The 57,489-nt window shown below is 57.4% G+C and carries 51 protein-coding genes, 5 tRNA genes and 1 pseudogene (1 of these 57 only partly in view); 49 read left to right on the top strand and 8 right to left on the bottom strand.

What is annotated here, in order from left to right; translation table 11 throughout:
• The 5 genes in view from DMP08_RS03630 to rpmH are tightly spaced (at most 59 nt apart) and all read right to left on the bottom strand, a layout consistent with a single transcriptional unit that may run on beyond the window.
• Nucleotides 1–516: the 5' portion of a Jag family protein gene (locus DMP08_RS03630; RefSeq protein WP_123191621.1), read on the bottom strand. It extends 21 nt beyond the left edge of the window; the window shows 516 of its 537 coding nt (coding positions 1–516); the start codon lies at nucleotides 514–516; its stop codon lies beyond the left edge, outside the window.
• 59 nt (nucleotides 517–575) lie between these two features.
• Entirely contained in the window at nucleotides 576–1,361 is a 786-nt protein-coding gene (locus tag DMP08_RS03625; protein WP_123191620.1) for a YidC/Oxa1 family membrane protein insertase, read from the bottom strand.
• Between the two features lie 47 nt (nucleotides 1,362–1,408).
• Entirely contained in the window at nucleotides 1,409–1,642 is a 234-nt protein-coding gene (yidD, locus tag DMP08_RS03620; protein ID WP_123191619.1) for a membrane protein insertion efficiency factor YidD, read from the bottom strand.
• Between the two features lie 11 nt (nucleotides 1,643–1,653).
• Nucleotides 1,654–1,986 carry a ribonuclease P protein component gene (rnpA, locus tag DMP08_RS03615; protein ID WP_244596772.1) on the bottom strand — a complete coding sequence of 111 codons (333 nt, stop codon included), beginning with the start codon at nucleotides 1,984–1,986 and terminating at the stop codon, nucleotides 1,654–1,656.
• A 5-nt stretch (nucleotides 1,987–1,991) separates the two neighbouring features.
• A complete protein-coding gene (rpmH, locus tag DMP08_RS03610) occupies nucleotides 1,992–2,126 on the bottom strand; it encodes a 50S ribosomal protein L34 (RefSeq protein WP_013981168.1) in 135 nt (44 codons plus the stop codon).
• A gap of 866 nt (nucleotides 2,127–2,992) precedes the next feature.
• Between rpmH and DMP08_RS03605 the strand changes: the two genes are divergently transcribed.
• The 7 genes from DMP08_RS03605 (at nucleotide 2,993) to gyrA (ending at nucleotide 14,084) form a co-directional block, all read left to right on the top strand.
• Nucleotides 2,993–4,090 carry an ATP-binding protein gene (locus DMP08_RS03605; protein WP_170158402.1) on the top strand — a complete coding sequence of 366 codons (1,098 nt, stop codon included), beginning with the start codon at nucleotides 2,993–2,995 and terminating at the stop codon, nucleotides 4,088–4,090.
• Between the two features lie 112 nt (nucleotides 4,091–4,202).
• On the top strand, nucleotides 4,203–5,717 hold the full coding sequence (dnaA, locus tag DMP08_RS03600; protein ID WP_123191617.1) for a chromosomal replication initiator protein DnaA: 1,515 nt from the start codon (nucleotides 4,203–4,205) through the stop codon (nucleotides 5,715–5,717).
• A gap of 628 nt (nucleotides 5,718–6,345) precedes the next feature.
• Nucleotides 6,346–7,446, top strand: coding sequence for a DNA polymerase III subunit beta (gene dnaN / locus DMP08_RS03595; protein WP_123191616.1), 1,101 nt, complete (start codon nucleotides 6,346–6,348; stop codon nucleotides 7,444–7,446).
• Nucleotides 7,447–7,465: 19 nt separating this feature from the next.
• Nucleotides 7,466–8,587 carry a DNA replication/repair protein RecF gene (recF, locus tag DMP08_RS03590; protein WP_123191615.1) on the top strand — a complete coding sequence of 374 codons (1,122 nt, stop codon included), beginning with the start codon at nucleotides 7,466–7,468 and terminating at the stop codon, nucleotides 8,585–8,587.
• On the top strand, nucleotides 8,584–9,189 hold the full coding sequence (locus tag DMP08_RS03585; RefSeq protein WP_123191614.1) for a phosphoadenosine phosphosulfate sulfotransferase: 606 nt from the start codon (nucleotides 8,584–8,586) through the stop codon (nucleotides 9,187–9,189). The genes recF and DMP08_RS03585 overlap by 4 nt, the downstream gene beginning before the upstream one ends.
• Before the next feature lie 129 nt (nucleotides 9,190–9,318).
• Nucleotides 9,319–11,268 (top strand): DNA topoisomerase (ATP-hydrolyzing) subunit B, encoded by a 1,950-nt coding sequence (gene gyrB, locus DMP08_RS03580; protein WP_181792524.1) that lies wholly within the window; start codon nucleotides 9,319–9,321, stop codon nucleotides 11,266–11,268.
• 224 nt (nucleotides 11,269–11,492) lie between these two features.
• Nucleotides 11,493–14,084: a DNA gyrase subunit A gene (gene gyrA, locus DMP08_RS03575; RefSeq protein WP_280176545.1), complete on the top strand. Its 2,592-nt coding sequence runs from the start codon at nucleotides 11,493–11,495 to the stop codon at nucleotides 14,082–14,084.
• A 222-nt stretch (nucleotides 14,085–14,306) separates the two neighbouring features.
• Here the strand turns inward: gyrA and DMP08_RS03570 are convergent, their stop codons facing one another.
• Nucleotides 14,307–14,816: a bifunctional nuclease family protein gene (locus DMP08_RS03570; RefSeq protein WP_123191613.1), complete on the bottom strand. Its 510-nt coding sequence runs from the start codon at nucleotides 14,814–14,816 to the stop codon at nucleotides 14,307–14,309.
• A 248-nt stretch (nucleotides 14,817–15,064) separates the two neighbouring features.
• Here DMP08_RS03570 and DMP08_RS03565 point away from each other — a divergent pair.
• The 34 genes from DMP08_RS03565 (at nucleotide 15,065) to DMP08_RS03400 (ending at nucleotide 47,332) form a co-directional block, all read left to right on the top strand.
• Nucleotides 15,065–15,141 (top strand) — tRNA-Ile (locus DMP08_RS03565).
• A gap of 85 nt (nucleotides 15,142–15,226) precedes the next feature.
• Nucleotides 15,227–15,302 (top strand) — tRNA-Ala (locus DMP08_RS03560).
• 157 nt (nucleotides 15,303–15,459) lie between these two features.
• A complete protein-coding gene (locus tag DMP08_RS03555) occupies nucleotides 15,460–16,026 on the top strand; it encodes a J domain-containing protein (RefSeq protein ID WP_123191612.1) in 567 nt (188 codons plus the stop codon).
• Nucleotides 16,027–16,075: 49 nt separating this feature from the next.
• A complete protein-coding gene (gene typA / locus DMP08_RS03550; protein ID WP_123191611.1) occupies nucleotides 16,076–17,887 on the top strand; it encodes a translational GTPase TypA in 1,812 nt (603 codons plus the stop codon).
• Between the two features lie 223 nt (nucleotides 17,888–18,110).
• Nucleotides 18,111–19,346: a peptidylprolyl isomerase gene (locus DMP08_RS03545; protein WP_123191610.1), complete on the top strand. Its 1,236-nt coding sequence runs from the start codon at nucleotides 18,111–18,113 to the stop codon at nucleotides 19,344–19,346.
• 302 nt (nucleotides 19,347–19,648) lie between these two features.
• Nucleotides 19,649–19,740, top strand: a tRNA-Ser gene (locus DMP08_RS03540).
• Nucleotides 19,741–19,803: 63 nt separating this feature from the next.
• A tRNA-Ser gene (locus DMP08_RS03535) sits at nucleotides 19,804–19,896 on the top strand.
• Between the two features lie 58 nt (nucleotides 19,897–19,954).
• Entirely contained in the window at nucleotides 19,955–20,266 is a 312-nt protein-coding gene (locus DMP08_RS12780; RefSeq protein WP_123191674.1) for a DUF1905 domain-containing protein, read from the top strand.
• 1 nt (nucleotide 20,267) lies between these two features.
• Nucleotides 20,268–20,624: a DUF2200 domain-containing protein gene (locus DMP08_RS03525; protein WP_123191609.1), complete on the top strand. Its 357-nt coding sequence runs from the start codon at nucleotides 20,268–20,270 to the stop codon at nucleotides 20,622–20,624.
• 151 nt (nucleotides 20,625–20,775) lie between these two features.
• Nucleotides 20,776–21,246, top strand: coding sequence for a MarR family winged helix-turn-helix transcriptional regulator (locus tag DMP08_RS03520; RefSeq protein WP_123191608.1), 471 nt, complete (start codon nucleotides 20,776–20,778; stop codon nucleotides 21,244–21,246).
• A gap of 296 nt (nucleotides 21,247–21,542) precedes the next feature.
• The gene (locus DMP08_RS03515; RefSeq protein WP_123191607.1) at nucleotides 21,543–22,052 is read left to right on the top strand and encodes a hypothetical protein; all 510 of its coding nucleotides are present in this window, start codon (nucleotides 21,543–21,545) and stop codon (nucleotides 22,050–22,052) included.
• A 449-nt stretch (nucleotides 22,053–22,501) separates the two neighbouring features.
• A complete protein-coding gene (gene rpsF, locus DMP08_RS03510; RefSeq protein WP_123191606.1) occupies nucleotides 22,502–22,795 on the top strand; it encodes a 30S ribosomal protein S6 in 294 nt (97 codons plus the stop codon).
• 60 nt (nucleotides 22,796–22,855) lie between these two features.
• Nucleotides 22,856–23,308, top strand: coding sequence for a single-stranded DNA-binding protein (locus DMP08_RS03505; protein ID WP_114566344.1), 453 nt, complete (start codon nucleotides 22,856–22,858; stop codon nucleotides 23,306–23,308).
• A 23-nt stretch (nucleotides 23,309–23,331) separates the two neighbouring features.
• On the top strand, nucleotides 23,332–23,592 hold the full coding sequence (gene rpsR / locus DMP08_RS03500) for a 30S ribosomal protein S18 (protein ID WP_114566343.1): 261 nt from the start codon (nucleotides 23,332–23,334) through the stop codon (nucleotides 23,590–23,592).
• A gap of 15 nt (nucleotides 23,593–23,607) precedes the next feature.
• Entirely contained in the window at nucleotides 23,608–24,144 is a 537-nt protein-coding gene (rplI, locus tag DMP08_RS03495) for a 50S ribosomal protein L9 (protein WP_123191605.1), read from the top strand.
• A 210-nt stretch (nucleotides 24,145–24,354) separates the two neighbouring features.
• Nucleotides 24,355–25,770, top strand: a complete 1,416-nt coding sequence (gene dnaB / locus DMP08_RS03490) for a replicative DNA helicase (protein WP_123191604.1) — start codon at nucleotides 24,355–24,357, stop codon at nucleotides 25,768–25,770.
• A 36-nt stretch (nucleotides 25,771–25,806) separates the two neighbouring features.
• Entirely contained in the window at nucleotides 25,807–27,093 is a 1,287-nt protein-coding gene (locus DMP08_RS03485) for a metallophosphoesterase family protein (RefSeq protein WP_123191603.1), read from the top strand.
• The gene (locus tag DMP08_RS03480) at nucleotides 27,090–29,261 is read left to right on the top strand and encodes an ATP-binding protein (protein ID WP_123191602.1); all 2,172 of its coding nucleotides are present in this window, start codon (nucleotides 27,090–27,092) and stop codon (nucleotides 29,259–29,261) included. Before DMP08_RS03485 ends, DMP08_RS03480 begins: the two co-directional genes overlap by 4 nt.
• 177 nt (nucleotides 29,262–29,438) lie before the next feature.
• Nucleotides 29,439–30,758, top strand: a complete 1,320-nt coding sequence (locus DMP08_RS03475; protein WP_114566338.1) for an adenylosuccinate synthase — start codon at nucleotides 29,439–29,441, stop codon at nucleotides 30,756–30,758.
• Between the two features lie 64 nt (nucleotides 30,759–30,822).
• A complete protein-coding gene (gene purD, locus DMP08_RS03470; protein ID WP_123191601.1) occupies nucleotides 30,823–32,115 on the top strand; it encodes a phosphoribosylamine--glycine ligase in 1,293 nt (430 codons plus the stop codon).
• A 50-nt stretch (nucleotides 32,116–32,165) separates the two neighbouring features.
• Nucleotides 32,166–33,473, top strand: coding sequence for a coproporphyrinogen III oxidase family protein (locus DMP08_RS03465; RefSeq protein WP_123191600.1), 1,308 nt, complete (start codon nucleotides 32,166–32,168; stop codon nucleotides 33,471–33,473).
• A gap of 394 nt (nucleotides 33,474–33,867) precedes the next feature.
• Entirely contained in the window at nucleotides 33,868–38,013 is a 4,146-nt protein-coding gene (locus DMP08_RS03460; protein ID WP_123191599.1) for a prepilin-type N-terminal cleavage/methylation domain-containing protein, read from the top strand.
• Nucleotides 38,010–38,603 (top strand): hypothetical protein, encoded by a 594-nt coding sequence (locus tag DMP08_RS03455; protein WP_123191598.1) that lies wholly within the window; start codon nucleotides 38,010–38,012, stop codon nucleotides 38,601–38,603. The genes DMP08_RS03460 and DMP08_RS03455 overlap by 4 nt, the downstream gene beginning before the upstream one ends.
• Nucleotides 38,600–38,953 (top strand): hypothetical protein, encoded by a 354-nt coding sequence (locus DMP08_RS03450; protein ID WP_123191597.1) that lies wholly within the window; start codon nucleotides 38,600–38,602, stop codon nucleotides 38,951–38,953. Before DMP08_RS03455 ends, DMP08_RS03450 begins: the two co-directional genes overlap by 4 nt.
• Complete coding sequence (locus DMP08_RS03445; RefSeq protein ID WP_123191596.1) at nucleotides 38,950–39,525, top strand: hypothetical protein; 576 nt, start codon at nucleotides 38,950–38,952, stop codon at nucleotides 39,523–39,525. The genes DMP08_RS03450 and DMP08_RS03445 overlap by 4 nt, the downstream gene beginning before the upstream one ends.
• Nucleotides 39,526–41,223 (top strand): GspE/PulE family protein, encoded by a 1,698-nt coding sequence (locus tag DMP08_RS03440; protein ID WP_123191595.1) that lies wholly within the window; start codon nucleotides 39,526–39,528, stop codon nucleotides 41,221–41,223.
• 13 nt (nucleotides 41,224–41,236) lie between these two features.
• Nucleotides 41,237–42,292: a type IV pilus twitching motility protein PilT gene (locus DMP08_RS03435; protein WP_123191594.1), complete on the top strand. Its 1,056-nt coding sequence runs from the start codon at nucleotides 41,237–41,239 to the stop codon at nucleotides 42,290–42,292.
• Nucleotides 42,292–43,500, top strand: a complete 1,209-nt coding sequence (locus tag DMP08_RS03430; protein ID WP_123191593.1) for a type II secretion system F family protein — start codon at nucleotides 42,292–42,294, stop codon at nucleotides 43,498–43,500. Before DMP08_RS03435 ends, DMP08_RS03430 begins: the two co-directional genes overlap by 1 nt.
• Before the next feature lie 97 nt (nucleotides 43,501–43,597).
• Nucleotides 43,598–43,996: a prepilin-type N-terminal cleavage/methylation domain-containing protein gene (locus DMP08_RS03425; protein WP_123191592.1), complete on the top strand. Its 399-nt coding sequence runs from the start codon at nucleotides 43,598–43,600 to the stop codon at nucleotides 43,994–43,996.
• A 54-nt stretch (nucleotides 43,997–44,050) separates the two neighbouring features.
• Nucleotides 44,051–44,905, top strand: a complete 855-nt coding sequence (locus DMP08_RS03420) for a prepilin peptidase (protein ID WP_280176543.1) — start codon at nucleotides 44,051–44,053, stop codon at nucleotides 44,903–44,905.
• Nucleotides 44,906–44,937: 32 nt separating this feature from the next.
• Nucleotides 44,938–45,930: a pilus assembly protein PilM gene (gene pilM, locus DMP08_RS03415; RefSeq protein ID WP_123191590.1), complete on the top strand. Its 993-nt coding sequence runs from the start codon at nucleotides 44,938–44,940 to the stop codon at nucleotides 45,928–45,930.
• A gap of 5 nt (nucleotides 45,931–45,935) precedes the next feature.
• On the top strand, nucleotides 45,936–46,604 hold the full coding sequence (locus DMP08_RS03410; RefSeq protein WP_123191673.1) for a hypothetical protein: 669 nt from the start codon (nucleotides 45,936–45,938) through the stop codon (nucleotides 46,602–46,604).
• Complete coding sequence (locus tag DMP08_RS03405) at nucleotides 46,591–47,193, top strand: hypothetical protein (protein WP_123191589.1); 603 nt, start codon at nucleotides 46,591–46,593, stop codon at nucleotides 47,191–47,193. The genes DMP08_RS03410 and DMP08_RS03405 overlap by 14 nt, the downstream gene beginning before the upstream one ends.
• Before the next feature lie 63 nt (nucleotides 47,194–47,256).
• A tRNA-Phe gene (locus DMP08_RS03400) sits at nucleotides 47,257–47,332 on the top strand.
• 220 nt (nucleotides 47,333–47,552) lie between these two features.
• Here the strand turns inward: DMP08_RS03400 and DMP08_RS03395 are convergent.
• Nucleotides 47,553–47,696 (bottom strand): annotated as a pseudogene (locus DMP08_RS03395) (twin-arginine translocase TatA/TatE family subunit); the annotation flags it as partial.
• A gap of 198 nt (nucleotides 47,697–47,894) precedes the next feature.
• On the opposite strand from DMP08_RS03395, the gene DMP08_RS03390 reads away from it, so the two are divergent.
• Entirely contained in the window at nucleotides 47,895–48,521 is a 627-nt protein-coding gene (locus DMP08_RS03390) for a TetR/AcrR family transcriptional regulator (protein ID WP_123191588.1), read from the top strand.
• A gap of 78 nt (nucleotides 48,522–48,599) precedes the next feature.
• A complete protein-coding gene (gene purE, locus DMP08_RS03385; protein ID WP_123191587.1) occupies nucleotides 48,600–49,070 on the top strand; it encodes a 5-(carboxyamino)imidazole ribonucleotide mutase in 471 nt (156 codons plus the stop codon).
• A 331-nt stretch (nucleotides 49,071–49,401) separates the two neighbouring features.
• On the opposite strand, the gene DMP08_RS03380 is transcribed toward purE, so the two are convergent.
• Complete coding sequence (locus DMP08_RS03380; RefSeq protein WP_123191586.1) at nucleotides 49,402–49,716, bottom strand: TFIIB-type zinc ribbon-containing protein; 315 nt, start codon at nucleotides 49,714–49,716, stop codon at nucleotides 49,402–49,404.
• Between the two features lie 313 nt (nucleotides 49,717–50,029).
• Here DMP08_RS03380 and DMP08_RS03375 point away from each other — a divergent pair, with 313 nt between their 5' ends.
• The 6 genes from DMP08_RS03375 (at nucleotide 50,030) to DMP08_RS03350 (ending at nucleotide 57,187) form a co-directional block, all read left to right on the top strand.
• Nucleotides 50,030–52,057 (top strand): thiamine pyrophosphate-dependent enzyme, encoded by a 2,028-nt coding sequence (locus DMP08_RS03375; protein WP_123191672.1) that lies wholly within the window; start codon nucleotides 50,030–50,032, stop codon nucleotides 52,055–52,057.
• Nucleotides 52,050–52,655 (top strand): indolepyruvate oxidoreductase subunit beta, encoded by a 606-nt coding sequence (locus tag DMP08_RS03370; RefSeq protein WP_123191585.1) that lies wholly within the window; start codon nucleotides 52,050–52,052, stop codon nucleotides 52,653–52,655. The genes DMP08_RS03375 and DMP08_RS03370 overlap by 8 nt, the downstream gene beginning before the upstream one ends.
• A complete protein-coding gene (locus DMP08_RS03365; RefSeq protein WP_123191584.1) occupies nucleotides 52,655–53,638 on the top strand; it encodes a GGDEF domain-containing protein in 984 nt (327 codons plus the stop codon). Before DMP08_RS03370 ends, DMP08_RS03365 begins: the two co-directional genes overlap by 1 nt.
• A gap of 239 nt (nucleotides 53,639–53,877) precedes the next feature.
• Nucleotides 53,878–55,113, top strand: a complete 1,236-nt coding sequence (locus tag DMP08_RS03360; protein WP_123191583.1) for a phenylacetate--CoA ligase family protein — start codon at nucleotides 53,878–53,880, stop codon at nucleotides 55,111–55,113.
• A gap of 218 nt (nucleotides 55,114–55,331) precedes the next feature.
• The gene (locus tag DMP08_RS03355) at nucleotides 55,332–55,523 is read left to right on the top strand and encodes a hypothetical protein (protein ID WP_123191582.1); all 192 of its coding nucleotides are present in this window, start codon (nucleotides 55,332–55,334) and stop codon (nucleotides 55,521–55,523) included.
• Nucleotides 55,524–55,642: 119 nt separating this feature from the next.
• Nucleotides 55,643–57,187: a sodium:solute symporter family protein gene (locus tag DMP08_RS03350; protein WP_123191581.1), complete on the top strand. Its 1,545-nt coding sequence runs from the start codon at nucleotides 55,643–55,645 to the stop codon at nucleotides 57,185–57,187.
• The last annotated feature ends 302 nt before the right edge of the window (nucleotides 57,188–57,489 follow it).

Here is a 57,489-nt window from a genome sequence, read left to right as displayed (position 1 = left end):
GTGGCGTGCGCTTCCCTCGCCCTCAGAAGCAGTCTCGACACGTTTGTCGTCACGAAGCGTAATATGAACGATCCGGCGCTCGTAAGGAGTCATCGGACGAAGCTTGACGCTGCGGTGCTGGCTCGCAGCGCGGCTTGCCGAAGAACGAGCGATCGACTCAAGCTTCTCTCGCTGACGACCCTTGTAGCCCTCGACATCTACGATGACCGGATAACGGAAGCCGATCGTCCTCACCGTGATCGCCGACACCAAGAACTGCAGAGCATCGAGCGTCTTACCGTGACGACCGATAAGCACAGCTAAATCGTCACCAGTAATATCAAGAATTAGTTCGCCCTCGTCACCCTCGTACTCATCGATAGTAACTTCTCCAACATCGAAGTATTTGAGGATATCTTGCAAGGCCCCGATCGCAGTATCAGCAATACGATCGAGTTCCTCATCGGTCAACTCGGTGGAATCAATCTCAGAGGGATCGATGCACTCCTCAACGTTTTCAACCAACTCTTCAGCCATAACAGACTCCTTTTATCGAAATAGAAAAGCTGGAGTGTTTCACGTGAAACACCGCCGAGCTACCTTTTCTTGCCGGTGTCCTTCTTGGTCGGGCGCGGCTTCTTCACCTTGCGGGTAACGTCAACCTCGATAGGCTTAACCTCGATAGTTTCGGCAGCTTCAGCATCACGCCGCTTCATAATGCGCATGGAAATTTGCTGTTGAGCAATACCGATAAGAGACGAAGCGCCCCAGAACAAGAGCACGCCGGCAGGAGAGCCCCAGCTGATCCACAGCATGAAAACGCTCATGACGGCCGCCATGATCATAGTCTGCTTGCGCTGCGGGTTGTCCTTGTTGCCCATCTGCATGAGAATCATGGGCAAGAACGTGGCGGCAGCGAACACAACCATCAGGATCAAATAAGGAACAAATGTTCCAAAACCCATGGAAAACGCCTCGGAAGGACGCATAACCAAGCTAGGAACCAGGTTATAGAACTCATACGTGGTGCCTTGCGTACGGGAACCCATCTCGCTCAGCACTTGGAACAGCGCGATGAAGATAGGCATCTGAAGCAGCATGGGCAGGCAGCCGGCCAGCGGGTTGAACTTCGCCTCGGCGTACAGCTTCTGCATCTCCTCCTGCTGACGCTGAGGATCATCGGCGTACTTACGCTGGATTTCCTGCATCAGAGGCTGAACCTTCTGCATCTGATAGGAAGATTTCGTCTGCTTGTGCATCAAAGGAGAGATGAGCACACGGAAAATCACCGTAACGACGATGATGGCGAGTCCCCAGTCGCCGCAAAAATCGTAGAAGAAATGGATGATATTGAACACCCAATCCTTGATTACGTCCCACATTGTATATTGTTCCTTCCTCTATACCAAAGAAGGCCGCTTCTACAATCCTACGGTACCGGATCGTAGCCGTGCGGACCTCCCGGACGGCAGCGCAGCACACGTTTGAACGTGAGCTTCAAGCCTTTCCAAAACCCGTAACGTTGAAACGCTATGAGTCCGTACTCGGAACATGTCGGCGTAAAACGACAGCAAGAAGGAAACAGGGGCGATAGAGCGGCCCTATAGAAGGTGATCAACATCACCGCAATGGTACACGGCAAGCGCTTTACAAAAGCCTTCATATCGATCGACCTTATCGGATCCCCGCGCGTTCCAACGTCTCGTCGCATGCTGCTAGCACTTTACTATAAGAACCCCTGCAAATACCCGACTTCGCGAGAAATATCACATCGAAGCCCTTCCAAGGCCCTCCGAGCTCATGACAGACTGCGCGCATACGCCGTTTTGCGCTATTGCGCCAGACGGCGTTCCCTAGCTTTTTGCCCGCAACAAAAGCAACACGACCATTGAGGCCGTGCTGCTTCGTGGGTAACACTATGAGCGTAAGGTACGGCGTATGCAAACGCTTGCCGCAAGAGAACAGATCGGAGATGTCCTCGCGGGACTTTATCGTCTCCAATCTCACTCTCTTTACACGCAGAGACGCTTGCGGCCCTTTGCGCGGCGAGCAGCCAGCACCTTGCGGCCGCCCTTCGTCGACATACGAGCACGGAAACCGTGGCACTTAGCCCGCTTACGAGTGTTAGGTTGATACGTGCGCTTCATATTGATTCCCTTTCATGGTTTTAGAGCAACCTCGAAAGTATAGCGCAGGTTACGGCGTAGTCAAGCAAAACTCACAAGAACAAGCCAACTCTGTTTCATGTCTATGCACTGGTCTGCCGCTGCGTATTCGCTACTCGTCGACTCGGTCGAAAAGACTCCTGAATGCGCGTTTCAACACCCCGCCAACAAGAACGCCCGTTTCCCTCATCGATGTCAAACCCCATGCTCATGCCGAAAACAGCGTTGAATCGCCTTCAAAAACGTGAAAAGAGTCCTACCGAACAAACTTATCCCCAAAAACGAGAAATCAAATTGTGGAAAATGTTGAAAACTCTTGTTTCATTCGAGCATCATTGTGGAAATCTCCAGTTTCACCGTTTTGTCAAGATGCGAATTTGCTTATTTTTACAAGCCCCTCATCAGGCATTAGTTGTTTTCAACCAAATAACCAGGCTTCTGAACTGGTGTTTTATGAAGTTCTAGCTTTTGAAGAGGGTGTTCTTTGATATGAATGAGACAAATCTACTGTTTCGGGAAAACCTCTCAGCCATACCCGAAGATACGTTAAGCAGACGCTTTTTCACCATGCCCGGACACGGTTCTATCAACATTTCCCAAGAGTTTTTCACTATGGGTTTTCCCTCGGTTCCTTTTTTCTTCAAAGTTTTCCACAATTTTTGAATAAAAAGTGGAAAACGCTGAAAAGGCCGTGTAGATAGTCGATTTTCTTTTCTATAAAACGAGAATATCCGCAATGAAACACATTGAATATCCCAGGTGGATAGATTCTAAAGTTGAAAACGTATACAATGCCGTTGAAAGTCATTGAAAAATGCTGAATCTCGGATCTGAAAAACGGAACAGAATTGAACAACCAGACTGAAAAAGCAGATCATCAAGGTAAAACGCCCGATGAAAACTCGGCATTGTACGACTATGCACACGTCGACTCGATCGCGCGCATAGCTTTGTACGACGATCTCAAGAGCGCGCCGCGTGTCACCGAGATCAATCCCGCGCCAACAGCGGATTACATCGAAAACCTCGCATCGAGCATTTACGAACAAGCGAAGCTCAGCGGAGGAACCATCCCGTACACGGTGATACGGGAGGTGTCGGAAAACTTCATCCATGCCCAATTCGCAGAGGTAACAGTGTCCATATTGGATGGCGGAAACACGATTCGCTTCGCCGACCAGGGGCCGGGGATATTCCAGAAAGACAAGGCGCAGCTTCCGGGATTCTCCTCGGCAGTCGAATCCATGAAGCATTACATTCGCGGCGTAGGGTCGGGTCTTCCCATTGTTAAAGAGTACCTGGATTTTTCCCACGGGACCATAACCATAGAAGACAACCTGGGCACCGGCTCCGTCGTCACCATCAGTCTACAGCCGAGCGAGTCGGCAGTGCAGGAGCTGCTTGACGCCGTGGCGGAAGGACCCGCAAGGCAGCCACAGGCTCAGGGCGCGCGGGGCGGGCAGCCTTACCAGGAAAACCTCTATCAGCAGCAGGCATACCAGCCCCAAGCACAAGGCTATACGGTGCCGGCGCAGCCTATTCAACCCATGCAGCCCATTCAACATGTAGTCCCAATGAACCCTATACCGGGAACCGTTTACCCTAGCCATCAGGCGCAACCGTACGGTACGACAGGATATCCGATGCAAGCGCCCGTTTACGGGTACCCCGCGGCGTCGGTGTCTCCTATGCCTCAAGCAGGTTATCCGCAGCACTCCGTCACGCCGCTGGTGCCGCCCTTGTCTCAACGAGAGCGAGATTTCCTTCCTATATTCTTAAACGAAGGGGCACTCGGCGTAACCGACCTGGTGCGCATCACTGGAGTTCCCCAGTCGAGCACGTATGTAACGCTGACGAAGCTCGAGCAAGCCGGACTGATAGAGAAAACCGCGGGGCAGAAGCGCATTCTGACGGATCTGGGATACCAGGTAGCCATTTCCCTGTAACCCTTTGCCTGACCCTATCGTTTTATATACAATCGAACACGAAGCGGACGGCCATCGGGAGCACGCCATCGTCGCTCCCCAGGCGGGGGCGGACCCACCAAGGAAGCAGCGTATGAACAGCCAAAAACTCGAAGAAACCTGGCAAGAAGTATGCGACCAGGTCAAAAGCTACAACAACATAGACCCGTCGCAGATCAGCGCCTTCTTCTCCCGCCTGCATCCCCAGGCGATGAGCGAGGGTTTTCTCATGCTGACGGCCGACAACGACTTCATCAAAACATGGATAGAGCGCCATTACGCCGGGTTCATCAAGCAGGCGCTTGAGGACCTGTTCCATGTTTCGTTCACCGTTATCATAGAAGTGGACATCACCGCCGCCGACGAGATGCAAACGCCCACGCCGAGCAGCGCTCCGCGCCAGGAACGGCCTGCTGCGCCGACGCCGCCACCAGCAGCTGAGGTGGAGCCGGCACCCGCCATACGCCCGGAAGAACCGCGCGCGGAAGACGTTGCCCCAAGCATAGAGGAAAGCGCCACCGAAGACGACGGGGACGCGGAAGCCGGACAAGACGGCCCGACATCCACGCTCACGTTCGAGAACTTCGTTATCGGCGATTCCAACCGCATGGCGTATTCCATGGCAGTCGCCGTTGCGGAAATGCCGGGTAAAGCGCACTTGAATCCCCTGTTCATCTATGGAAAATCAGGATTAGGGAAAACGCACCTCATGCGCGCGATCCAAAATTACATTAGCGAGAACATCCCTCACCTGTCCACCATTTACGTGGATTCGGCTGAATTCTTATCGGAATACACCGAAGCGAGCGCCGCGCACGACAAGCAGAAGTCCAGCTATAAGAACTTCAAAACGCGCTACGAAGAAGCCGACGTGCTGTTGATCGACGACGTTCAGTATTTGCAAGGAAAGAAGCAGACGCTCGACATCGTATTCCAGATCTTCAACAAGCTGACCAGCCAGGGAAAGCAAGTCGTGCTCTCCGCAGACCGCGCGCCTAAAAACATCGATATCGACGAGCGCTATAAAAGCCGTTTCAATTCTGGCGGCACGTTCGATATCCAACCTCCCGAGATCGAAACGAAACTGGGCATTGTGAAAAGCTTCGTTCAGGAATACCGGGATGCAGAGGGATCTCAAGATTTCAACATCCCTGAAGACATTCAGATGTACATAGCGGAAAGCTCAAGCTCGAACATCCGAGAATTGAAAAGCGCCGTCACGAAGGTTATCTACCAGATGACGTTTTTCAACCAACCGAACCTGAAGCTTGACGATGCTCGCGCGCTGCTTGAGAACCATTTTTCAGGGGGCCCGTCAAAACGCCTGACCATCGCGGATATCCAAAAGGAAGTCGAAGCGTTTTACAAGGTGAGCCATGCTGATCTCATAGGGAAGAAAAGAACGCGCAATATCACCTATGCACGGCAGATCGCCACGTACCTATGCCGCGAAATGGTCGACATACCGTACAACGACATCGGAAAGAAGTTCAACCGCGACCATTCAACCGTTATGTATTCGGTATCTAATATCGAGGCGAAAATGAAAGAGAACCGGGAACTTCGCGAAGAACTCGAAACGCTCCGACAAATCATCAGGGAAATATAGCCTTATTCGTCCGCCCGATCTATTCGACGGGCGGACGAACGTTCGGAGGAAAGACGTTTGAAATATGACTGACAAGTTGAAGAAAAGCCCCGAAACCCTCTGGAAAGATAATATAAGCAATAATTCATGTTGATGGAGGGTACTGGATCTAAACATCTGAAAAGGTATTATTTTCAGCTGCTGAACTGGTAATTTAGCAGTTATCCACTTTTCCACCGCCCTTATTATTACAACTATTAAAACCTTATATATATTTAAAGAAGACCCTTTAAAACCTAAAACCCGAAGATCATGATATTTTGCAAGTGCCACGAAAAGCTTATGCCTACGCTTTTCGTTCGGTGCATGTTTCACGTGAAACATGCACGTTGCAGCTATGTTTACAGGGCATCTCTCTTATCGCGTCTCTCCAATACCAAGCGACCATTTCTTTCGAATGTGCGCGCGGCGCTGTCGTACTTCCTGCAAGCAGACTTTTTAGATGCATGTGCGCCGCCATGCTCCAAGTCCTTTTCTTCACATGCGCTTTGGGCGCGCGGCAGAGCTTTTATCGTGGTGGCAAACGTGAAAACGACTCGATTGTGCGATACTGAACCGAAACCATAGAGAGCAAGAGAAAGGGAGCGGCTTGAAATTCAGCATCAACCAAACGGAATTGCAGAATGCCCTGTCCGTCGTTTTGAAGGGTATCGCGACACGCTCGACGCTGCCTATTCTGTCGGGCATTTATCTGGATGCGCACGGCGACACGCTCACGCTCCAGGCAACCGATCTTGAGCTTTCCATCCAGTATGCCGTGCCGGCTTTAGTGGAGGAAGAGGGTAAAGCCGTGTTCCCCGGCAAACTGTTCTCTGAAATCGTGAAGAACCTTCCCGACGCCGCCGTACACGTTCATGCTGAAAGCGATTCAGCAGTTATCACCTGCGATACGTCGTCGTTCTCGATCAAAACGCTTGATGCCGAGGATTTCCCCGGTTTTCCGCATGTTGACGTTCAGCAGGAAATCTCTATTCCATTCTCGCAATTTGCCTCGATGGTCAAGCGAGTGGCTCGCGTGGTATCGAAGGACGAAAGCCGCGCGATCCTGACCGGCGTGCTTATCACGCTGGAAGGAACGCTGCTCAAGATGGTCGCCACCGATTCGTATCGCCTGGCTATAACGGAAGCCGACCTTCCCGATTCGGCAGCAGAGGATTTTCAAGCGGTTATCTCGGGTTCGTTCTTGCAGGAGATTGCATCCATGCAGCGTACCGACGATCCGCTCAAGCTTGCGTTGGCCGAGAACCAGATCGTCGTGACCTATCACGACACCGTGTTCATCAACCGACGCATTGAGGGAAACTTCCCCAACTACCGCCAACTGCTCCCTGATTCGTACGTCACGCGCGTGAGCATGGAGGTTGGACATTTGGTGGCCGGCGTGAAGCGCACGTCTCTTCTGGGGCAGACGAGTTCTCCGGTTAAGTTCGATATCAACATAGCGTCTCAAACCGCCCAGCTATCGGCCGTGGCTCAGGACGTGGGTACCGCTCAGGAAACTCTTCCATGCGAAGGCGAGGGGGAAGACGTCGAGATCGCGTTCAACTACGCGTACGTTTTGGACGGCTTGTCGTCGGTCGCGACCGATAAGGTGTACCTGGAGGTTCAGTCCGCGCTCAAGCCCGGTATCTTCAAGGCTGACGAAGGTGAGAACTACCTCTACTTGGTCATGCCAGTTCGCATTTCGTAAAGCGTGAGAAGCGTCCGCAGTGGATCTTCGCATATCTCATATCTCGTTTTGCGACTTTAGAAGCTATGAAACGTTCGACCTGAGCGACATCGGTCCTTTGACGGTGTTCGTCGGGCCGAACGCTGCAGGCAAGACGAACGTTATCGAAGGGGTACAGCTTCTAACGGCTCAATCGTCGTTCAGGAATCCTACGGTACCCCAACTGGTGCGTGCGGGCGCTTCGTTTAGCCGGTTGCAGGCGGATGTCACCGACGGAAGCCGCCAATTGGCTCTGGGCGTTCAGCTGGCTGACGGAAAGAAGAAGCACCTTCTGAACGGGAAGCCCAAACGTACGGCAGATTTGAAGGGCCTTGTTCCTTCGGTGACGTTCACGCCCGATGATTTGGAGTTGTCGAAGGGTTCCATGTCCGTCCGCCGCACGGCTCTCGATTCGCTAGGCTCCCAGCTTTCCGCGAATCATTACTTGATTCGACGCGACTACGAAAAAGTGCTTCGCCATAAGAATCATCTTCTCAAAGAAGATTCGTCTTCGTTGCTCATCGAGAGCATGAACGAGATGATCGTCACCTGCGGCGCGCAGCTGGCGTGCTACCGCAGCGCGTTGTTCGAGAAGCTGGCAAGTTCGATGAGTTCTTACTACTCCGAGATTACCGAAGGTCGGGAGTCTTTGACGGCGTGCTATATGCCGTCGTGGGAAGATCACGATCCAAGCGTGCCGTGCTCGTATTCGTTCGGCCGCGACGAGGCGCGCGCCTTGCTGTCCCGTGCGCTGCAGAAGCGGCTTCCTGACGAAATCGCGCGCCGCCGAGCGCTCATAGGACCTCATGCGGATAAAATCGAGTTCTTCATAGATGAAAGCAATGCGGGCGTGTTCGGGAGCCAAGGGCAGCAACGATCGGTGGTTCTGGCATTCAAGCTCGCCGAGGCGTCACTTATCCAAGATATTCTAGGACGGAAGCCCGTGCTGTTGCTCGACGACGTGATGAGCGAGCTTGATTCCGCTCGACGTCGCGCGCTCGTGTCGTTTGTAGCCGGGGATATTCAGACGTTCATAACTACGACGAATTTGTCGTATTTCGACGAGGATCTGCTTGCGCGCGCTCGGGTGGTTCGTTTAGGGGATCGAGGCGATCGGTCGTGAAAACATTGGGAAGCGGCTTGAAGGAATTGATGGCTTCGTTTGGCGCAGGGGATGATTCCGGCGCCCGCGCTCGTCGCGCGGCGGCGGTGAAGGTCATGTGGAGAAAAGCCGTCGAAGCCGTTTACAAAGATGCGGCGCCTATGGTTCTCGACCATATCAACGCGGTGTACGTTATGCGGGCGGATGATGTGGACGACGCGCGCGCTGCAGCGAGGGTGACGGATGGCGGCACCGTGTTGGTGGTGTATTCAGACGACAGCATGATTCGGTCCGACCTTGACGCGCGGCAGGAATTTCTCAAAATGAAGCTCAACGAGCAAGGCGAGCACGTGGAGGCGTTCTGCATCAAGCCATCGCGCTTCGATATGAAATCGAGGCATCCGTTTCGGCCTGACTCCGCTGACGAACTTGGTGTCGCGGCTTCCGCCGCGCCCACGCGTCCCGCTGCGCGCCGTTCTTTGGCACCTGAGGAGACCGCGGCGGTGGAGGAGCTTGTCGCCACGGTGGACAACGCCGCCGTTCGCCGTGCGCTTGAGAAAGCCATGATTGCTGATTTGCAACGCAAAACATCGAAAGACGTTAAAAACGACGTTCAGTTCTAAGATCGTGTCTTACAAGGCTTCTCAAAGCCTTCAAACGTGATGTATTTTATTCGTACCACGAATACCTGTGGTAAACTTTATAGGTTGGCGCCGACGCGCCTCACTCACGCATCGCACTACAAAAGGAGCATGTCAGTGGCAAAGAAACCTGACCATTACGACGGTTCTGACATTCAGGTCCTCGAGGGCCTGGAGGCGGTCCGCAAGCGTCCGGGCATGTATATCGGCTCGACGGGTCCTCGTGGCCTTCATCATTTGGTGTACGAGGTTGTCGACAATGCCGTGGACGAAGCCCTGGCCGGTTACTGCGACCAGATCGAAGTAACGATTCATGAAGACAATTCGATCACGGTCGACGATAACGGTCGCGGTATCCCGGTGGATAAGCATCCGAAGGAGAAAATCCCTACAGTCGAGGTGGTTCTCACCATCTTGCACGCCGGCGGCAAATTCGGCGGCGAGGGCTATAAGGTGTCCGGCGGCCTGCACGGCGTAGGCGTGTCCGTTGTGAACGCGCTGTCCAGCCGCGTTGCCGTGTGCGTGCGCCGCGACGGCAAGGCGTACGAGATCGATTTCGATCACGGCAAGACGGCTACGAAGCTTCACGAAACAGGTCCGGCTAAGCACACCGGTACTACGGTGACGTTCTGGCCCGATCCTGAGATCTTCACCGAGACCACGGTGTACGATTACGACACTCTGGCCAGCCGCTTTCGCGAAATGGCCTTTCTGAACAAGGGCCTGAAAATCGTGCTGCACGACGAGCGCGTGACCGACGCCGACGGCAACCCTCGCACGGACGTGTTCCAGTTCGCCGGCGGTATCGTGGACTTCGTGAAGTTCTTGAACGAAGGCAAGGAAACGCTGAACAAGCCCATCTACTTCGAGGCTGAAAATGCCGACGGCACGGTGGAAGTGGCTATGCAGTGGTCCACGTCCTATTCTACGAACTCGGTCATGGCGTTTGCGAACAACATCAACACGCACGAGGGCGGGACGCACCTCGACGGCTTCAAGCAGGCCGTCACGCGCACCATCAACGAATACGCGCGCAACAAGGGCATTCTCAAGGAGAAGGATTCCAACCTTTCCGGCGACGACACGCGCGAAGGCTGCGCCGCCGTCATCTCGGTGAAGCTGCACGATCCGCAGTTCGAGGGGCAGACGAAGACGAAGCTCGGCAACACCGAGATCCGCCCGCTCGTGCAGAACGCTGTCACGCAGGGCTTGGCCGAGTACCTGGAAGAAAATCCCACCCCCGCCAAGCGCATCATCGGCAAGGCCACCCAAGCGCTCAAGGCGCGCGAAGCCGCGCGCAAGGCGCGCGAGATGACGCGCCGCAAGGGCGTGCTGGATTCGTTCGCGCTGCCGGGCAAGCTGGCCGACTGCTCGTCGAAAACCCCGGCCGAGTCCGAAATCTTCATTGTAGAGGGCGATTCCGCAGGCGGCTCCGCCAAGCAGGCCCGCGACCGCAAGACGCAGGCCATCCTGCCCTTGCGCGGAAAGATCCTCAACGTGGAGCGCGCGGGCCTTCATCGTTCGCTTTCAAGCGACACCATCAGCTCGCTGATCACGGCCATCGGCACGAACATCGGCGACGATTTCGACGCTGACCAGGCGCGCTACCACCGCATCATCATCATGACCGATGCCGACGTCGACGGCGCGCACATCCGCTGCCTGCTGCTCACGTTCTTCTATCGCTACATGCCCGAGCTGATCAACCGCGGCTACATCTACATCGCGCAGCCGCCCATCTTCGGCCTCAAGAAGAAGAACTCGCGCAACCCGAAGATCGAGCGCTACATCTACGACGAGTCCGCCCTGTCCGCGACGCTGGCCGAGTACGACGATCCGAACAAATTCGACGTGCAGCGCTACAAAGGTCTAGGCGAGATGGACCCCGAGCAGCTGTGGGAAACCACCATGGAGCCGGCCACCCGCACGCTTTTACAGGTGAACATCGACGACGCCGCCGAAGCCGAGCGCGTCGTGTCCGAGCTGATGGGCGACCTGGTGGAACCGCGTAAAGAGTTCATCCAGAAGCACGCCCGCGACGTCCGATTCCTGGACATCTAAGGAGAAGGCAAGTGGCAGACAACACTGAAGAATTCGATTCCATCGACGGCTCGGACGAGCGCGACGATAAGCTCAACGAGCTGGTCGCCCGCGCCGAGGCCGACGCCGATGCCGAGGAGAACGCCGACACCGAAGCGGAACCCGCGGAGGAATCCGCAGAGCCCGCCGTGGGCGTCGGCATTTCCGAGGAGGACAAGGCGCGCGCGATGATCGACACGTCGTCCATGGGCAACCCGCACGGCTCCATTGTAGAGGGCGCCAACGGCGGCGAGGGCACTATCGTGCGGAGCGCTTACCTGGGCAAAGAGATGCAGACTTCGTTCCTGGAATACTCCATGAGCGTTATCGTGTCGCGCGCTTTGCCCGACGTGCGCGACGGTTTGAAGCCGGTTCATCGCCGCATCCTGTACGCCATGAACGAAAGCGGCTACACGCCCAGCCGCCCGCACATGAAGTCGGCCCGTACGGTCGGCGACGTCATCGGCAAGTACCACCCGCACGGCGACTCCGCGGTGTACGACACCATGGTGCGCCTGGCCCAGCCGTTCTCGCTGCGCGTTCCGCTGATCGACGGCCACGGCAACTTCGGCTCCATCGACGGCGACTCCGCCGCCGCCATGCGTTACACCGAGGCTCGCCTGGACAAGGCCGCCATGGAGCTTTTGCGCGACCTTGACAAGGAAACGGTCGATTTCCAGCCGAACTACGACGAGAGCTTGGAAGAGCCCACGGTTCTTCCAGCTCGATTCCCGAACCTGCTGGTAAACGGCTCGTCGGGTATTGCCGTGGGCATGGCCACCAACATCCCGCCGCATAACCTGGGCGAGACCATCGACGCCACGTGCCTCATGCTGGACAATCCGGAGATCGAAACCGCCGAGCTGATGAAGGCGCTTCCCGGCCCGGACTTCCCCACCGGCGGCATCATCATGGGCAAAAAGGGCATCCTGGACGCGTACGAAACGGGCCGCGGCTCCCTGACCGTGCGCGCGAAGTGCTCGGTGCAGGAAGGCAAGAACGGCCGCAGCTCCATCGTGGTGTCCGAGATCCCCTATCAAGTGAACCGCCAGCGCTTGCTGGAGAAGCTGGGCGAGCTGGTTCGCGAGAAGAAGCTCCCGGAGATCAGCAACATCCACGACGGCGCCGATCGCCACGGCATCGACATCATCATCGACCTGAAGAAAGACGCCATCCCGCAGGTGGTGCTCAACAAGCTGTACAAGCACACGCAGCTGCAGGTGGGCTTCGGCGTGATCATGTTGTCGCTGGTGGACGGCGTGCCGCGCGTCCTTTCTCTCAAAGAAATGCTGCACTACTACATCGCCCACCAGGAAGACGTCATCGTGCGCCGTACGCGCTACGAGTTGTCGAAAGCTGAAGAACGCGCCCATATCCTGGAAGGCTTGATTGTCGCGCTCGACAACATCGACGAGGTCATCAGCATCATCCGCTCGTCCCAAACCGACAAAGAGGCCGGCGAGCGCCTGACCGAGCGCTTCGGGTTGTCGAAGAAGCAGACCGACGCCATCTTGGAGATGCGCCTGCGCCGCCTGACCGGCTTGGAGCGCGAGAAGATCGAAGGCGAGTTGAACGAGCTGCTCGAGCGCATCGCGTACTACAAGCGCGTTCTGAGCGATCCGGCTCTCGTGCGCGAGATCATCAAGGAAGAGCTGCTGGAGGTCAAGAAGAAGTACGGTACCCCTCGCAAGACCCTTCTGTCCGACGCGGCGAAGGATCTGGACGTCGAGGACCTGATCGCCGAGGAGAACATGGTGGTCACGGTTACGAAGTCCGGTTACGTGAAGCGCCTCCCGGTTGCCACGTACCGCCAGCAGAAGCGCGGCGGCAAGGGCATGCAGGGCGTGAACCTCAAGGATAACGACTACGTGGAGCATCTGTTCATCGCCTCCACGCATTCGTACATGCTGTTCTTCTCCACGAAGGGCAAGGTGTACCGCCTGAAGGTCTACGAGCTGCCTGAAGCGTCGCGTCACGCGCGCGGCACGGCTATCGTGAACCTGCTGCCGCTTGAGCGCGGCGAGACCATCAGCGCCGTCATCGCCACGAAGGACTTCCCGGAAAACGAGTACCTGATGTTCGCCACGGCCCACGGCATGGTGAAGAAGACGTCGATGGAGCTGTACGACCGCACGCGCCGCGACGGTCTCATTGCCATCAACCTGAAGGACAACGACGAGCTGATCAGCGTGCGTCGCGTAGCGCAAGGCGAGCGCGTGCTCATGGTTTCTTCGGCCGGCAAGGCCATCATGTGGGACGAGGGCGAAGTGCGCGCCATGGGTCGCGACACCATGGGCGTGCGCGGCATGAACGTGCCGCCTATCGCCAAGGTGCTGGGCATGGAGATCGCGCAGCCTGAAACCGACCTGTTCGTCATCACCGAGAAGGGTTACGGCAAGCGCACCCCCATCGCCGAGTATCCCGAGCACCACCGCGGCGGTCAAGGCGTGTTCACCATCACCATGACCGAGAAGAAGGGTCTGCTGGCGGCCATGAAGATCGTCGGGCCGGACGACGAGATCATGATCATGTCCGAAGAGGGTGTGGTCGTGCGCACCCCGGTTTCGGGTATTTCCGAGCTGGGCCGCTCCACGCAGGGCGTGTGCGTCATGAAGGTGGCCGACAAGGATCGCGTGACCGCAGTGGCTATTTCGAGCCGCGGCAAGAAGAAGTCCGCGAAGCCGGGTTCTGCTGACGAGCTGGACGAGTCGCAGATCGACGACATGGAAGACGAGTCGACCGACGTGCAGGTATCTGACACGGCGGCCGCCTCTGAGGAAACGCCTGTCGAGGATTAGCGCGAACGCGCTTCCCGCTAAGGAAACAGGCCGTTCAACGGCTTGAACATTGAAGAAGGGGTCGAACCGGCAACAGGTTCGACCCCTTCTTTTCCACTGCTTGGTTTGCCGTCCCACGTGCCGCCTAAGGCAAAGCCCCGCGTGAGACAAAGGGACGGGGTCAATGACTCATTTTCGGCCGCAGGCCAGAAAATGAGTCATTGACCCCGTCCCTTTGTCTCATTAACCTTCGAAGTCTTCGGGAGCAATTCCCTCAAGGAACTGCCGGAATTCCTCAAGTTCGTGTTCGGCCACGCCGTCTGACGGGTTCTTGAGCACATAGGGAAACGATGCGCGTTCCAGCACGTCTTCCTCGATGTAGATAGGAGCCTTCTGGCGCACCGCTAAGGCCAGCGCGTCGCTCGGCCTGGCGTCAAGGTCTATCAGCCGGTCATGCTGGCGCAGAGCAAGCCGCGCGAAGAACGTCGAGCCCTTCACGTCGTTGATGACCACGTGGTCGATGCAGGCGTCGAGGTTCGTGAGCGCGTCTAGGAACAGATCATGCGTCATAGGGCGCGAGAATCGCGCTTTCTCAAGCGCAACGCCCATCTGGGTTGCCTCGTTCACACCGACCCAGATGGGGACGATGCGGTACTTGCCTTGTTGGGGGGCTTCCTCGATCGGCTGCAAAACGATGATAGAGGGCGTGGGAGCGGCGGAGACTATCAGGGTTTGGATGTTGACGGGTACCATCGATGCTCCTTTTCGCAAGGTTCGCCTAAGCATCGAAGCGCAGGAGAGCTTTCGATGCGATCCTTTCCTCGATTATAGCGGTATCGCTTTCGTCAGGTTGCCGGACCTGTCTCGTTTCGTATTCAATCAGTGTCTGAAAAGCCCATATTACACCATTGACCAGGCATGATAAAAAATTTTCAATTTTAAGAAAATCGACGCTTGACCAATCGTTCGAAAGTGGGTTATACTAGCCAGGCACTTTTTTGGGGCCCGTAGCTCAGTTGGTTAGAGCGCACGCCTGATAAGCGTGAGGTCGCTGGTTCAAATCCATTCGGGCCCACCATTTTTTTTGCGATAACGCTCCACCGTGAGCCGAGTTAGCCGGTGGAGCGTTTATTAATGTTCGGAACCTTATGGGTTCAAAACATGGGGCATTAGCTCAGCTGGGAGAGCGCGGGCTTTGCAAGCCTGAGGTCAAGGGTTCGATCCCCTTATGCTCCACCATGTATTCAACGGCCGCAAGGCCGTTTTTTCATTCGTCCATTCTGTGAGAGCGCCGCCCCGCTCCTTGAAAAAGCGTCGAGCGTGGTAGAATCTTCTTTCGTACGACCATCGCAAGCCTTCGCGGAAGGCTGCATTCGAAAACCGCACATGGGGAGCTATGAACCGAACGGAAGCACTGCGCATCTTAGGTCTTGACGAGGACGCGACGCCTGAGGACATCAAGACCGCTTACAAGGAAACGGCGCAGATTCTGCACCCTGACCGGTTCGCCAGCAACAAGAAGCTTCAAGAGCGGGCCACCGAGCAATTCAAGAACCTCCAAGAATCATACGAGTACCTGACCAAGGGCAAAGGGTCGCGCGCTTCGGCGCGTCGCAGCGCGCAAGACGGTTCGGGCCGCGTTTACGCAACGGGAAGCCAGGCGGAAGCGCGCATGGCGGGTATCGCCGCCGCGCGCATTCAGCTGGTCAAGCAGCGCGACGTGGTTCTTGACGAACGCCGTAACGGCATGGCCATGGCGGCCGTGGGCGGTATCGTGGCGTTCATAACGGGCAGGCGTCCGTTCGGCTTGTTCGGCATCGTTGCCGCTATTTCCGGCGCTGCGGCGGTGTGGGGCATCGTGCAGGTGGTTTCCTCTCAGCGAACGCTCAATACGCTGAACGAGCATATCGACGAATTGAACAAGGAAGAACGGCGTCTCGCAAAGAACTTGGACGAAGAGTAGGTCGTTCGCCCGCGCGAGCCGTCTTCATCGATAAGAGAAAGAAGCGAAAGTGAAACAAGAGAATATCCGCAACGTAGCCATCATCGCGCACGTCGACCACGGCAAGACGACGATCGTCGACCGTCTTCTGTACACGTCCGGCGTGTTTCGCGAGAACCAGCAGGTTGAAGAGCGCGTCCTGGACAGCAACGACCAGGAGCGCGAACGCGGCATCACCATCCTGTCCAAGAACATCTCCGTGACCTACGACGGCGTGAAGATCAACGTCATCGACACGCCGGGCCACGCCGACTTCGGCGGCGAGGTCGAGCGCGTTCTGAACATGGCCGACGGTGCCCTGCTGATCGTCGACGCATTCGAAGGTCCCATGCCCCAAACGCGTTTCGTTCTGAAGCGCGCCCTCGAGCTGGGGTTGCGCATCGTCTTGGTGGTCAACAAGATCGACCGCCCCGGTTCGCGTCCCGAAGAAGTTGTTGACGAGGTGTTCGACCTGATGGTTGAGCTTGAGGCGACCGATGAGCAGCTGGACTTCCCCGTCATCTACGCCAGCGCCATGAACGGCTACGCCCGCTATGCTCCCACCGACGACAACATGAACATGCTGCCGCTCCTGGAGACCGTCATCAACGAAGTCCCCTCCCCCGACTGCGAGCCCAACGGCCCGGTGGCGCTGCAGATCTGCACGGTCGACCATTCCAGCTTCGTCGGCCGCATCGGCGTCGGCCGCCTGTTCTCCGGCACTATCCACAAGGGGGAGCCGGTTCTGGTCATCAAGAACGACGGCACGCGCTACAACACCAACATCAAGCAGGTGTTCACCTTCGAGGAGCTGGGCAAGAAGGAGAAGCCGGAAGTCCACGCAGGCGATATCGTGGCCGTGGTGGGCGTTGACGACGCCGACATCGGCGACATGGTCACCAGCCGCGACAACCCGATCCGCCTCGATCCCATCCAGGTGGAAGAGCCCACCATCGCCATCGTGTTCGAAGCTTCTTCCAGCCCGCTCGTCGGTCGCGAGGGCGACATCGTGGGCGCCCGCCAGCTGAAAGAGCGCCTGATGCGCGAGGCGGAGAGCAACATCTCCATGCGCATCCAGGAGCTTGAGGACAAGTCCGGCGTGGAAGTGGCCGGTCGTGGCGTGCTGCACCTTTCGGTTCTCATGGAGACCATGCGCCGCGAAGGGTTCGAGTTCCAAGTGGGCCGTCCGCGCGTCCTCATCAAGAAGGACGAGCAGGGACGCAAGCTTGAGCCGATCGAGGAAGCAACCGTTGACGTGCCGAGCGAGTACGCCGGCAAGGCGATCGAAGTGTTCGGCAGCGCCGGCGGCGAAATGGCCGACATGTTCCAGCGCGGCGACCAGACGCACCTCGTGTTCAAGATCCCTTCGCGCGGCACCATGGGCTTGCGCACGCGCCTTCTGAACGTCACGCGCGGCGAAGCCACCATGTTCCACCACTTCAGCGAGTACGGGCCGTATCGCGGCGAGTTCGGCGGACGTAAGAACGGCTCGTTGATCAGCATGTCCACCGAGAAGAGCGTTGCGTATGCGCTTGACGCGCTGCAGGAGCGCGGCAAGCTGTTCGTCGGTCCGGGCGAGGATTGCTACGAGGGCATGATCGTGGGCCAGTCCGCGAAAGAAGGCGATATGGTGGTCAACATCGCCAAGTCGAAGCAGTTGGGCAACCAGCGTTCGTCGGGCGCCGACAAGGCTATCCAGCTGACCCCCCCGCAAACCTTCACGCTTGAGGAAGCGCTCGAGTACATCGAAGGCGACGAGCTGGTGGAGATCACCCCGAAGAGCATCCGCCTGCGCAAGCGCATCCTTTCCGCAACCGAGCGCAAGAAGGCCAACAAGCACTAGGGTTTTCAGCCAAGGCAGTCCCGAGCGCCGTCTCATGCGAGGCGGCGCTTTTCATATCAGGGTTTTCCCTGAACCTGGCGTGGGGACTGTGAATCGAACATGGGCTTCTTGTGCAAGGTGAGACCCTGTTTCGCGCGTATGCGAAAATACGGCCCAGTATCTTTACATGCAGGTTATTTGCAGATGATCTGCGAAGACCACGCGTGTTCGAGGGAAGGGTCTTATGAAAAAGCTGCATCTTGTAAAGACCGTGTGTGCTGTTGGCATCTCCGCTGCGTGCGTTTGGGGGCTGGCAGGCTGCACGGGAGGCAACGGATCCTCGGGTGGTTCCGGCACCGACAGCGTGGCAGCCACGGTGAACGGCGTCGAAATTTCCGAAAACGATGTGACTAAGTACATCGAAAACCTGAGGACCCAGTACGGCATGACCGACGAGGATTCTTGGGGCAAGTATCTTGTCCAGCTCGACAAAAATCCTGCGGAATTCCGAGAGCAGGTCATCGATGCGTTTGTAACGCGCGAGGTTATCAGGGCTCATGCGGCCGATCGCGGCGTTACGGTTGATGATGCGGAAGTGAATGGCTACGTCGACCAGATGAAGAGCAACTACGAAAGCGATGAGAAGTGGCAGGCGGCTCTCGATCAAGCCGGCATGACTGAAGACGACTATCGTGCAGAAGTCAAACTGCAGCTCATGGATAAGTACTTGAAGGAATCGTTCGTCATCGACGAGGATCCTAGCGAGGCCGACCAGCTTCAGTATGCCCAAATGTATGCGACCGCCTATGATGGTGCGCGCCGCTCTTCCCATATCCTGTTCGACAGCGGAGCCGAGGCAACCGCTCAGGAAGTGTTGGGCAAGATCAACTCCGGCGAGCTTGATTTCGCCGAAGCCGCTAAGGAGTATTCGCACGACACCGCTTCTGCCGAAAAGGGCGGCGATATTGGTTGGGATAAGACTTCTAAGTTGGTGACCGAGTATCAAGATGCGCTCAATACCCTGCAAAAAGACCAAGTGAGCGGTTTGGTAAGCAGTACGTACGGCATCCATATCATCAAGTGTACCGATGTGTACGAGGCTCCCAAGACCAAGGCCGAGGACGGCACTGAAAAGGTGGAGATCACCAGCGTCGATCAGATTCCTTCCGACTGGCTGGATACGATCAAGCAGTCTTTAAAGTCCCAGGCTCAGTCCGAGGCGTACCAGAAGTGGGTCGATGAGCAGCGCGAGGCGTCTGACGTGAAGATCAACGATATGCCCGCCGATGTGTCTTACAACGTGGACGTGACGAAGTACAAGACGGACGAATCTTCCGATAAGTCGGGCAATCCCACCGATCAGAGCGCGCAGGCGGGCAACGCCGATAACTCTTCCAGCAACTCCGGAAATGCTGGCAATGCTTCCTCCGAAGGCGAGCAGAAGAGCGAAGGATCCGCTCAGCCTGCAGAAGCTTCGTAATAGTTGCTTCTCATGAGTTGAGAGCAAGCCGGCCGCTACGTGCGACCGGCTTGCTGTTTTTTAAGGCTTGCTTTCGGCGGCTGCGCGCCGCGACGCGGTAATGCGTCGTGATTTTCAGGCGAGGCACCGTGCTTGTTGAGCGAAGGTTTCTCCGCACGGTTGCTTGGGTTTGAATTGACGAGGGCTGTGGTTGGGAAGCTCATGAAGGTGAAATTTATTGCTTGTGGGGACGTAAGGGCTGTTGTATACTACATACTCGCTGCACGACCTGATTTCGATTCGGGTATGCAATTCCATGAAGCGGAGAGATGACCGAGCTGGCCGAAGGTGCACGATTGGAAATCGTGTGTGCTCCAAAAGAGTACCTAGGGTTCGAATCCCTATCTCTCCGCCAGATTAATTCCGCGCCCTTTAAGGGCGCGTTTGCAGTACGGGGCATAGCCTCGACACCCCAAGCGGAGGGGTGGCAGAGTGGTTGAATGCGGCGGTCTCGAAAACCGTTTCACCGGCAACCCCGGTGACGAGGGTTCGAATCCCTCCTCCTCCGCCAGTTTTCAAACAAGCGCCTTCGGGCGCTTTTTGTTTTATCATGTTCCTTGTTCGTTCGGATGCTCGAAGCAAGGAGCAACGCGAATCCTACGGTATACGAATATGATGCGGTTATTCGTTCGTCTGAAATTCGAAAAGGCGGCGCGTACGTTCCGTTTCCTTACGAGGTGCGCCAAGAGTTTGGAAAAGGCCGCGTCAAGGTTCATGCTACGTTCGACGGGGTTCCCTACGATGGGAGCATCGTTAACATGGGAGTGAAAAATGAAGACGGCTCTGTTTGCTATATAGTGGGCATATTGAAAGGCATACGCAGCGAACTTGGCAAGGATATCGGCGACACGGTTCATGTAACCGTGCAGGAGCGTGAATGACATGAGCAAAGATCCTTCGAAGGTGTTTTCCATGCCGTTTTCCCGCGTCTACCCGCTTTACCTTCAAAAAGTAGAGCGAAAGGGACGCTCGAAAACAGAGCTTGACGAGGCGATTCGTTGGCTGACGGGATACGGTCAGGAAGAGTTGCAGGAAAAGGCGCGCGACGACACCGACCTTGCCGCGTTTTTCAAGCAGGCACCGCAGATCAACCCTTGCGCCGACAAGGTAACCGGCGTCGTGTGCGGCGTACGCGTCGAAGCCATAGAGGATCCGCTTATGAGGAGCATCCGCCGCATGGACAAGCTAGTTGACGAACTGGCAAAAGGGAAACCTTTGGAGAAGGTGTTAAGAAACTGATAAATACTTATTCGTGAATAATATAAATACTGCTTATAATCAGCGAAAACTATTAATCACGATAAATTTATGAATAATATAAGCGGTTAAAAAACAAGCGGTATAGTAGCTTCTGTCATACGGAAATCAATAAAATGCAGAAGGAATACCTATGAATCAAGCTACTATGACGTTGAACCAACTGAAGAAAGCCAGCAAGCTTACGCGCCTGGGATTTCATAAGAACGGTCCGAAAAGCTATAAACGCGGTCAGGGCGCACTGTTGAATGCCTTGATCGAAAACGACGGAGCAACCCAGCGCGATCTGGTAGGCGTAATGGGCATGAGTCGCAGCGAGCTTAAAGATATCGTGAAGAAGGCGGTTCGCAACGGATACGCGACCATCGAGGATGCGGACGGCGAGCGCACCTATGCAGTCAAGCTGACCGACGAAGGCCGCGCTGTTGCCCAGAAGCGCGTTGTCGCGCAGGATAAAACAGCTGATGAAATCCTGTCTTGCCTGAGCGAAGAAGAGGTCGCTCAGTTGAACGCGATCACCGAGAAGCTTATTCTGTCCATGAAGGATAAGGGCATCAACGGGAAAAAGAAGGGCCGCAAAGCCCATCGTTGCAGCTGCCACTAAGGTGCACCGTTTCAAAAGCAAAGTACCCTGCATTGCTTCGGTGGTGCAGGGTTTTTTTAGGTGCTCAACTCTCAGTTTTCATTATGCATGTGATTCGATGCGGACATCGCCTTCGTTTCACGTGAAACAAAAGAGCCTGCGCGTAAGCCTGAAAATTCTGAAGATACAACGCATACCACTACCAGTCATGCGCGTTAGGGTCGGCAAGCTCTACACTGAACGCAACGAAAAACGGTATTGCCGTTATGAGACACGCTTGAGAAAAGATACGAGCGTTTCATTGAAAGGACGAGGTTATGGCTGATCGCATGGTCGAGAGCGCTGACGTAGAGGTTCCCGAGATTCCTGAAACCCTGGAAAAGGTTCTGCTGTTCTCGCTTGAGGAGGCTAAAGAGAAACTGGCCCAAGGATCCGAGGTTATTCCTTTTACGGCCTTGGTGGTGAAAGAGAACCTGTTCCTGGAGAATCATCCTGGCGAGTCTGCTGAGGAGTGCTTCAACTTTGCGCGTCACACCGTGGAGCATGCTCGCGGCGCGGCGGCGTACGCTCTGTGCTACGACGGTTACATCGAGGTGGACGATGGCGTGAAGGACGCTTTGATCGCCGAAGGCGGCATTCCTGGCGAAGACGCCGGATACGCCGTGGGATACCTGTACGAGACTTCCGAAGACGGAGAGGTGAAATTCGAGGAGGAGCCGGCTTATATTGGCGAAGCTCCCAACTTCATGATCGCGCTTCAGGATGCCGATTCCTACACCGATGAAGATATCGAAGAGAAATACCTTGAGGAAGACGTTGCCGAGTAAATCGTTTTCCCCTGAACATCTTGTTTGAATTAATTGCCGCGGCCTGCAAAGGGCCGCGGTTTTTTACGCCTCTGACCTCCTATGCTAGAATCGGTGTAGATTCTTACTAGATCCGTGCAAGGTTTGAGCGAGCGCGGCACTAGATTCGGAACAGAATAAGACCATACGGAAGCTAGATCCGTGTAAGATTTGGGTGAATCGAAGATATCTGCGCGCTGGACGCACGTCATGTGTTGGCTAGATTGCCTTGGTATCATGTCCTTAACGTGTTCGACAATGATGTTTGGGCAAACGCGACGGTTGTGAAGTGTGGCGAAACGATGTAGTGGCGGAATACTGCGAGTTGTGACGGAAAACTCGTTTCTCCTTTGCTAAACTAGCAAGGCTAATTCCTGCCCCGGTTAACGCCTTCACAGCCCGGGGCCGTACAGTCCAAAGGAGGTGAGCTGATGAAGGCTTATGAATTGCTGTTTTTTGTCGCTCCGTCTATCGACGAAGAAATCCGCGCCAATGTTATGAAGCGTATCGAGACCACGATCTCCGATGCTAATGGTACGGTTGACAACGTCGACAACTGGGGCAAGCGTAAACTCGCTTACGAGATCAACGGTCTGACCGATGGTGACTACACTCTCATCGACTTCCACGCCGATCCCGCTGACGTTGCCGAACTCGATCGTGTTCTGCGCATCACCGATGCTGTAGTCCGTCACATGATCGTCAAGCGCACCGATCGCGATTAAGGATACGACGCAGGGTCCCGGTTCGAAACCCGGTACCCGTCATGAGAAGAGGAAGACACCATGAGCATTAACCGAGTGATCATCAGCGGAAATCTGACGCGCGATCCCGAGCTTCGCTCCACTGCGAGCGGGCTTCCGGTTCTGGGTTTCGGCGTGGCGGTCAACGATCGTCGCAAGAACCAGCAGACCGGCGAATGGGAGGATTACCCGAACTTCATCGACTGCACGATGTTCGGCGCACGCGCCGACAGCCTGTCGCGATTCCTGAGCAAGGGCACGAAGGTGTCCATCGAAGGCAAGCTCCGTTGGAGCCAGTGGGAGCGCGACGGACAGAAGCGCAGCAAGATCGAAGTGATCGTTGACGAGCTGGAATTCATGTCCAGCCGAAACAGCGATTCGTCATACGGCGGCGGCATGGGCGGCGGGTACTCCGCGCCGGCAGCTGCTCCCGCAATGGCCGCTCCGGTGGTTGATGCCTCTTCTTCGGTTTATGACGAAGACATCCCGTTTTAAGCGATACGAAAGAGGTTATTGAAATGTCCGATTACGCGAAGCAGCCGCGTCGCAAGTTCTGCCAGTTCTGCAAGGAGGACTCGCAGTTCATCGACTACAAAGATACTCAGATGCTGCGTAAGTTCGTTACCGACCGCGGGAAGATCAAGCCGCGCCGCGTGACGGGTGCCTGCACCCAGCACCAGCGTGACATCGCGAACGCTGTGAAGCGCGCTCGCGAGATGGCTCTGATGCCCTATGCGGTTCCCGCCATCAGCGGTCGCGGCGACCGTCGCAGCCGCTAGGCGCTAGGAGGAACCATGAAAGTCATCCTGCTCCAAGAATTGAAGGGCAAGGGCGGTGAGGGCGACGTCGTCGACGTGGCTCCCGGTTTTGCCAACAACTACCTGTTGCCGAACAAGCTGGCCATCCTGGCCACGAAGGGCAACCTCAAGCAGCTCGAGCAGCGCAAGCACAACATTGCCAAGCGCGAGGAAAATCGCATTGCCGATGCTAACGCTGTGAAAGCCAAGCTCGAAGGCTCCGTCGTCAAGGTTGAGGCCAAGGTTGGCGAAGAGGGTCAGCTGTTCGGTTCCGTTACCGCTCAGATGATCGCCGACTCCATCAAGGCTGCGACCGACGTTGATGTTGACAAGCGCCGCATCGCGCTGGGTCATGCCATCAAGACGGCTGGCGACCACGAGGTTCAGATCTCCCTGTACCGCGAAATCAAGACCACTGTGAAGCTGTTCGTTGGCGACGCGGCTGCTGTCGAAGAGACCGTGGTTGAGGAAGTGGCTGAAGAAGCCGCTCCCGCCGAGGAGGTTGTCGAGGAAGCTGCCGAGTCCGCTGAATAGCGATTGCAGCCTGCTTGAAAAATAGTTTTCCACAGCAAGACTCTGTGGAAACTTGAGGAAAACCCCTTTGCCCCTGATAGCGGGCAAAGGGGTTTCTTTTACTGCGGTGGATAACGAAACTAGGTGTTTCTGGCTCATAGAAATTACTGATGACCTGGGGGAATGCTTGGGGTATCATAGGGAGCCGATACCTTTGAAAGGATAGATTTCATGTCAGGTCCCATTGCACCCTACAGCCCGGATTTTGCTCCTGAGGACGAACGCGTCGAAGATCGCCGTCGCCTTGAACCTCAGAATATCGAAGCGGAGAAGTCTGTGTTGGCTGCGTGTATCCTGACGCAGGAAGCTATCGAGGAAGTTGCTGCGAAACTTGTTCCCACGAACTTTTACCGCGCTTCCCATCAGCGTATCTTCGAATCGATGCTCGATTTGTACGCCCGGCATATCCCCATTGACCATATCTCGCTGGCTGACAACTTGAAGGGTTTGGGGCAGCTTGAAGCCGTCGGCGGAAAACCGTACCTGATCGAGCTTGCGGACAATACGTTCGCTCTTACCAATTGGCAGAACCATGTCGAAATCGTCAAGCGCACGTCTATTTTGCGCGACTTGATCCGCGCATCGGCGTCTATCACGGCCCTTGCCTACGATGCTCCCGACGATTTGGGCGTTGTGGTAGAAGAGGCCGAGAAAACGCTGTTCAACGTTACCGAGCAGCGCGTCTCGTCGGCGTTCACCGGCATCGATACCTTGCTGGTCGATGCGTTCGAGGAGATCCAGGAAATAGCCGCTCAAGATGGTGGTATCGCTGGCGTTGCATCGGGGTTCAAGGACGTTGACGACCTGTTCCACGGCTTCCGCGGCGGAGACTTGGTCATTCTTGCCGCCCGACCCGGCGTGGGTAAAACATCGTTCGCATTGAACCTTGCAACGAATGCCGCCAAGCTGGGCGCGACGGTTGCGTTTCTGTCCCTGGAAATGAGCGGGTCTCAGTTGGTCCAGCGTATTTTGTGCGCCGAGGCCCGCGTGGGTCTTGCGAACGTGCGCTCGGGCAAGTTGCAAGATTCTGACTGGAGCGCCATCGTTGAAGCTTCGAGCAAGCTTTCCAATCTGAAAATGTACATCGACGACACGCCGGCACTTTCTATCCTCGAGTTGCGCGCAAAAGCGCGCCGAGAGTTGCGGAACGCCGAAAAAGGGTTGATCATCGTCGACTACCTGCAGCTCATGCAGCCGCCTAAAGCGCGCGCCGATGGCAACCGAGCCGTCGAGGTTGGCGAGATCTCCCGAGGTTTGAAGGTTCTCGCAAAAGAAATGGACATGCCCGTTATCGCTCTGTCGCAGTTGTCCCGTGCGGTCGAAATGCGCGGCAAGAAACGCCCGATGCTTTCCGACCTGCGAGAATCGGGCTCGATCGAGCAGGACGCCGATATTGTTGCCTTCATCGACCGAAGCATGGACGAGATTGAGGCTGAAAGCGAAGATCGTCCCGACCTGGGCACCGCCCAGTTGATTGTGGCGAAGCACCGTAACGGTCCTACGCGCGACATCCCTCTGGCTTTCAATGCCGAGTTTACGCGCTTCATGGATTTCATCGACGATTCACGCGCGGGCGGCTATATGTAATTCCCTTGTCGCAGGCATTCGAGGTACACTGCTTGCATGACCGAACGTCTGACATTCATTCACGCCGCCGATCTTCATCTTGGCGCGCCGTTTCGCGGGTTACGCGCGCTTTCTGATGCGTGGGCAACTCGCCTGCTCACGGCTTTGTCGGAAGCGTACGACCGCGTGATAGAGGCCGCTCTTGCTCGCGAGGTCGATTTTGTGGTGATGGCGGGCGATATTTTCGATAACGCCCGTCCTTCGTACGGCGACTACCTGCACTTTTTCGCTGGCTTGCGCAGGCTTGAGGAAGCGGGTATACCCGTTTACCTGATAACGGGAAACCATGATCCGTATACCTCGTGGCAGCACGACAGCTTCTCGCTTCCTTCGAATGCGGTCATGTTGCCGGGCGATCGCCCGGGATTCGCCCTGTACGAGCGCGATGGCCGTCCTCTTTGCATTATAGGGGGCCGCGGATATTACAACCAAACATGGCCGGCTGACGAGTGCATTGCCGAGGGTGTGACGCGTCGCGTTGCTGAAGAGGCGCTTGTTCAAAGATATCCTGAAGTTGCCAGGGCTCCGTTCGCGGTAGGGGTTTTGCATACGGGGCTCAATCTCGATAATCTGAAAGCGCCCGTTGCTACATCAACTCTCATGAACGCAGGGATGGATTACTGGGCGCTAGGACATATCCACCTTCGGTACGCCTACCCGTCTTTCGAAGATCCTCGCCTGGTGTTTTCCGGTTGCATTCAGGGTCGCGATATCAACGAGACGGGCGAGCGCGGAATCTATCACGTTACGCTTGCGGAGGGCGCGCGGAATACGATAGAGCCTATTCCCACGGCAAGCGTCGTGTGGCAGCGCATGCGGGTGGATGTTTCCGATTGCGCGAACCTTCCGGCAGTAACCGATAAAATCATGCGCGAGCTGTTTCGCGAAAACGGAAAAGCTCACTGTGAGGAAATGGTTTCGCGCATTTCATTGGTAGGGTCAACACATCTTCATGCTATGCTCGAACGCGATGATATACGCGCTGACCTGCGAAAGCACCTGAACGATTCGTATCCGGCGTTTTTCTGCGACGCGCTGCTTGACGCAACGGTGGAGCCGCGCGACAAAGATGCGTTGCGCCGGGAGGGGCTGTTCCCCGCGGTGTTTCTTCAAGTTGCCGATGCTCAACGCTCGAATCCCGACGATGAAATAGCATATCTTCAAGAGGAATTCCTTGCGAAGGGCATGCAGCTGCCCAGTGCTTGCACGCGGCTTGTCGACGAGCTGTCCGCAGAAGCCGAAAACCTTGTGCTCGATCTTCTCTCTCAAGGGGAGGACCGATGACCAGACCTTATCTTGAGCGCGTGAAAATAGCGTCCTTCGGCGCGTTTTCCAATATGGCGGTGGGGCCGTTGACGCCGGGTCTCAACGTGATATTCGGCCGAAACGAATCAGGTAAAACAACCTTGGCTTCGTTTGTCGGCGGCGTTTTGTTCGGATGGGAAGACGCGCGCGGTATGCGCAACACGTACAAGCCTGCGAATGCCGAACGCGCCGGGTCCTTGTTCTTTCAGGCTGGCGGAAACGAAATCGAACTCTCGCGTGGTCGTAACGCCGACGGGCTTCAAGGCGATGCTGCATTGGTATCCGATATCGACAAGGAAACGTTTCAGACCATGTTCTCGCTTACAAGCGATGAACTTCGCACGCTCAGGAACACATCGGACGTTACGGCGAAGCTGTTAACGGCAGGGTCGGGAACCGGAGCCTCTCCCGCCCATGCTCGTTCATTGATCCAGAACCGTCTGGCTGAATACACCTCGCGCGCCGCTGGCATCGAACATTCCCTGTTCAGCCTAGGTATCCAGCAGGACGAGCTGCGTGAAAAACTGTCTTGCGCCGCTGAGACGGTTGAGCGGTTCAAGCGTCAGGACAAAGAGTTTCACGACCTTGCACCGCAACGGGACCAGCTGCTTGCGCGCCTGGACTCGCTTAACTCCGATATAGAGGCGTTGACGGCTTGTCGCGCCAGCGTGGAAAAGATCGACCAGGAGATGGACGATCTGGAGGATAAGATTGCCTCTTTAAGGACCGAAGAAGAAACGCTGCGACTGGAGCATCGTCTGCGCGAGCGAGGGGATTCGGCCGCGCTCGTTCGCTTGACGACAACGGAAGACCGTGCGTTGCGGGATAAGATCGAGTCCTTGGCAGTCGACGAGGCAAAGTTCGAGCATGCCGTTGATCTCGCCCAGGATAACTTTTCCACTTCGAAGGCTTCGTACGAAGTACTGCTTGAGTCTGAGGATGCAACGTCGGTGCAGGGGGTAATGCGCCGCCAGCGCGCAACGCAGATCGTGCTGTCCATCGCGCTGCCGCTCTTGTTCATGCTTTCCGGAGTACCGCTTTTCATCCACGGTCGAGAGATAACCAGTCTTTCGTTCACCGTTGGCGGCATAGGCTTGATCGTTTTCGCCATCATGTTGGCTTTGGCTGCGATGGTGATGCTGTTTCGACCTGATAAGAAGGCCGACGCAAAGGAAGAGCGCCTTCAAGATGCGCAGTGGGTTATGCTGCAGGATAAGAAGAAGCTTGAAGCATGCGTGGAAAGCAGGGAGTCGTTTCGCCGGGAAGCGCGCGCTCAACTTGATTCAGCTGGGCTGGAAGAGGCGCAGGGTTCGCTTCGCCGCGCTCGTACGTTGTTGGACGAGGCGAAGGACGCCCGCGCCGAATCCAACCTGTATCGACAGCGGCAGCAGGCCCTTGTGTCGCGGCGCAGTTCACTTGAAGAAAGCTTGGCTCTCGCGAAGCGTCAGCGCAAGCGCCTGTTCGAGCGTATAGACTCGCGTGCTGAGCGAACCGTGGAAGCGCTTGATGCTGCTTTGGTTCAAAAGGTGCAGCAGCGCAGCGGCCTGTTGGAAACAAGCGAGCATTTGAACCGCCGGTACGGCGAACTGAAGCAAGAGCTGTCCCATGCCGTCAAAGAAAAGGAATTCGACGCGCTCAAGCTGCAAGCGGAAGAAGTGAAGACGCGTATCGATGAGAGCTCCCGCGAATATGCGCGCCTGCTTTTGGCGAAACGCATGCTCGAAACGGCTATCGGTGCTTGGGAGAGCAAGAGCCAGCCTGAAGTGTATCGCCAGGCAAGTCGCTTGCTTTCCGTTATGACCGATGGCACATGGGTTAAGGTGGCCATGACCGCCGAGGGGCGGTTGCAGGTGGTTGACGCAGTCAAAACCGCCCGAGACCCCCTTCATCTGTCGTTGGGGACGTGTCAGCAGCTCTACCTTGCCTTGCGTATTGCTTTGCTGATGACGGCTGACAACGTTGGCCGCTCAATACCCATCCTGGCTGACGACATCCTGGTCAACTTCGATTCGGAACGTCGTGCCGGAGCGGCGCGCGCCCTTGTGGAGCTTGCGCGTATGCGACAGGTGCTTCTGTTCACCTGCCATGAGGAAGTGGTCAAGGCCTTGCGCGCCGTTGAGCCAACCTTGAACAAGGTGGAGTTGTAATTTGCCCTGAACTCCGGCCTGTTTCTTGGTTATGCGGCTGATAAGGGCCCATTCGATGGGGTTTCTCGATAAAGACGGAGGAAGCGCGGGGCCGAACGCGCAACTATACTATAATGCAAGGGTTGTTACGGGACTGCCCCGCATGATGAAACCGGGGCGTTGAAAGGACTCACGCACATGCCCAGCACGGTTCTGATCGGTGCCCAATGGGGCGACGAAGGCAAAGGCAAAATCACTGACCTCATCGCGAGCGAATATGACTACGTGGTTCGCTACCAGGGCGGAAACAATGCCGGCCACACTGTTATCCACGGTAGCAGGAAACTGGCTCTTCATCTTATGCCTTCCGGCGTCATGTACGAGAACGCAGTGCCGGTTATCGGCAACGGCGTTGTCGTCGACCCGGGCGTGCTCATCAAAGAGATGGCTATGCTGGAGGCCGAGGGCATTTCCTGCAAGAACCTCAAGATTTCGTGCGATGCGCACGTTATCATGCCTTACCACAAAGACTTCGACGGCGCCGACGAAAAGCGTCTCGGTGAAAACAAGATCGGCACCACGAAGCGCGGCATCGGTCCCTGCTATCAGGATAAGGTTGCTCGCAAGGGCATTCGCATCCAGGACCTGTTGGACGAGAAGATCTTCCGCCTGAAGCTTGAAGCGGTGCTTGCTCAAAAGAACCCCGTTCTGGAGAAGATCTACGGTCTGCATACGTACACGGTGGAGGAAATCTGCGAAGAGTACCTGCCGTATGCTCGTATTCTCAAACCGTATATGGCTGAAACGGCGCAGCTGCTGAACGAGGCCGTGCGCGCGGGCAAGTCCATCCTGTTCGAGGGCGCGCAAGGCACGCTGCTCGACATCGATCACGGAACATATCCTTACGTGACTTCCTCTTCGTGCTGCGCCGGTGGTGCGGCAACCGGAACGGGCGTTGGCCCTACGGCCATCGATCGCGTTTTGGGTATTCAAAAGGCGTACATCACGCGCGTCGGCGGCGGCCCCTTCCCCACCGAGCAGCGCTTTCCCGAAGATGGCGGCGTAGGCGAGGAAGCCGAGACCGGCGAGCTTATGTGCGCTGTCGGTCACGAGTTCGGCGTGACTACGGGCCGCAAGCGCCGCTGCGGCTGGTTCGATGCAGTTATCGCGCGCTATGCGGCCGAGGTTAACGGCCTGACCGATGTGGCGCTGACCAAGCTTGACGTTTTGAGCGCATTCGATACTATCAAGGTGTGCACGGCGTACGAGTGCGACGGCAAGGTTTACGATTACTTCCCCATGCAGCAGAGCGTTCTGTTCCATGCGAAGCCGGTGTACGAAGAGCTTCCCGGTTGGAAGGACGTCGATATCACCGGATGCCGTACCTTCGAGGACCTGCCGGAAACGGCGCAGCGCTACGTCGAGTACCTTGAGCGCATCGTCGGCGTTCCCATCAGCATCATCGCGGTGGGTCCCGATCGCGACCAAACCATCATGCGCGGCTGGGATCGCGCGTAGCTTCTCAGGCTTTCGATTTTCGAGCGTTTCACGTGAAACGCGTTGGTTGATGAAAGGAACGAATGTGAACATCCTGGTGTTGGGCGGCGGCGGTCGCGAAGATGCCATCACGTGGGCCTTGGCGAAGTCCCCTCGCGCCGATCGGCTGTACGTAGCTCCTGGCAACGGCGGAACCGATGCCGTTGCTCAGAACGTTGCCGGGCTGAATCCCGAGGATGCGAATGCCGTGCTGGCGTTCGTGCGGGAGCATGCGATTGACCTGGTTGTCATCGGCCCCGAAGCTCCTTTGGTCGCCGGCGTGGCGGACGTTCTGCGCGAAGCGGGCGTGGCTACGTTCGGGCCCGATGCTCAAGGAGCCTTGCTGGAGGGCAGCAAAACCTACAGCAAGGAATTCATGCAAGCCAACGGCATTCCGACGGCTCGTTACGGCAGCTTCACGAACTTGGACGAGGCGCTTGCTTACGTTCGCGAATTGGGCGCTCCCATCGTTGTCAAGGCGGATGGCTTGGCGGCGGGCAAGGGCGTTGTCGTTGCCGACGACCTGGAAACCGCAGAGGATGCTGTTCGTTCCTGCTTCGACGGCGCGTTCGGCGATGCCGGCTCCACCGTGCTCATCGAAGAATGCCTGACGGGCCCCGAGTGCTCGTTGCTTGCGTTCGTCAGCAACGGCAAGGCTCACTGCATGACCACCGCGCAGGATCATAAGCGCGCGTTCGATGGCGACCGCGGCCCTAACACGGGCGGCATGGGCGTGTACTCGCCGGTGCCCATCGTTACTCCTGAAGAACTGGCCGCTATGCATCAGATCATGGAGACGGCAGCCGCTGCTACAGCCCGCGCGCCGTTTGCCCATGACTATCGCGGCGTTTTGTACGGCGGTTTCATGCTGACGCCGGAAGGTCCTAAGATCATCGAGTTCAACGCTCGTTTCGGTGATCCTGAGACGCAAGTGGTTCTGCCGCGTCTGGAAACCGACCTGGTAGATATCATGATGGCTGTTGCCGAAGGTCGTCCGGACGACATTGTCTTGCGCTGGTCCGAGCAGTGGGCGGTGTGCGTGGTTTTGGCGAGCGAAGGCTATCCCGGATCGTACGAAAAAGGAAAGGTCATCCTTGGCGTCGACGAAGCCGAAGCCATAGAGGGCGTTACCGTATTCCATGCTGGTACTGCCAAGAACTACGACGAAGAACTTGTTACCGCAGGCGGACGTGTTCTCAACGTAGTGGCTTTGGGCGATTCGTTCGACGAAGCCCGCGAAAAGGCGTACGAAGCGTGCGACTATATCAATTTTGAAGGCAAACAATTCCGAACCGACATCGGCAAAAAAGCTGCTGCTGGACGGACCGCTTGGGAATAAAAGTTTCCGCCGTCCGAAAGGGCGGCGGTTTTTTTTGGACAGAGGAGTTTATGTTATCTGAACGCATGCTCACGACGGTAGTCCGTCAATGCACGAACCAGTACTTGAAGCTCAAGCCCACCGACGAGCACCGCGTGCCGGCGCCCGTGCCTGGTCAGAAATACATGCTCTACATGCACGTGCCTTTCTGCGAGCGCTTGTGCCCGTACTGCTCGTTCAACCGCTTCCCGTTTTCGGAGGACCGCGCAGTACCGTACTTCCAAAGCATGCGCAAAGAAATGATGATGCTCAAAGATCTGGGCTACGATTTCGACAGCCTGTATGTGGGCGGCGGCACGCCGACCATCATGATCGACGAGCTGTGCGACACGATCGATCTTGCTCGCGAGACGTTCTCTATCAATGAGGTTTCCAGCGAGACGAACCCGAATCATCTGATTCCTTCTTACTTGGACAAGCTGCAAGGTCGCGTTCAGCGTTTGAGCGTTGGCGTTCAGAGCTTCGATGACGACCTGCTCAAGCAGATGGATCGCTACGACAAGTACGGTAGCGCGGCCGAGATTTTGGCTCGCGTGCAAGACGCCAGCCCGTACTTTACGTCGCTCAACGTGGACATGATCTTCAACTTCCCCGCACAGACCGAGGATGTGCTGATCAAGGACATCGAGCGCGTAGTGGAAAGCGGGACCAGTCAAACTACGTTCTACCCGCTGATGGCCTCCCCGAGCGTCGCGCGCTCTCTGGCCAGGACGGTTGGCAAGGTTGATTATCAGCGTGAACGGCGTTTCTACGAGATCATCAGCGAACTGCTTGCCGGCGGTTCCGATCCGTTGTTCGAGCACGGAAGCGCTTGGACGTTCAATAAGCGCGGTACAGGTGCTGCGGGCGATGGTGCGATGATCGACGAATACGTTGTAGACTACGAGGAGTACCCGGCTATCGGCAGCGGCGGTATCACGTACCTGGGAAAGAACCTGTACGTAAACACGTTCAGCGTGAATGACTACAATGCCGCAATCGCTTCTGACCGTATGTCGCTTATGGGAAAGACGGAGTTTTCGAAGCATGATCGCATGCGATACCGCTTCATGATGCAGCTGTTCGGATTAAGGCTGGACAAGCGTCAGTTCGAGCGCGATTTCGGATGCACGGTGGAACGTGGCCTTCCCGTAGAGGTTGGCTTCATGAAAGCGGCAGGCGCATTCGATCGCGATACGCCTGATGAGTTCACGCTCACGCCGAAGGGCCGCTATCTCATGGTTGTGATGATGCGCCAGTTCTTCATCGGCGTGAACAACTTGCGCGATCAAGCGCGCGCGTCCTTGGTTGGCGAGGAGCGACAGTTGATTTTCGGCTAGCCGCTGTGCTCTTCGCGAGGTTCTTGAAAGCGATGCTGCAACGCAGCACCTCCCGAGCATCTTGCAATGCAGCGTCGCCCGAGCGTCGAGGGTTCGCAGAGCGAAGCCCCACTGCTCGGGCGACTTGGTTTCGCACGAAAAACGAGGTTGCGGCCAAGCGGTTTCTTGAAGGGGCTTTTCGCTGTAAAACCGCCATGAGTGCAGGTTGGATCAGCCTGTTTCTCAAAACTCTATGATCGCTTCGAGGGGTCGGGTCGCTCGTTCGCACCGATTTCGTTCGAGCGTTGACCTTCTTTATAATTGTCGTAGTGATGTAGTCTCATTTACGCCTGATGATGGTATCATACCAGCACAATTAGTTAAGAACTTGAACGAATGAGATAGGGGCGCTTCTTTGGTAAAAGCGCATCAGGCGCATACGAAAGGGTTTACGCTTGCCGAGCTGTTGCTGTCGGTAGCGATTCTTTTGGTGCTTGCGGCACTGGCGTTCCCTTCTATCGTAAGCGCTCAGAACAACATGCGCATGGTCGAGCTGAACAACGCTGCCGAGTCCGTAGCAAACGCTGCGCAATCCCAAATGACAGCTAAGAAGGTGTCGGGCGCGTGGTGGTCGATTGTCGAGTCCGAGGGATTAGCCCGGACCAAGGCCGTGAATCTTCCCAGCACGATCAACGGGAGGCCGACCGATGCCCAAAACACGTTCTACATTACGGCTGACCAAGCCCGAAAGAGCGGCATCATCCCTCCTCTTGCTGTGGATGATAGCGTTCGCCGGGGCGATTTCATCATAGAGTTCAATGTGACCACGGCGACAGTGGTCAGCGTGTTTTACGCGGATGGAAAAAGCGGGTTCTTCAGCTTTGCCCCCGATAGCACGAATGCCGCGCAAGAGTACTATGAAGCGGGGCAATCACGCGACCGAGCCGCCCGCATGGCTGCCGATTACATGATTGGATACGTCGATTCCACTCCGCATGGGGCAACTCCTGAACTTGCTCTGCAAAACCCCGTGGTATGGTTGAACGAAAGCGGCGAGTTGTGCGTGCAGGATAGAAATCTGTCAAGAAACCCCGAATGGAAAACCTCAACCGAAGTGACGGTGTCTTTAGGCTCGAGCGTCCTTTCGATTTCAGGGCTTGACGGGACGGAGACCTCGTACATCGTGAAAGCAGGGTCGGAAACCAAGCCCAACTCCAATACCGTCAAAGAAACCAAGGTGTATTCCCTGGAATTGAAGGGTGATGCTGCTCAAGCTGACGTGTTCGCAATCGATCTGAACGACTTAAAGCGTGTCCTGCAAAAGAATGGGGGTCAAGGGGACCTTGCTGCTACGATCGGTGCTTTGTCGAGCTCGACGGATGATATTCGCGCGGATGCGCGAGTTTCCTGCTCGGAGAAAACGTCCGTTCCCGCTACGGCATCTGCCTATTTCAAGTGGCCTGAAAAAGTAGCGAAGCTTTCGGTTTTAGTAACCAATCCTGCTCTTGAAGCTAAAAACAATGGCGGAAAGTCGCGCGCTGCTCATATATCGGGTGTCTACGCCGATCCTTCGGTGAAGCTGGTCACCACTGCAGGCGAGCCGCCGGTTACGGGCATTTCCATGATGTCGACCGAGGCGACGTTTGAGCTCAGCGCGGCGGGGATAGAAACCTCTTCAGTGCTTGCTGCCGAGAATATCGAATCAACGCGGCAGTCGTATTCGGGCGCCTGGGTGAAGCTTGCGGACGCTCAACAGCAACAGGCTAACGTATTTGTTTTGACGGGTTCGTACACGTCTAATAGTGCAAGTTACGTAGATGTAAGCAGCATGAGAAACCCCGGCGCTTCTGGTCGTCCGCTGTTATGGGAAAACGGGGGCAAATTTTATCCAAGTGGTAAACAACATCAGTATCAGATATACGAAATATGGGTCAATGGCGAGCGTGCGGGGTATTTGAATCAAGGTATCTGGACATGGGAAGACACTGAGCTTGGAAGAGATTTGGCGGTGTGTGTAAGTTCGATAGGTGAAGATACAACCTCGCTTACCATCGACACCGTCAAGCTTTACGATTTGGTTGAGCAAGACTTCGATGGGTATGAGATATACATTCGCACCACGCCGCGTGCAGATGAGGTTCAAGCGTATTTCTCTCAACTAGCACCTCGTGTTGCCGATTATTTAAAGGATGGGCGTACAACGGGATCGCGCGGCGTGAACTTGGGTGCACCGATCCGCCAGCCGTTTGAAAACGAGTTCGGCGCCTCTTCTACCGTTGCTTTGTACAATGCGACCACCAAGGGCGGCAGCTTGAATCTTTCGAGCGGAGCATTCCCTCGTCAAGGGGACGTGCGCGTGTATTACACGGCTACGCCTGCTGTTGCGTGGGGTAAAGGATTAGACGCTGTAACGGTCTATACCGAATTACCCAGTGCGCAATTGTGGCTGTACGAGAAGTCCGACGGTTATTTGTCGAGCAATCCGTCGGCATACGTGAGGTCGTCGCGTTCGGGCGCGAGCAGCGATTACGCGCTCAGCAAAACCTCGTCCGCCGATTACGAGCTGTCTACCGAGAGGGATTACCTCTTCTATCGAGCTGTCGAGTATTGTGATAACAATGGCAAGCGCCTTGACGGATACGATGTTCAGTACGTGCCCTACACCGTTCAAGGCAACGAAGCATACGCCTCTATCCGAGCGCTTCCAAGCAAAGAGGGCTTCGTGCCTACGGGCTGGAAGGTTGAAGGCGACAGTACCTATCAATCCGTCCCGTTCATCATTATGCCTACCTCGGATTCTCTGGTGGGCGATTGGGACTCGCAGCTTGCGTATGGCGCGATCAAACTGAAGGCGCAGTACAAGGAAGCTCCGAAGGATTCCGTCGGCCTGATGTACCTTGAGTTCGACCATGGCAATAAAGTGACGGGTTATTACGGTGTTCTTGATGGATCGACGTATGTAGAAAACCTGCCCAAAGACAACGAGATAGCCACATGGGGGTACTACGTTGCGGTGCCTACCGGAGCGAAAGCGCCGGAGTATCAGCAAGGCGGCAATGGGCAGAACCCTGATAATTGGGCATCGCTGAAAGAGAGCAAGGTCGACGTAGACTTCTCTGTTGACGGTGTTCGGTACGATGTGTACAAAGCGCCCGGTACGGTTTGGGGGCAGTCTCAAAAAAACACGCTGCACTACCCGTTCCGACTTGGGGCGAACAAACACGACTATTGGTACAACGTGAATTTTGCAGCTGCAATCGGCCTTGATGGCAGCGTGGCTACCGGTTGGGGGAAGATCGATAGCCCCTGGAACGTTCGTCATGCGGATCAGTTCATAGGGCGCCTGTCTGCGTACGACGTGCAGGAGCATTACGTAAAGCACGCCTTCCTCCAATCGCACGACGTGGATTTGTCGGCTGCTGCAAATGGCGGCGACGCGTCTCGGAAATACAATTTCGCTCATGCGTTCGAAGGGATTTATGACGGGGGCACTTACCGGATAACGGGTTATCAGCTGGCGTCGGGTATAGGCGACGTAGGGGCTTATGCGGGGCTATTCCCCAAGGCAAGCGATGCAACTTTGAAGAATATCAAGATTGTAGGGTTTGAACAGAATCCTCTGGATCGCGATTCAAAAGAACTGGTTATAACCAGGGTTGGATCCATAGGTCTTTTAGTGGGTTTGGCTAAGGAATGCACGATTGAAAACTGCTCCGTGTCAGGCGAAGGAAAGCCCAGCTTAACCGATCCTTCGCTGATCCTTGACGTCCCGGTGACGGATGGAACGACGAACGTTGGCCTGCTGGTTGGCGAAGCGAAGGATTGCTATATTTCCGACAGCTCTGCTGCGAACCTCGCCGTGATCATGAAGAACTCGTATCCCTCTTACAGAGGTCCCGTTCTCAATATCGGCGGCTTGGTGGGTTATGCCAAGGAGTCGGACGAACCCGACGAGGACGGCGAAGAGGACGACGAAAAAGTTGGAGTGAAAGACTGCGAGGTCTTTGCAATCGCATTGCAGGCCAGCGTTCGATTCGATTCTTCGAAGGACCAAGCGAGCGTCAGGATGGGCGGATTGCTGGGCATGTTTGGATTCAGCGGCCAGTTCCCTTATCTTGAAAACAGTCAGAAGGTCGCCGTTTCCTATACTGACCTTTCCCTGCGCTCGATCGGACCAGAAAGTCCGGTTGATTCGTACGTAGGGTCGCTCATCGGCTTTGCGAAGGGCAGCCATATCGGCTACGGGCAAGTAAAGCATCTGGTTGGGACGGAGGTGTACTTCGTCGATGCTGTTGGGAACAGAAAAGAGCTTGGAGAGAAGGATGTGATAGGTGGTCAGACCAAGCACGCGCAGGCGCTGCTTGCCGCGAACGTTGGCGGCTTCGCTGAGGCCTCCTCGCGGTCTAACGATCAGCGTTCGGCGGCTGCTGTAGATCGAAGTCCTTCCGACCAGCAGCCTGTTCCCGACCCTGATCAACCACAGTCAACCGAACCTGCACCTGAGGATGCGTCCCCGGGTGCTGCGGATGCCGACGATCCTACGGTAAAGGAAGCGGCATGAGCCGCCTGCTTCAACATACCCTACGTGACGAACGTGGCGCCTCCCTTGTTATCGCGCTCGTGTTCTTCTTGATTTGCGCGATCGTCGGCTCCGTGGTGATAACGGCTGCTTCGGTGAATGCGAAAGCGGTGCAGACTCACAAGGAGTTGCAGCAGGCGGAGTTCGCCGTAGGATCTGCGGCGCAAGTTGTTGGATACCAGATGAGCGCAGTTGATTTGGAGGTTGTTTACGACGCGTCGGGAAAGCCCGTAGATGCGCGCATGAAATCCAGCTCCCTTTCGTTTGCAGAAGCGTTTTGGGAAGAGAACGGCGCGGATGTGATGGAGGCGTATTGCGGGGAGAGGCCGTACGAGCGACCTATCGTTATAACTCCAGAAAGCATCGGCCTGCCTCCCGTGTCCGGTACTTTGACCGTAGATCCCGATCTTACCATTAAGGTTGAGCTCTCCTTGGATCCGGAGGCAACCGAAAAGCGCCCCTACAGCATGATGGTTACGATGCAGTGCGTACCCACGTATGATGCGCGCGGCGTTTTGAAGGGCTTTTCGTATGAGCATGCTGTGGTGGAGAAAACGGACGGTGCCTCATGAAGAAGACGATGATGCGCGTCCGTCGCTTCTTCTACCGGCTCCGCGACGATCAGCGCGGCGACTCGTTTGCCGAGGTGCTGGTTGCCATGCTGATCGCGGTTATGGGCGCTACGCTGCTGGCCACTATGGCCATGGCTTCTTCGAGCGCCGTATCGGCCAGCCATAGCGGCCTTCTGGATTCGTATCGGCAGGAAGCTGGCATGCATCAGGATACAGGGGCATCCGCTTCAGTGAAGATCGCCTGCGGCAAAGTTGCAGGAGACTCTATCAAGGTGAAGCTTTACGTTTCCGAAGACGGGTCTTTGATTCGGTATGCAGACGAGCAGTATCGATCCGAGGATCTTTCATGAATCGCGTGTCGGGGCATATGCAATGCATGCGGCTTGCCGCAGCCGCGCGGCTGCGGGATACGCGCGGCTTCATGCTGGGAGAACATGTGTTGAGCATCGTTTTCCTAGGACTTCTTTGCATCGCCATCGCGGCTGGATTGTCGGCGGCTTTGTCGTCGTATGCCGCCATCACGAAACAGACGAAGGCCGATGCGATGTTGGCTCGCGCGGTTGAAGAGGTGAGCGACCAACTCACGTACGCATTGTCCGTGGAAGGATCGGACGCGCGAATCGTCCTTGACAATCCTTCGTTTGCGAGCCCCTCGACAAAGGCTTCGTCCCGGATCGTCAGCAACGACGCAGGCATTGTTTTGACTACGCTGGTGAACGGGAAGGAGACCGCGCTTGTCCCTTGCGAATACGGGTTGATCCCAAAGGTTGAGAACATCGAATATCGCCCTAGATATGATGATTACGATGAAGTTTTGGCCGGACAGAACGAGTGGGGTTTCACCGTGGCCGTCTATGAAGACTCCAAGACCGATGCACCGCTTGTCGAAACCACTATGAGCATACTGAGAATAGGATCGTAAATGCCTTACAAACGCTTAGGAGACGTGCTGCTTGACGCGGGCCTTGTAACCGAGGAGCAAATAGAGCATGCGCTCTTGCAACAAAAGACGACCAAGCGCCGCCTTGGCGACGAGCTTATTGCAGAGGGCGTTATCACGGAAGCGGGCGTGATCGAGGCGCTGCAGATGCAGTTGGGCGTCGAGTTCATCGATTTGTCCCAGATTGATCTTGACCCCGAGATGAGCCGCGTGGTGTCAAAAAACGTCGCGCGTCAGTACAACGTCGTGCCGGTTCGCACTACGCCCGACGAAGTGTACCTGGCTATGAGCGATCCGTTGAACTTCATGGCCATTGAGGCGGTGAAGCATGCCACCCGCAAGCGCGTCGTCCCCATGGTTGCCATGCACGACGCCATCATGCGCGCCATTATGACGCTGTACGGCAACGAAGGCGCCGCCCGTGCAATCGAGGAAATGAAGCGCGACGCGCGCCCGGCGGACGATTCGTCCAACGGGTTTGCCGCTACATCGCTCGGCGACGATGCCGACGCTCAGTCGGCGCCCACGGTTCGCCTGGTAAACAGCATCATCGAGCGCGCGGCGACCGAGCGGGCGAGCGACATTCACCTCGAGCCGCGCGAAGCCGACCTGCACGTGCGCATGCGCATCGACGGTTTGCTGCGAACGATACTGACGGTGCCGAAGGAACTTCAGGCGTCCGTTATCTCGCGCCTTAAAATCATGGGCAGTATGAACACCTCGGAGCGCCGCGTTCCCCAGGATGGTCGCGCGAGCATTCGCCTGAAGAAGCAGGATATCGACCTGCGCATCAACGCGCTGCCCACTATCCACGGCGAGACGGTGGTCATTCGTCTGCTCGATAAAAACGACAGCCTGTTCGATCCTCAGGGCATCGGCCTTACCGGGGAGAACCTGGAAAAATACAATCGCCTGATCAGCTCGAACAACGGCATGGTTCTGATCGTCGGGCCCACGGGCAGCGGCAAAAGCTCCACCATGTACACCATGATCCGCCATCTCAATACCGATTCGGTGAACTTGGTTACGCTCGAGGATCCCGTGGAATACAACATCGACGGGGTGAACCAAGTTCAGATCAACGAGAAAACGGGCATGACGTTCGCGAACGGTCTGCGCGCTATTTTGCGGCAAGATCCCGATATTGTGGCGGTGGGCGAGATTCGCGACGGCGAGACGGCTGAAATAGCCATGCGCGCCGCTATCACCGGGCACCTGGTTCTGTCCACCGTGCACACGTTCGACGCTGCGTCTACGATCGATCGCCTGGTCGACATCGGCGTCGAGCCGTACCTTATCGCAAGCGGCATTCGCGGCATCATCTCCCAGCGCCTGGTTCGCTTGGTGTGCCCGCATTGTCGGCAGGAGTACGACCCTCAGCCTGAGGAGTTCGAGGCGATCGGGCTTCCGTACGACGCGCACGTCAAGTTCTACCGCGGGACGGGTTGTCCGCTGTGCTTTGGAACGGGCTATCGCGGAAGGACCGGCGTGTTCGAGATATTGACGCTCGACCGTGCTTTGCGCGCCTCGATCACGGGAGGTGCGACGCGCGAGGAACTGCAAGGTGCCATCGAGTGTTCGGGCTCGTTCAAAACCATGGAAGCTTCCTGCCGTGAACTGGTGCTTTCCGGCGTGACGACCGTTGAGGAAGCCCGTAAGACCATTACGGCGTTAGAGTAGCAAGGAGCCGCTCATGAACGTAGAGGAACTCATAGTCGCCGCGCATCGTGCGCAGGCATCGGACGTGCATCTGGTATGCGGCCTTCCGGCCAAGTTTCGCGTTGCGGGTCGATTGACGAACGCGGGATTCGCCGACGACGCGCCGTTGACTCATGACGATTGCGAGCAGCTTGCACGGCAGCTGGCCGGCGACGATTTCGAGCGCATCAAGCGCTCGGGGGAGCTTGATCGTGCCGCCACTATTGCCGGCGTGCGCGTTCGTATCAACCTGTTCCGGCAGCAAGGCCATGTCAGCGCCGCCCTGCGCCTTTTGTCCGACGTCATACCCGCGCTCGAATCGCTGGGGCTTCCGCCTGCGGTGCTCGACTTCCCCCGCATCCAGCGCGGCATCGTGGTGGTTACGGGTGAAACGGGCAGCGGCAAGTCGACCACGTTGGCTGCGCTCATCGACAGCATCAACCACGCGAGCGGTCGGAACATCATCACCATGGAAGACCCCATCGAGTACATCTACACGCCGGATCGCTCGATTATCTCTCAGCGCGAAATCGGTCAGGATACGGCTAGCTACCACGATGCCCTGCGTGCCGTTCTGCGCGAAGACCCCGATGTCATCCTTATTGGGGAGATGCGCGATTTGGAAACCATTCAAACGGCGCTGACCGCTGCGGAAACCGGTCACTTCGTGCTGGCTACGTTGCACACGAAGTCGGCGGCGGATTCTATCGACCGCATGGTGGACGTGTTCCCCGAAGGATTGCAGCGGCAGATTCGCATGCAGCTTTCCACCTGCCTGGTGGCCGTTCTTTCGCAGCAGCTGCTGCCGCGCCGCGACGGGACGGGCCGCGCATTGGCCTGCGAGCTCATGATGGTGACGCCCGCTATTCGCAACCTTATTCGCGAGGCGAAAACGCCGCAGATTGCCAGTTCGCTTGCCACTTCGGCGGCGGCAGGCAGCGTGTCCATGGACAATGCGCTGATTCAGTTGGTGCGCACGCGCGCCATCAGCCTGGACACGGCGGTTGCCGCAGCGTACGACGAAGACTACGTGAGAAGGAATGCGCGCTAATGCCTGCATACACGTACATGGGACTTGCCAACGACGGTCAGCGCATCAACGGCGTGGTAGAGGCGTTCGACGAGATCGAGGCCATGGAAAAGGCCCGCGAACTGTGCCGCGTGGTCCAAAGCGTCAAAGAGGTTAAAAAGGGTACCAACATCTTGACTATGGACATTACCAAGCCGAAGGCGAAGACGAAGAGCATCGCCATCATGGCCGCGCAGTTCTCGACCATTTTGAAAGCGGGTTTGCCTATTGGGCGCGCGGTGTCGTTGGTGGCCGACCAGACCGCCGACAAGTACCTCAAGCGCGTGCTGGTCGAAGTTGCCGCCGACGTATCGGCGGGGCATGGGCTTGCTGAAAGCTTCGAAAACAAGGGCGAGAACCTGCCGCGCGTGCTCATCGAGACCGTGCGCGCCGGTGAGGAAAGCGGGCACCTGCCCGAGTGCTTCGCGCGGCTGCACACGTATTACGACAAGCGATCCAAGGTGGCTGCCAAGGTGGCCAGCGCGCTTACGTATCCCATCTTCGTGTTGATCATTGCTGTGGTTGTAGTGGCGGTGATGATGGTGATGGTGGTGCCGGCCATAGCAGGCATGGTTTCATCGCTGGGAAGCGACATGCCGGGCATCACGCAGTTCTTGATCGATTCCTCCAACTGGGTTTCGGCGAACATCGTGATTGTGCTGGTGATCGTTGCGTTGTTGGTGCTGGGTGTCAAGCTGTACAGCACCACCGAGTCCGGGAAAACGCAGTTTGCGAAGATGCGGCTGAACCTGCCGGTTCTTGGCGTGATAGGAAAGTACTCGGGTGCTTCGCAGTTTGCGAACACCATGGCCATGCTCATATCGTCGGGGCTTTCCATGCCTCGTGCGGTGTCGGTGACGTCTCGCGTGATGGACAACTACGTGCTGTCGCGCGAAGTGGGGCGTATGGAAGCAGGGTTGGAGGAAGGACGGACGCTGGGCGAATGCATGGTCGACTGCCGCTGGTTCCCGCGCACGCTTATCGAGATGACCACTGTGGGCGAACATACCGGAGAGCTTGAAGAGACTTTGGAAACCATGGGGTCGTTTTACGATAGCGAAACGCAACGCGTGACCGACCGCGCGCTTTCGCTTATGGAGCCGACCCTGCTGGTTCTGATGGCGATATTTGCGGGCTTCATTGTGGTGGCGTTGTACTTGCCGCTGTTTACCATGTATGCTGCAATGTAATGAAATAGATAAGCTATGACTTACTTTCGTTGCATTGTGCAGAATATAACGTGAATTTGGCACGACGAACGTGCTGGATAAGGAGAAAGGAACAACTATGAAGGAAATGATCAAGAAGATTCGCGAGGAGAAGGGCGGCTTTACGCTGGCCGAGCTGCTGATCGTGGTTGCGATCGTGCTCGTGCTGGTCGCGATCGCCGTGCCGGTGTTCACGGGTGCGTTAGGTAAAGCGGATGAGGCGGTGGGGAATGCTAATATTCGCACGGTAAAGGTTCAGGCGGCTTCTACGATTATGCTGAATGAGGGTACGGGCCAGGGTAAATATGATCTCACCAAAAAGTATCAAGCAACGGCGACGGTGAGCAAAGAGGGAGATTTGGGCGACGTGGCTATTGAAGAAAGCACCAACCCCGAAGATAAGGCGACCAAGAATGATGACGGTACCTGGACCATTAAAGCGAAGGTCGAAGGTGAAAATCTGACCCCTGCGCCCTAATTGTCCCTCCCCATCAACATTTTCACGCCAGGTGAGGCGGCCATCCTTCTGGGGATGGTCGCCCTCCTTGGCGCGTGCATGGGCAGCTTCATCAACTGCTTGGCATGGCGCATGGTGCACGGCGAAAGCGTCCTGCATGGCCGCAGCCATTGTCCGGCGTGCGACCATGCGCTCGGCCCGCTTGATCTGGTGCCTATCGTGTCGTGGTTGGCCTTGAAGGGCCGATGCCGTCATTGCAAAGCCCCGATCAGCCCTCGTTACGCGCTTGTCGAGGTTGTTATGGCAATCGTGTTCGTTGCGCTTGCGGTGGTGCATGGCTTCGGCATTCCTATGCTGGCGTACATGGCGCTTGCGACCATTCTCATGGGCGCGGCTTTGGTCGACCTAGACACGTTTACCATCCCGAACGGGTTCGTTATCGCGGCCCTGCTCGTTTGGGCGGCTTCCGTAGGGTTCATGGCTCCTCCGGCAAACGGAAGCTTTGGCGTGGGCAGCCTGTTCGTTTCCTTGACGGGTTTCGGGTGGGCGTCGGTTGCGCTCGACGGCTTGGCAGGCGGCCTTGGCGTAGGCGGTGGCATCCTGTTGTTCTCGATCGTGTTCGATGCCGTGACAAAGCGCGCTTCCCTGGGCGGCGGCGACGTAAAGCTCTTGTTTGCGGTGGGGTTGTTTCTGGGATTGGCCGGTTCGTTGCTGAACTTGTTGATCGCTTGCATTGCTGGCTTGGTGTTCGCCCTTGTCCGGGGGCTTTCCGCTTCGCCCGATGCCGTTGCAGACGGCATGGTGAATTCGGGTTCTGAAAACTTCCGGACAAAGGCGATCCCGTTCGGTCCCGCTATTTCTTTCGCAACGGTGCTGACGTTGCTGGCAGGACCGGCGGCGCTTACGTGGTATACGGGATTGTTCTTGTAGGGTTCAAAAGAAGGTTGAAAGGAACACGCCGCATGGGCAAAACGTGCACAGGCGTCGACATCGGCGAAAGCAGCATCAAGCTTGCGGTTTGCGAGGGGGATGTTGTTAAAAAGGTGGTAGTGGAGTCCCTTCCCGAGGGCCTTGTTGTCGACGGTCGCATCGTGAGTCGCGACGCCATGGCCGATTTCATAAAAAGCCTGGCCAAAAGCGTAGGCGGTGTTTCCAGGGACGTTGCGTTGGTGCTTCCTGCGGCCGACAATCTAGTGCGTCGGCTTACGCTGCCCGCCATGGCCGAGAAAGAGCTGAAGCTCAACCTTCCTTACGAGTTTCGCGATTACATAGCGCAAGGAAAAGACCGGTACCTGTACGATTACGCCGTGCTCTCCATGAACGAAGCTCCGGACGGAACGCCTGAAACCATGGATCTTTTGGCCGTGGCATCGCCTCGGCAGACGATCGCCGACTTTGAGGAGCTGTTTCGTTGTGCCGGCTTGCGATTGCGTGTTGCGCTGCCCGAGCAGGCGGCGTTTCAGAATCTGATCAGGAAAAACCCGATTGCGTTTCAGAATTGCTGCGTCATCGACTTTTCGTATCGCGCCACGAAGCTGCATTTCTTCTTGGATGGAATGTACGACGTTGCTCGTTCTATTGAAATCGGCGGGATGGATATCGATCGTGCACTCGCCCGCGAACGCGGCGTTGACGAGCATGTTGCTGTGAAGTACAAGTTGGCGGATTTCGAGGACGCGCAACATTCCGAGGAAGTCCGGTCGATATACGCGTCCATTGCCGTGGAGCTTGGAAGGGCTTTGAACTTCTACAGCTTCAATAATCCTACGACAGCTATCGAGGTGGCGTATTGCTGCGGCGGCGGAGCACTGCTGGAGCCTCTTATGGAAACCGTCGACGCCCACACGAACATCGAGCTTCGCCCCATTATCGACCTTATGCCCTTCACCACAAGTGATCGCGACTTGCGCGCCTTGTGCCCGGCCGCCGTGGGCGCTACCAGGAATGCGAGGTGAGGGGCGTGGATCTGAAGAAACCGGTTTCCATCAAAGGGCTCTCGTCTTCGGCGAAGAAGGATTCCTATCCCACGAAAACGTTCATCAACCTTGTGGCGGTCGAACAGCAGCGTGGGTCGCGTGCGACCTCTGTTGCCTTGTTCGCAATAGGCTTGGTGCTGATTGCCCTGTTTGCCAAGTTTGCGGTTGTGGACCCGCTAGCTGCAAGTGCGGCAAGCGGTCGAGACGTTGCAGCCGCGCAAGCCCAGCTTGATGCGCTGAAGGAGCAGAACGCCGACTACGCAGAACTGAACAAGCAGTACGCTCGATACGTGGTCACAGGGCTTTCCGAAGAGGAGATGAACCTGGTTGACCGCGATACGGTGCTCGATTTGCTGGAACAGAAGGTATTGAGCGTGGGGTACTTGTCTTCGCTGAAGGTGTCGGGAAACAAAGCGACCGTTACCTGTTTAGGAGTGGATCTTACCAAGGTGTCGCACCTGGTCCAAGACCTGGAAGGCGACGATCGCGTGGCGCACGTAACGGTTTCCACCGCGCAAGGAGAAGCCGACGCGGTTGCGTCGGCTACCATCGAGATAACCTTCAGGGGCGCGCTTGACCAGGCGGCTGACAAGGCGATGACGGAAGCGCAGGGCGGCGCGGCGAAGAAGGGAGGCAGCAATGGCGCGGCGTAGTTTATTGAATCGCTCGTTCTCCGGTCGCGAGAAGGGCCTGCTGCTAGTGCTCGTCGTTCTGCTGGTGGGTGCCTGCTACTACTTTTTTGTGGTGAAGAGCGTAGCCGATACCGTGGCTGCTAACGAGCAGCAGCTTGAAGACATCCAATTGCAAGTTGACCAGCAGACTATGTTGGCAAGCGTTCGTCAGCGTATGCAAACCGAGCTGGATGAGCTGGGCAGGCAGCAGCCGGTACCCGAGGTGGCGGTGTACGACAACTTGAAAAACGAGCTTGACCAGCTCAACGCCTTGATGGCTTCTGCTATTACGTACGATCTGAAGTTCGAGCAGCCTATGCTCGACGGGCAGCTGGTTCGTCGTCCGGTGACGGTTTCGTTTACGACTTCCAGTTACGGCGCCGCCCTTGATGTGGTTCGAGCGTTGGAGAACGGCGCTTATCGGTGCGAGATTACGAACTTTTCCATGACAGGGAAGCTGTTGGCGAATGGGTCGGTCGAAAGCGTGGCCTCGATGTTCAACGTTACGTACCTTGAAACGACGAACGGCTCCACGAATCTTGGGGGCCTTGTTGAGAAAAGCGCAAAGTAGGGCTTGACCGCAGGCGGATACATCGGTAAAATATCAATCCGCGTCCTTTACGGATAGCGAAATGGTCGGGTAGCTCAGTTGGTAGAGCAGCGGACTGAAAATCCGCGTGCCGAGGGTTCAAGTCCCCCTCCGACCACCATTGCATTGCGAAGCGCCCCATTCGGGGCGCTTTTTCATATCTGGGTTTCTGCCATTGATCAGGTGGTCGGCGCTGGATGTTGCGAGTTTCTGCTCGCACGCCCGGTTTTACCGGCTCTTGTATACGAAAACGCCCCGGTGATCGGGACGTTTTCGGGGGCATAAAGCAAATGCGGTTAAAAGCGACGTTACGCTCCTTGCTTGGCGCTCGGTTCCATGTCGTCGTCTTCGACGCGACCGCGCAGCTTCTTCACGCCTCGGCCGAGCATGGCTCCTAGTTTGGGCAGATTTTTCGGACCGAAGATAAGCAAGACGGCTACCAGAATCAAAACAAGTTCAGGCATTCCCATGCCGAATATCCTCATACTGCACTCCTTCTTGAGCAAGCTTCCGTGCTGAGTGGTTCTCTGCGCGCGCGTTTGCGCGATTGCGTGCATTTGACTTGCATTATAGCAACATTAAATTTATAGTCACTATAATTTTATAAGTAAACAACAATATTGCTGTAAGGTTCAGCACGGCTTCGTATAATTCGAATCAACATTGCGAACGAAGGGTTGACTATGCCTAACGATGCGGCTCCGCACGGTTTGCGCGAGCGAAAGCGCCGTGCAACGCGCGCGGCTATCGAGCGTGCGGCTATCACGCTGGTGCAAGAGCGAGGGTACGACAATATAACGGTTGCGCAGATTTCCGAACGCGCTCAGGTGTCTCAAGGCACGTTCTTCAATTATTTCCCTACGAAAGACGCCGCAATCGTGGGCATTGGCACATACAACCTTGACCCTGATGCGGTTCATGCGGCGCTCGACCGCCTGATGCCCGCTACCATGTTCACCGCCACGCTGACGCTGTTCTTGCAGGTAGTTGAATCGTTCGATTGGGAGAGCGACGTATCATCGCTTCGCGTTGCCTTGGTGAAAGACACCCCGTCGCTTATGAAGATGTTCCTGGACAACGCATTTGAATTCGTGGCTGATTTCAGGACGCTTGTAGCTTCGTATCTGGACGAACACCCGCAGCTACGCACATGCCCCGAGCTTTTGTCGTCTTCCGAAGAGGCGGGCATCGTGGTTTCGGAGGCGTTGGAGGCAGCGAAGTTCGCGTTGTCTCGCGCGGCGCGAAATCCGTCCGAAGGGCTTATGTCGGCAGAGGACGTGGAGGACGTCATTCGTCGCATCGTCGGATGATACACTTGCAGGCGAACGAAAACAGACGCATCGCGCGCGGGATCCGCGCTGTGGCGCGAACGAGGAGAAGGAGCAGCCATGTCTTGCGAACAGAAGAGCCCGCTTGTGGGCATTATCATGGGATCCGAAAGCGACATGCCGGCCATGGAGCCGTGCATGAAGCAGTTGGACGAGTTCGGCATTCCCTATGAAGTGAAGGTTGCGAGCGCTCATCGCAAGCCGGCCGAAGTGCATGAGTGGGCATCTTCGGCGCACGAGCGCGGAATCCGCGTGATTGTGGCCGCAGCGGGCAAGGCGGCCCACCTGGGCGGCGTGGTGGCGGCATACACGCCGAATCCGGTTATCACCGTTCCCATGAAGACCAGCGACCTGGGCGGATTGGACTCTCTTCTTTCCATGGTGCAGATGCCTTCCGGCGTTCCCGTAGCGTGCGTGGCTATCAACGGCGCGAAGAACGCCGCTATCTTGGCTGTTCAAATGCTGGGCACGGGTTGCGATGACGCGCGTCAGAAGATCATCGACTTCAAGCAGGGCATGGCTGAAGCATAAGGGCAAGCGAACGCGACCGAGCATCGGGGGGCCGGCGCCGCTCTTGCCCGCCCGGCAAGAGCGGCGCTCCGACCGTTCATGAGCTGCGCCAACGGGTGGGCCATGGGGAAACGGTGCGGACATATGTCAATGGTGGTCTGGCGGCGGACGCTCCCCTCGCTGTCAAAACGGACGAGTTTTGAGGCGATTTTCAGCCTTTCCAGAGCGCCCCGGCTGCGGGCGTTTTGCAACGTACCAGGTCAGAAGCTTGCAGTCTGCCATTATCCTGATGCGAGGACCAACAAAACTCGTCCGTTTTGACAGCGCCCGGCCACGTCTCGCGCGATGCTGGCTAGTCGCCGAAATCGAAGAGGTCGCCCAAAAAATCCCCGCGCTTTTTCTTCTTGCCCTTTTTGTAATAGTCGTCGTTGTAGCGCTTGTCCTCGTAACGGTGATCCTCGTAACGACGTTCATCGTAGCGCTCGGCCGCGCTTGCATACGATGCGCTCGGCGCGGCAGCGGGGGCCGCCAAGGACGTTGACCGCTCGATGATCTTGTCAAGCTCGCCGCGGTCAAGCCATACGCCGCGGCATTGCGGGCAGTAGTCGATCTCGATACCTTGGCGCTCGCTCATGATCAGGTCGACGTTGCAGAGGGGGCATTTCATGGAAACCTCCTGCTCTTGTGGGTATAGGTGAAATGGTACTGCTCCGAGAGGCCGGCGGTTTCGCCGCTTTTGAAGTTTTACCTGGATTTGACAATCGCTGATGCTCTGGCGCAGAATCGCGCTTCCTTCGCTTCCTTGCTGTGCGGCCGGCCGGGGTGCGCAGAAGCCCGCCCCTTTCTGCGACCGACGAGGCACGAGTCGTCCGTAATCGACAGGGATGGTTTGCTATCATGGAATCGGAAGCGTTTCATGCGAAACGCTCGTTCGCGCACGACTGCTGCGCGATATGCGGAAAGCGAGGCAGGCGAGGCGTATGACGAAGCAATTGCTGATGGGAAACGAGGCGTTCGCTCACGCGGCGCTCGAGGCGGGCGTGCGCGTTGTTGCGGGATACCCGGGCACGCCGTCGTCCGAGGTGATCGAGACGGTGGCGAAGCTGCACGGCGAAGGCGCCGCCCGCGGTGTGCACGTGGAATGGTCGACGAACGAGAAAAGCGCCCTGGAAGTGGTTGCCGGCGCCGCGTACTGCGGAGCGCGCACGTTGTTCACGTGCAAGCAGGTGGGCCTCAACGTGGCCAGCGATCCGTTGATGAGCTTGAACTACGTCGGCGTGAAGGGCGGCACCGTGCTGTTCGTGGCGGACGATCCCGGCCCCATATCGTCCCAGACCGAGCAGGATACAAGGCGCTTCGCCTCGTTCGCCAAGATACCGGTGCTCGACCCGGCTACGCCCGACCAAGGCTTCGCCATGATGAAGGCGGCGTTCGACCTGTCCGAGCGGTATCGCACGCCCGTCATCGTGCGCCCCACGACGCGCATATGCCATGCGTCCACGTTTTTCGACGTCGCCGACAAGACGGACGCGCTCGAGGTCCCCGAAGAGGGTTTCGAGCGTGACCCGAAGTGGATCATCTTCCCCCGGCGCGCGTTCGAGGCGCACGGCGAGATCAACGACCGGCTGAAAGCCATCGCGCGCGATTACGCGGAGGACCCTGCGCTCCTGGCGTTCAATCCCATCATGGAGCGCCCCGCGCCCGCCGATGGGCTTGCGGCGGGTGATGCGGCGTCCGTCGCGCCCTCGCCCCGCGCCCCGCGCCTGGGAATCGTTGCCGGGGGCGTGTCGGGCGCTTACGCGCGCGAAGCGCTGCGGATGATCGAGGAAAGCGCCGCCACGCAGGGCGTCGAGGTGCCCGCGTACCGTTTCTGGCAAGTGGGAACCCCGTATCCTTTTCCCGAGGGGCTTGCCGAGCGCTTCTCCCAGGGCCTTGAGCAGGTCCTGGTGCTCGAGGAGCTCGATCATGTTCTGGAGGACGCCTTGCTGGCTTTCGCCGGACGCACGCATGCGCCGTTCGACGTGAAGGGCAAGCTTACCGGGGATGCGCGCGACCGCGGCGAGAACGACGTGGACGATGCCGCCATGCGCATCGCCCGATTCCTGGGGGTCCCCCATGCCGCCCCCGCGCCGCCTCCTGTTTCTTACGAAGCCGCAACCGACGCTTCGCTGCCCGTCCGTCCGCCCGTGTTGTGCGCCGGCTGCCCGCACCGCGGCAGCTTCTACGCCATCAAGCGCGCGCTCGGCAAGACGCCTGCGGTTCTATGCGGCGACATCGGCTGCTACACCTTGGGCAACGCGCAGCCGCTCGACGCCGTCGACACGTGCCTGTGCATGGGCGCGGGCATCACGATGGCCCAGGGTTTCGCGGTGGCCGAACCCCACAAGAAGACGCTTGCGTTCGTCGGCGACTCCACGTTCTTCGCAAGCGGGCTTCCCGGCGTGGTGAACGCCGTGTACAACGGGCACGATATTACGGTGTGCGTGCTGGACAATGCGACAACGGCCATGACCGGGTCTCAGCCCCATCCGGGAACCGGCGTGACGCTGATGGGGGCGAAGCGCGCTCCTATCTCCATAGAGCGCGTTCTGGAGGCCGTTGGGTTCGAGTGCATCGTGCGCGCGGATCCGCTGGACCTGGACGGTTCGGTGGCGGCCGCGCGCACGGCCGTGGAGTTCGAAGGCCCGTCGGCCATCCTGTTCGAATCGCCGTGCATCCAGCTGACCAGGCCGGATGCGCCCGCTTCGATAGCATCCAACCGGTGCACGGGGTGCAAGAAGTGCATCACGGAGATCGGCTGCCCCGGCATCGGCTTCGATGCGGATGCGCGCGGGCCGAAGAGCAGGGAGCGGGGCCAGGCGTTCGTGGACGCCAGCTTGTGCAACGGGTGCGGCTTGTGCACGCAGGTGTGCCCCTTCGACGCCATAACGATGACCTCGTGCGCTTCGGGAGGTTCTTGCGAAGCGGCGCCGGATGCTCCTTCGACGGAAGGAGGCCGCCATGCGTAACGTATTGCTGACGGGCGTGGGCGGTCAGGGAACGGTGTTGGCTGCGAAGGTGCTGGCCCAGGCCGCGCAGGATAAAGGCTGGCATGTGCGCACGGCTGAAACCATCGGCATGGCGCAACGCGGCGGCAACGTGGTTTCCCATGTGCGCATGGGGGACGCGGGGGAAGAGGTGTTCGCCCCGCTCGTCGCGTTGGGCACGGCCGATCTGGTGATAGCTTTCGAGCCCGCCGAGGCGGCGCGCGTGCTGCCGTACCTGGCTCCCGAAGGCGTGCTGGTTACGGCCACGACGGCGATACAGCCGGTTACGGCTGCGCTCGGCGCGCATCCGTATCGTGCGACCGACGTGGTCGATGCCGTCGCCCGGACGCTCTCGGGCACGTCAGCGCGCTTTATCGCCGTGGATGACGCTGCTTTGACGCAGGAGGCGGGCGGGCGCAAGGTTCTCAACACGCTTTTGCTCGCGAGCGCTTTGGCTACGGGAAGCGTTCCGCTTGACGTGGACGATTTGCGCCGCGCCATCGTCGCGTGCGTCAAGCCTCGGTTCGTGGACATCAATCTTGCCGCCATCGACGTGGCGGCTGCACGGGGGAGCCGATAATGGATCGGGCGCTGCTTGACGAGGCGACCGCGCACGCACGGGCGCTGTGGCGCGCATATCTTCTTGAGCCCAGCGAAGCGGGCGGTCGGTTCATCATGGAGTCCGTCGATCTGTCGAACCTGTCGATCATCGGAACCGGCAAGCATGAGATGTACGTGGATGCTCCGGAGTTCCTTGCGGCTTTGAGCAACGATCTGGAAGGCGCGCAGGATATCTCCTTCGACATCTTGGACGACTACTACGTTGCCCATGCGGCGGGCGAAGCGTGCTGCGTGGTCATGGGCACGCTATGGGTGCGCGAGCGCACCGAAGAGCCGAAGCCGTTTCTGGTGGAGATGGACACGCGGTTCACCATGGTGCTTCATCGCGATGCCGGGCGTTGGCAGCTGGTGCATCTTCACCATTCGACTCCGAACGTGGACCAGCGTCGCGACGAGTACTATCCCAAAACGGCGACCGAGCGCGTGAACGAGGCTATCGCCTACTCGCAGACGCTCGAGCATCGGGCCTCGCTGGATTCGATGACCGAGCTGCTGAACAGGGATTCCTTCGAGCACGCGGTTTCCCAGGCGTTGGCGCAGGGGGCGAAGGGCGCCGTTTTCGCCATGATCGATCTTGACGATTTCAAGCTTGTGAACGACACCTTGGGCCATCCCGGCGGCGACAGGGTGATCGTTGCGTTCGCCGAATTGCTGGCCGACGTGTTCTCCGACGGCTTTTCTCTGGCTCGCATGGGCGGCGACGAGTTCGCCGTGTTCGCGCTCCCTCCCTGCGAAACCGCATTGGTGGAGGAGCGGGTTCAAGAGCTCATAGACGGCTGGACCGCCTGTTCGGCGAAACACGGCGTGAGCTTGGGGTGCTCGGTGGGCCTTGCGCGCGTTGGCGACGGCGCGCTGGGGTTCCACGAGCTGTACCGACGCGCCGACGAGGCCCTGTACCGCAGCAAGCGTATGGGCAAGAACGGTTTCAGCTGGCCCGACTAGCGCGCCGGCGCCGCTTGCCGGGCGCGGGGCATCTTGGCCCCGCGCCCGGCAAGCCCTTCAAAACACTTTGCATTGTTCGCGTATTCGCCTAGAATGGAACGCATGGAATTCGTATTCGACATCATCTCCCTTGCAGCCGTGGGTTCGGCTGGTCGATGGCTTTAGCTTCAAGTCTCGCTCTGTGCAGGCTTGAAGCATGTGCCAATCGAACGTTCGCTTCCGGAGAAAAAGGACCCATCATGCAGATGACCGCCGATCAGCTTTCCCTTATCAAAAAGCAATTCGAAACCCTGAAGGATCGCTCTTCGTTCTACAACGCCAAGTTCGAAGGTATCGACCTGTCGGACGTGCAGACCCAGGAAGATTTCGAAAAGCTTCCCTTTTCCGAAAAAGACGACCTGCGCAATGCGTATCCGCTGGGCCTGCAGGCCGTTCCCGATGAGGAAATCGTGCGCATCCACAGCTCCAGCGGCACGACGGGCACGCCCGTTATCGTGCCGTACACGCAGCAGGACGTGACCGATTGGGCGATCCAGTTCGCGCGCTGCTATGAAACCGCAGGGATCACCAACAAGGACCGCATCCACATCACGCCGGGTTACGGCCTGTGGACGGCGGGCATCGGCTTTCAGCTGGGCGCCGAACGACTGGGCGCAATGGCCATTCCCATGGGGCCGGGCAATACGGAAAAGCAGCTCAAGATGATGCAGGACCTGCAGTCCACCGTGTTGTGCGCAACCAGCTCGTACGCGCTGTTGCTGGCTGAAGAGATTGCCGAGCGCGGCCTGCGCGACAAGATCTGCCTGCGCAAGGGCGTTATCGGCAGCGAACGCTGGGGCGACAAGATGCGCCAGCGCATTTCGGGCGAGCTGGGCGTGGAGATCTTCGACATCTACGGACTGACGGAGGTGTACGGCCCCGGCATCGGCATTTCGTGCAGCGAGCATCACGGCATGCACGTGTGGGCCGATTACGTGTACATCGAAGTGGTGGACCCCGTCACGGGCGCACCTGTTCCCGACGGTGAGGTGGGCGAGCTGGTGCTGACCACGCTGCGCAAGCAGGGCGCGCCGCTCATTCGCTATCGCACGCACGATCTGACGCGCATCATCCCCGGCGACTGCGCGTGCGGCCTGCGCCATCCGCGCATCGACACGCTGACGGGCCGCACCGACGACATGTTCAAGGTGAAGGGCTGCAACATATTCCCCGCTCAGGTTGAAGAAGTCATCGCCTTCACCGACGGCGCGTCGAGCGAATACCAGGTGATGATCGAGAACATCAGCGGCAAGGACGTGCTCACCGTGCTGTTCGAAACGCCGTACGAAGACGAGGCCAAGGAGCGCGCCGAGCAGGAGCTTGCCATGATCTTCAAGGCGAAATGCGGCTGCACGCCGGATGCCAAGGGCGTTCCCATGGGCGAGCTTCCTCGCAGCGAGAAGAAGACCAAGCGCATCTTCGACAGCCGATACTAGGGCGTCGCCGGTCGGTAAGGCATGCAAGGACTACAGCAGGGACCCTGTGCGCACGATGGCGCTGCAGGGTCCCTTCTTGTTGCCGCAACGAGCGGCCCCTCGCGTAGCCGTCGCAACGAGCGGAGTTCCGCAAGGCGGGTGAAGGCGCGCGAAGGCCAACCTACTTCATTCGCGGCATTCTGCTTCGTGCAGTCGCTTCGCTGTGGTAGAGTATCCCCATGCATTTTGCGAAGGGACATACCATCACCGATGAGCGCTGGCGTTTGGAATTGGCGCTTGCCGCCGTATGCCGCTCCTTCGCGCCCCGCGCCGGGGAAACGCTCGCGCCGCTCGACGCATCGCCGAACGCGTCTAAGCATGAGGCGCCCGCGCCTCGCTACGTTTCCTATTATTCCTATCGATACCTCTAGCACACGGGGTTCTGCCGTCGTGTCGCCGTGCTGCGACGCATCGTGCGGGAACATCGTGTGCGCCTTCAAGCCCTGACGGGGCTTTTCGTTACAGGCATTCAAGGTAGGGGACACTTCACATGATCGAGAAAATTTGCATGGTGCTCATATTCATCGGCGTTGCCGTTGGCGTGGGCATATACTGCCGACGACATACCACCAGCGTGGACGGATTCGTGCTGGGCGGCCGCAACGTGGGCCCGTGGCTTTCGGCGTTCGCGTTCGGGACCAGCTACTTCTCCGCCGTCATTTTCGTGGGATACGCAGGCCAGTTCGGATGGAAATACGGGCTCGCCGCCACGTGGATCGGCATCGGGAACGCCATTCTGGGCAGCTTGCTTGCGTGGTGGGTGCTCGGCCCGCGCACGCGCGAGATCACGCATCGATTGAAAGCGGCCACCATGCCCGAGTTCTTCGGTGCGCGTTACGGTTCGAAGGGTTTGCGCATTGCGGCCGCCGCCATCATCTTCGTGTTCCTGATCCCGTACACCGCAAGCGTGTACAACGGGTTGTCGCGTTTGTTCGGCATGGCGTTTGGGTTGCCGTACGAGGTGTGCGTCATCGGCATGGCCGTCATCACCTGCGTGTACGTGGTGCTCGGCGGCTACATGGCCACGGTGGTGAACGACTTCATCCAGGGCATCGTCATGCTTTTGGGCATCGTGGCGGTTATCGTGGCCGTGCTGGTCAACAACGGCGGCTTTACGGAAGCCATCAACCAGCTTTCGTTCATTCCGGCCGAGGGATCGGAAATGGCGGGTCCGTTCGTCAGCTTCTTCGGCCCGAACCTTCCTGACTTGATCGGCGTCATCGTGTTGACCAGCTTGGGTACGTGGGGCCTGCCGCAGATGGTGCAGAAGTTCTACGCGATCAAAAGCGGTCCTGCCGTCAAGCAGGGCGCCATCATTTCCACGGTGTTCGCCATGGTGGTTGCTGGAGGAAGCTACTTTTTGGGCGGATTCGGGCGCTTGTATGCCGACCACGTTGAGATGACCGCCGCCGGCACCCCGGTGTACGACTCCATCATGCCTACTATGTTGTCCACGCTTCCCGACCTGCTGATTGGCATCGTCATCGTCTTGGTTTTGAGCGCGTCCATGTCCACGCTGTCCTCGTTGGTGCTCACGTCTTCGTCCACGCTGACGCTTGACCTGATCAAAGGCAACATCGTGAAGAAGATGCCCGAGCAGATGCAGCTGGTTTACATGCGCGTGCTTATCGCGGTGTTCATCATTATCTCGGCGGTGATCGCGCTTGTGCAGTACAACTCGTCCATCACGTTCATCGCGCAGCTCATGAGCATTTCTTGGGGTGCGCTTGCCGGCGCGTTCTTGGGGCCGTTCTTCTGGGGTCTGTACTCCAAGCGCATTTCACGCCCGGCGGTGTGGGCGAGCTTCATCGTGGGCGTGGGGCTGACCACGGGCAATATGACTTCCGGATTCTTCGGAGCGCCTTTGATCGCTTCTCCCATCAACTGCGGCGCCATAGCCATGGTGCTCTCTTTGATCATCGTGCCGCTTGTCAGCTTGTTCACGAAGCCGGTTCCGTTTGAAGTTGACCCGCCAAGCGTGCAGGGCGCCATCGACCGCGAGTACGTGCAGGAGTTGCAGACCGAAGCCCGGTAGCAGCTGCGCCCGTGTGTCGAGAGTTCGGGTTTGCGGCGCTCTCGACACACGGGTTCGCGTTCTTCAAGCTTCGCGGCCGGGCTGTTGCCGCCGGGATTTGAGGCGCGGCGGCCATCTCTGTCAAAACGAACGAGTTTTGCGGGGATTTTGCTTCCCTTGAAGCAAATCCTCGTACGCGTGATTTCTATCGTACCAGGTCATACGCGCGTGGCGTTCCTTTATCCTTGATTGAGGATCAGAAAAACTCGTTCGTTTTGACAGCGGAGCCCCCGCGCCCGCGCTCCGCCCGCGCCCGCCCAGCC

Origin of the sequence: Paraeggerthella hongkongensis, assembly GCF_003726035.1 — a bacterium.
GTDB lineage: Bacteria > Actinomycetota > Coriobacteriia > Coriobacteriales > Eggerthellaceae > Paraeggerthella > Paraeggerthella hongkongensis.
The sequence above is the reverse complement of the archived record's forward strand: the minus strand, read 5'-3'. Positions and strand labels throughout refer to the sequence as shown.

What these genes read in the sequence shown, in the direction of transcription:
- DMP08_RS03625 (WP_123191620.1), bottom strand. Translation starts at nt 1,361, where the DNA reads ATGTGGGACGTAATCAAGGATTGGGTGTTCAATATCATCCATTTCTTC.
- yidD (WP_123191619.1), bottom strand. Translation starts at nt 1,642, where the DNA reads ATGAAGGCTTTTGTAAAGCGCTTGCCGTGTACCATTGCGGTGATGTTG.
- rpmH (WP_013981168.1), bottom strand. Translation starts at nt 2,126, where the DNA reads ATGAAGCGCACGTATCAACCTAACACTCGTAAGCGGGCTAAGTGCCAC.
- dnaA (WP_123191617.1), top strand. Translation starts at nt 4,203, where the DNA reads ATGAACAGCCAAAAACTCGAAGAAACCTGGCAAGAAGTATGCGACCAG.
- gyrB (WP_181792524.1), top strand. Translation starts at nt 9,319, where the DNA reads ATGTCAGTGGCAAAGAAACCTGACCATTACGACGGTTCTGACATTCAG.
- gyrA (WP_280176545.1), top strand. Translation starts at nt 11,493, where the DNA reads ATGGGCAACCCGCACGGCTCCATTGTAGAGGGCGCCAACGGCGGCGAG.
- DMP08_RS03570 (WP_123191613.1), bottom strand. Translation starts at nt 14,816, where the DNA reads ATGGTACCCGTCAACATCCAAACCCTGATAGTCTCCGCCGCTCCCACG.
- DMP08_RS03555 (WP_123191612.1), top strand. Translation starts at nt 15,460, where the DNA reads ATGAACCGAACGGAAGCACTGCGCATCTTAGGTCTTGACGAGGACGCG.
- DMP08_RS03545 (WP_123191610.1), top strand. Translation starts at nt 18,111, where the DNA reads ATGAAAAAGCTGCATCTTGTAAAGACCGTGTGTGCTGTTGGCATCTCC.
- DMP08_RS12780 (WP_123191674.1), top strand. Translation starts at nt 19,955, where the DNA reads ATGCTCGAAGCAAGGAGCAACGCGAATCCTACGGTATACGAATATGAT.
- DMP08_RS03525 (WP_123191609.1), top strand. Translation starts at nt 20,268, where the DNA reads ATGAGCAAAGATCCTTCGAAGGTGTTTTCCATGCCGTTTTCCCGCGTC.
- DMP08_RS03520 (WP_123191608.1), top strand. Translation starts at nt 20,776, where the DNA reads ATGAATCAAGCTACTATGACGTTGAACCAACTGAAGAAAGCCAGCAAG.
- DMP08_RS03515 (WP_123191607.1), top strand. Translation starts at nt 21,543, where the DNA reads ATGGCTGATCGCATGGTCGAGAGCGCTGACGTAGAGGTTCCCGAGATT.
- rpsF (WP_123191606.1), top strand. Translation starts at nt 22,502, where the DNA reads ATGAAGGCTTATGAATTGCTGTTTTTTGTCGCTCCGTCTATCGACGAA.
- DMP08_RS03505 (WP_114566344.1), top strand. Translation starts at nt 22,856, where the DNA reads ATGAGCATTAACCGAGTGATCATCAGCGGAAATCTGACGCGCGATCCC.
- rpsR (WP_114566343.1), top strand. Translation starts at nt 23,332, where the DNA reads ATGTCCGATTACGCGAAGCAGCCGCGTCGCAAGTTCTGCCAGTTCTGC.
- rplI (WP_123191605.1), top strand. Translation starts at nt 23,608, where the DNA reads ATGAAAGTCATCCTGCTCCAAGAATTGAAGGGCAAGGGCGGTGAGGGC.
- dnaB (WP_123191604.1), top strand. Translation starts at nt 24,355, where the DNA reads ATGTCAGGTCCCATTGCACCCTACAGCCCGGATTTTGCTCCTGAGGAC.
- DMP08_RS03485 (WP_123191603.1), top strand. Translation starts at nt 25,807, where the DNA reads ATGACCGAACGTCTGACATTCATTCACGCCGCCGATCTTCATCTTGGC.
- DMP08_RS03480 (WP_123191602.1), top strand. Translation starts at nt 27,090, where the DNA reads ATGACCAGACCTTATCTTGAGCGCGTGAAAATAGCGTCCTTCGGCGCG.
- DMP08_RS03475 (WP_114566338.1), top strand. Translation starts at nt 29,439, where the DNA reads ATGCCCAGCACGGTTCTGATCGGTGCCCAATGGGGCGACGAAGGCAAA.
- DMP08_RS03465 (WP_123191600.1), top strand. Translation starts at nt 32,166, where the DNA reads ATGTTATCTGAACGCATGCTCACGACGGTAGTCCGTCAATGCACGAAC.
- DMP08_RS03455 (WP_123191598.1), top strand. Translation starts at nt 38,010, where the DNA reads ATGAGCCGCCTGCTTCAACATACCCTACGTGACGAACGTGGCGCCTCC.
- DMP08_RS03450 (WP_123191597.1), top strand. Translation starts at nt 38,600, where the DNA reads ATGAAGAAGACGATGATGCGCGTCCGTCGCTTCTTCTACCGGCTCCGC.
- DMP08_RS03445 (WP_123191596.1), top strand. Translation starts at nt 38,950, where the DNA reads ATGAATCGCGTGTCGGGGCATATGCAATGCATGCGGCTTGCCGCAGCC.
- DMP08_RS03440 (WP_123191595.1), top strand. Translation starts at nt 39,526, where the DNA reads ATGCCTTACAAACGCTTAGGAGACGTGCTGCTTGACGCGGGCCTTGTA.
- DMP08_RS03435 (WP_123191594.1), top strand. Translation starts at nt 41,237, where the DNA reads ATGAACGTAGAGGAACTCATAGTCGCCGCGCATCGTGCGCAGGCATCG.
- DMP08_RS03430 (WP_123191593.1), top strand. Translation starts at nt 42,292, where the DNA reads ATGCCTGCATACACGTACATGGGACTTGCCAACGACGGTCAGCGCATC.
- DMP08_RS03425 (WP_123191592.1), top strand. Translation starts at nt 43,598, where the DNA reads ATGAAGGAAATGATCAAGAAGATTCGCGAGGAGAAGGGCGGCTTTACG.
- DMP08_RS03420 (WP_280176543.1), top strand. Translation starts at nt 44,051, where the DNA reads ATGGTCGCCCTCCTTGGCGCGTGCATGGGCAGCTTCATCAACTGCTTG.
- pilM (WP_123191590.1), top strand. Translation starts at nt 44,938, where the DNA reads ATGGGCAAAACGTGCACAGGCGTCGACATCGGCGAAAGCAGCATCAAG.
- DMP08_RS03405 (WP_123191589.1), top strand. Translation starts at nt 46,591, where the DNA reads ATGGCGCGGCGTAGTTTATTGAATCGCTCGTTCTCCGGTCGCGAGAAG.
- DMP08_RS03390 (WP_123191588.1), top strand. Translation starts at nt 47,895, where the DNA reads ATGCCTAACGATGCGGCTCCGCACGGTTTGCGCGAGCGAAAGCGCCGT.
- purE (WP_123191587.1), top strand. Translation starts at nt 48,600, where the DNA reads ATGTCTTGCGAACAGAAGAGCCCGCTTGTGGGCATTATCATGGGATCC.
- DMP08_RS03380 (WP_123191586.1), bottom strand. Translation starts at nt 49,716, where the DNA reads ATGAAATGCCCCCTCTGCAACGTCGACCTGATCATGAGCGAGCGCCAA.
- DMP08_RS03375 (WP_123191672.1), top strand. Translation starts at nt 50,030, where the DNA reads ATGACGAAGCAATTGCTGATGGGAAACGAGGCGTTCGCTCACGCGGCG.
- DMP08_RS03370 (WP_123191585.1), top strand. Translation starts at nt 52,050, where the DNA reads ATGCGTAACGTATTGCTGACGGGCGTGGGCGGTCAGGGAACGGTGTTG.
- DMP08_RS03365 (WP_123191584.1), top strand. Translation starts at nt 52,655, where the DNA reads ATGGATCGGGCGCTGCTTGACGAGGCGACCGCGCACGCACGGGCGCTG.
- DMP08_RS03360 (WP_123191583.1), top strand. Translation starts at nt 53,878, where the DNA reads ATGCAGATGACCGCCGATCAGCTTTCCCTTATCAAAAAGCAATTCGAA.
- DMP08_RS03355 (WP_123191582.1), top strand. Translation starts at nt 55,332, where the DNA reads ATGCATTTTGCGAAGGGACATACCATCACCGATGAGCGCTGGCGTTTG.
- DMP08_RS03350 (WP_123191581.1), top strand. Translation starts at nt 55,643, where the DNA reads ATGATCGAGAAAATTTGCATGGTGCTCATATTCATCGGCGTTGCCGTT.